We start from the raw sequence: 46,610 nt of genomic DNA on the forward strand, positions 1-46,610 counted from the left end.
GGTCAACTACTCCCTCGGGATGCAGGCGCAGGCCGTCTCCGGGGGGTGGTCCGCCGCCCGGAAGGCGGGGAGGATGTTCCGGTTCGGCGGGGGCGCGGAGTGGACGCCCGGCGCCCGGCACGCGGCGGCCGCGGCGGGACTCGCCGCGGCCGCTCTTTTCCTGCTGCGGAGCGCCTTGCGGCGCCGGAGGACGATGGGAGACGGTGCACCGGGAAGACGCGCCCGCTTGCCGGCCCCGTACGCCCGTCTCGCCGCCCGCCTGGAACGCGCCGGATTCCGCCCATCCCCCGGAGCCCCCATGGAGGAGATGGTCGGGGCTGCGGTAGCGTCGCGGCCGGAACTGGCGGAGAACGCGGCCCGGTTCCTTCCCCTGTACCACCGGGACCGCTTCGGTCCCGTCCCGCTCGCGCCGCCGCTACGGGAGGAGGCGTTCCGTCGGGCGGAGTCGCTTCGAAGGGGGCTCCCGACCCGCGCGGCGCGGGTGGTAGAATGATTTCCTTGCGCGATCCATCGCCGACAAGGGGTTCGATGCGTTTCCGTTCGACCGTCCGCCGCTGCCTGGTTCCCGTCTCCGTCCTGGCCGTCGCGCTTGCCGCGGCGCCGGGGCGGGCCGCGAGGGTTCCGGTCGCCTCCTTCCCCCCGGGGTTCACCCTTCCCCGGGGCGATATCGTGTTCCAGTCGCGCATGCCGCTGGCGGACATCGCTCCCGGAGAGTGGACGGAGCGCCAGAGGGGAGAGGTCGCGTACTTCCGGGAGCAGATGCGCAAGCGCGACGAGATCTTCCTGCTCGTGCAGGTGACGCTCGACGCCATCGGGCGGACGGACGAGAACGAGGGGCTGGCCAACGAGGTGGCGCAGGCGGTCGCGGTGAGGCTCCGGGACGCCGGCATCCCGCCGGACCGGATGCTCATCCTTCCCGGACGGGAGGATCGCGCGTCCCTCGACGGGCCGCGGCTTTCGGGCTTCGCGCGGCACCAGGTCGTGGAAATCACCGGCTTCCTCGGAAGCGAATGGCTTCGGAGAAAACCGCCGCAGGAGGTGCGCCGCGCCGTCGATCTCCCGCCGCCGGCCGGGATCTCCCTCCTCGAGCCCGCGGACGCGGGAACCGACCGGGCGAACCACATGCTCCGGGGGACCACGGACCCGTCGGTGGCAAGCCTCGCCGTGACGATCGGCCAGGACGCACGGACCGTCGCCGTCCGGGACGGGCGGTTCGAGACGCCGATTTCCCTGCGGTCCGGCGAAAACCCGATCGTGGTCACCGGCCTGGACCCGTTCGGCCGCGTCCTCAGGGCGTCGAGGACCGTCCGCTACACGCCGCCCCATCCCACGATCGAGATCCTCTCCCCCGCGGAGGGGACGGTGACCGACGTCTCCCGGTCGCCGGTGATCTCGGTGCGCGGGGCGATCCGGAGCAGGACTCCGCTCCGGGAGGCGTTTCTCATCCAGAACGACATCCCGAGGAACATCCCCGTCCGGGAGGACGGCACGTTCCTCCAGCAGGCGATTCTCATGACCGAGGCGGACACGTTCCAGGTGGAGGCGATCGACACGGCGGGAGAGACGGGCACCAGCGGGATCCGGCGGGCGCCCTCGAGGGGGATCGCGGATCGCCCGTTGATGGCGATCCTCCATTGGGACGAGGACGACGTCGATCTCGATCTCCACGTCGACGACGGATCGGATCACCACACCTGGTTCGACGCCGCGGACGCGCTGGAGAACCCGTCCGCGATCCCGGAAGGGAAACTGTGGATCGACAACCGCCGGGGTTTCGGCCCGGAGGTCTTCACGATGGAGAGGACCGTCCCGGGCGAGTACGCCTTCTCCGTCCGCCGGTATCGCGGAAAGAAGCGGTGCCGCGCGTTTCTCACCCTCGTGCTGTTCGCCGGAGCGCCGTCCCGGAAGCTCGTCCGGGTCTACGGGCCGGTGGAACTCTCGGAGGAATCCCCGGCCGCGGAAATCGTCCGCGTCTCGCTCCCCTCGGGGATCGTGCGGTAGCCGGCCCCAAACGACGAAAGGACGAAACCGATGAACACGACCCAACGGATCGCCGGGATCTGCGTCCTCCTGGTCTTTTCCTGCCTCCCGCAGCCGTCGCGCGGGGCCGACGACGCCGTCGATCCGATCGAGCGGGAACTCGCCGCCACCTTGAAGGAGATGGACGCCCTCTCGGCGGAGCTGGACCGGATCGAGGAGATCGCGGCGACGCCGAAGGCGACGTCCGTCCGTTTCGAGATCCGCCGGTCGGGGAACGTCCCGGCGCCGGCGGCCCTCCGGCTGTATCTGTCCGGAAAGCCGGAGCCGGAGCGGGAGTGGACGAAAGCGGACCGCGACCGGTTCCTCTCCGGGACGGAACCGGTCGTGTTCGTCGCGCCGATCCTCCCCGGGACGCAGGAGGCGCGCGTAGTTCTGACCCACCCGACCTGGAAGGTCTCCCCCTCCCGCGATTTCCGCCCGGCGGTTTCTCCCGGCGGGACGTTCCTCCTGCGGCTTACGCTCGCGGCGCAGCCGGACGGAAACGAACCGTCGCTCGTCCCGTCGCCGGAGAAGTAGGGTCGGTGTTCCTCCGGCGTCTGCCCTCCGGGGCCTTGCTCCTGCTCGCGCTGTGCGTCGAGGCGCACGGAGGATCCGTCGTCCGCGCCGACTCTCCCGAGGAGTGGCTCCGCCTCGGCCTTCCGAGGGAGGCGGTGCGGAGCTACGTCGCGCTCCCGCCTGCCGCCCGCCACGGGAGCCCCGCGCTCCCCCGGCTCCTGCGCGACCTGGCCGGGGCCGGGAAGGAGGATGAGGCGCTTCGCCTGTTCCACGAGGAGCTCCCCCGTCTCGCGGAACCGGTCCGCTCCGCCGCGATCCTCGAGGCGGGGAAGATCCGATGGCGCAGGAAGGAGCACGACGAGGCCGCGGACCTTTTCCGGCGGATCCGTCCCGGCTCCCCCGAAGCGCAGGATGCCGCCGCGTACGTCGCGCGCCACCTCGCCGCCCGGGGCGATCCGGGAGGGGCGATCCGGACGCTCGGCGCCGCGCCCGACGGGCCGGTGAAATCCCGATTGGCCGCGGAGATCGGGCGGATGCGGGGCGGCCCGGAAAGCGCGCCTCCGGAACGGGCACGGGAGTCCCCCGGGGCGGACGTCGAGCGGGCGTCGGGAATCCCGGGGAAGGTGGAGTTCCTTTCGGCCCTGGCGCGGGCCCGACTTTCGTCCGGCGACCGGGCGGGCGCGCTCGAGGCGGCCCGGGAAGGGCTCGCGGACATCGGCCGGTGGCGTTCCGCCGTCGCGGCGCAGACCCTGTGGGACGGCACGCATCCGGGGGCGGAAGCTTCGCTTGCGGGGGCGGTCTCCCTGTTCCCCTTCGGCGAGGACGTATCGGCGCTCGAGGCGCCGGGGCGGCGGTTTCTCTCCCTTTCCGCCCTTCACCGCACCCTGGTCGAATCCCGGGAGCGGGCCGCGTCGTTGGCCCGGGATGCGCGGCGCCGGGCGGATGCGGTCCGGGCCCGGATCGCGCTGCATTCCGGGAAACGGGCGAGGCTCGAGCAGGTCGAGGGCCGTTTCCGGGACGACGCCCGGCGGTCCGGCGGCGTCCCGCGCCGCCTGCTCCTCGCGGCGGACGAACTCTCCGTGACCGGGTGGGGGGAGCGGTCCGACCGCCATACGGCGGCCCTGCTCGACGAGACCGCGGAGAGGCTCTCGCGGATTTCCGCCGCCGCGAGGAAGCTCGGATCGACGATGCGGGCGAGAGTCGCCTGGGAGGACACGCGGGGGCTCCCCCCGGAGGACCAGAGGATGATCATCTTCGCCCGGGACCGCCTCGCGAAGGCGGGCGGGACGCTCGAGGCGCTGGAGGCGAAGGTGACGCTGCTGCGGGCGAAGGTATGGGCACGGTGGAAGGAATCGTACGCGGAACGCCTCTCCCGGGATTTCGACGCCGCGGAGAGCGCGAGGGCGCGGGGGGAGGAAGGAGCGGCGCGCGCGCGGCGGATCGGGAGCCGTCTGCGCGGGGAGTCCGCGGAGCTCGCGGCGTGGGAGACCTTTCTGGGAAGGATGGAGGAGCGGATGACGGTCGACGCGGCGGCCCTCGGAAAAGCCCGCGCCGACGTCCACCGGTTCGCGGCGGAGGCGCTCGCGGCCGCCCGGAACGCCGCCGGGCCGGCGATCGCGCGGAAGGAGCGCGGGCTTCACCGCCTCGCCGGGCGCGCGGCGGCGGAGTGGTTCCTCGAGGGGAAACCCGCGGCGGCCGACAACGGCGCGGGGACGCCGCCGCCCGCGATGCTCCCGGAGGCGATCCGCCACCTCGAGGCGTCCATCCCGCCCGCGGGGGAACGCGCCCCGCACATGGACGAAACGCTGTACACGCTGGCGGCCCTCCGCTTCGAGGAGGCGGAGCGCGGTTATTACGGGGGGCGGGACGGGGAACGGAAGGATGCGCCGGACCTGGCGGTCCCCGCCCGCCTGTTCCGCAAGGTGGCCGACGACTTCCCCGGGAGCCCCTACGGCGAGGCCGCCTTCTACGGCCTCTCCCTCTGCCTGCAGGAGTCGGGGGCTCCCGACAACGCGGCCGCCGTCCTGGAGACGCTCCTCTCGCGATACCCCGCCACGCGGTACGCGGACGAGGCGAACCTGCGCCTCGGGGAGCACCGGTTCGACCGGTACGATTTCCCCGGTGCCGAGACGGCGTACCGGAAGGTGCGGGACGGGGCGGCGCCGGAAGTCGCGATCACCGCCCGCTTCAAGCTCGGCTGGGCGCTGTTCCTCCAGGGACGACCGGCGGAGGCGGCGGAGAAGTTCACGGAGGCGTCGCTCCTGTCGGCCGGCGCCTCCAGGACCGGCGGCCTTCGGGAAGAGGCCCGGCGGATGACGGCCCGCTCCCTGATCGAGGCCGGCGCGGAACGGGAGGCGGAGACGTTCCTTTCCCGCCGCGCCGCCGCCGCCGAAGGGGGCGCGGTCCTCCTGGAGATCGAGCGGCTGCTGGAGGCGCAGAACCGGTACGACGAGGCGGCGGCGGTCGCGACCCGCCTGGGGGCGGCCTACCCGCTCGCCCCCGAGCGGGTATCCGCCGAGGAGGAGGCGGCCGCGGCGCTCCGGAAGGGCGGGAGGATCGACGAGAGCATGTCGCGCCGGGGAGCGTTTCACGCCGCCTTCGGTCCCGGCACGCCGTGGCGGAAATCCCCCGGACGGACCGCCGCCGAGATATCCCGCGCGGACTCCCTCTCCATGGAAGGTCTCACCGCGGCCGGCTTCCATTTCCACGCCGCCGCACGGGAGAAGCCTCCGGGTGACCGTTCCCGCGTCCTCGCCCTGTACGACGCGTTCCTTTCCCGTTTCCCCGCGGCGGAGAAGTCCGGAGAGGTGGCGTACCAGCGGGCGTGGCTCCTGTTCGAGGACGGGAGGAAGCGGGACGCCTTGCCGGCGTTCGAGGCGGTGGCCCGGCGCCCATCGGGGGCCCGCGGCGAGGCGGCGCGGTACATGGCGGTCCCGTGCGCCAAGGACCTCTCGTCTCCCGCCGACGCGGCGTCGCAGGGGGAAATCGTGCGCCTGGCGGGAGAGTACGAGCGGGCGTACCCCCGGGGCGAGCGCATCCGGCCGGTTCTTCTGGACCGCGCGCGCGCGCACTACAACCGGAAGGAGTGGGACGCGGCGGCGAAGGCGGCGGGGGAGTCGGGGCGGCGGACCGAAGATCCCGGCGACCGCAGGACGGCGTTCCGGTTGGCGGGCGAGGCGCTCTTCGAGGCGGGTCGATACCCGGACGCGGAAGGCGCGTTCCGCGAGATCCTCGCCGCGTCGCCCCCCGACGGGGAACGCGCGGAGGCGCAGAAGTGGGTCGGCTTCTCGATGTTCCGCTCGGCGGAACGGTTCCCCGCTTCGCGCGGCGCGGACGCGGGCGCCCTGTTCCTCCGGATCGCCCGGGAGTTTCCGGCGCTCCCGATCGTTCCCGAGGCCCGTTTCCGCGCCGGCGCCGCGTTCGCGGACGCGGGGAGGAGCGCGGAGGCGATCGACGCGTACCGGTCCGTCGAAACGGCGCACGCGGATTCCCCGCTGGCGGAAACCGCCACCCGGCGCCTCGCGGCGCTGTACGAGAAGACCGGACAGCCGCTGCCGGCGGCGGAGCGGCTGGAGCGCCTGTCGGCGGGAGAGAAAGGCGGCGAAGCGAGGGCCGGCATGCTCTTCCGGTCGGCGGAGCTGTACTCTCGCGGGAAGGAGGAGGCCCGATCGAGGAAGGCGTACGGAGCGGCCGCCGCGGTCGCCGACGCGCCGGCGCCGCTGAAGATCCTTTCCCTCTTCCGGGCCGGCGAGAGCGCCCGGGCGGATGGGCTTGCGATCGAGGCGGACAGCCGGTACGACGAGGCGGTGAAAATCCACCGGGAATCGGGAGGGGCGGCGCCGGAGATCGCGGGGCGCGCGCTCCACCGGCGCGCCGAGGCGAAATTGAGCGCATACCTGCCGATCCGCATCGCGCCGCCGCTCGAGCGGACGTACGCGGAGAAGCAGCAGGCGCTCGAGGCGTGCGTCGCCCTGTACGCGGACGCGGTCCGGATCGGTGACGCCGGAACCGTGTCCGCCTCCCTTCATCGGATCGGGGAGGCGCTCGAGGATTTCCGCGCGGCCGTCCTGGCCTCCCCTCCCCCGCCGGAGCTTTCTTCCGCGGAGAAGGAGGAGTATCTCTTCCTGCTGGAGGAGCGGGCCGCCCCGATCGAGGAGCGCGCCGTCCTGAGCTTCCGGAACAACGTGCGCCAGGCGGCCGCCGCGGACCATTTCGACGACTGGGTGGCGAAGAGCCGGGAACGCCTTCGGTCGTTGCGGCCCGCCGTATTCGGAAAGCGGGCCGAGTTCGCCTTCCCGACCGTTCCGGTCCCCGACTTCGTCGGGATCACGGAGAGGGCGATCCCGTGACGCGAAAACCGATATCCATCGCGGTCGCCGCCCTGTTCGCCGTCCTGCACGCGGGATGCGCCCCGCAGCGGGCCGCGCTCCTGCCCGCTCCTCCGTCCGAGGTCCGGAGGACGGCGCCCGGAACCGCCTCCGTCCCCTCCGGCGCCTCCCCCGCGCCCGGGCCGGATTACGGATCGTTGTACCGGGAATCGTTGACCCGGACCCGCGACCTGCTGCGGGCGGGGGAGGCGCGGAAGGCGGTGCCGCTGTGGGACGCGCTGGAGAAGACCCCGTTCGCCGCCGAAGCCTTTTTCAACCGCGGAGTGCTCCTCCAGCTCTCCGGAGATCGAGACGGGGCGGAATCGCAGTATCGACGCGCCGCGTCCCCCCCGCTCCTGTCGGAGCCCGCGGCCGCGAACCTTCTCGGCATCGCGCTGCTCCGGGGCGATCGGGAGAAGCTGCGCGAGTTCGTCGACAACGCCGTGAAGCCGGTCACGGCGCTCCCGGGCGACCGCCTCCCCGAACTCTCCTCCAACCTTTTCGCTGCGCTGATCGACCTGGCGCGCGTCGAGGAGGCGGAAACGGCTTACGGGAGATTGTCGGCAAGGGGGACGGCCACCCCTTCCCTGCCCTGGAACCGGGCCGTGCTGGCGTATCGAAAGGGAGATCCGGTGGACGCGCGGAGGTACGCCGCGGCCGTTCCGCCCTCGGTGGCGGCGCTGTGGCCGGTGGCGGCCTCCCGCGTGGCGTGGGAGCGGGACCCGTCGAATGTCCCGCCGCTTTCCGACGACGGTTCCGCCGAACCGCGGATCCGGTCGCTCTCCGCCAATCTCGAGGCGCACCGCGCATGGACAAAGGGCGAATACGCCGCCGCCCGGGACCTGCTCCGGTCGGCCGCCGGGGAACGGCCATCCGGCGAATCCCTGACGAATTTGGGAGTCGTCCTTGCCGAAATGGGAAAATGGAAGGAAGCGCTGGGGGCGCTGGAACGGTCGGCGAAAGAGGCGCCGAACCTGCCGGAGGCGTGGCTGAACCTCGGGCTGTTCCGGGAGATGTACCTCGGTGACGCTCCGGGAGCCATCCTGTGCTACGAACGGTACGTGCGGCTGAACGGTCCGAGAAAGGAGGAGGCGTCGAGGTGGTCCGAGGGACTGAAAAAATCGCAACCGTCGCGCTGATCGCGCTGCTGTGGGTCGTTGCGCCTTCCCCCGCGGAGGCGGCGGGGCCGGTTGGCGCGGCCGGAAGGGATCCCGGGGGCGCGGTGCGGCTCGACGAGGTGCGGATCACGGGGAGCCCGGAGCACCCGGGGATCCTCTTCTTCCTCCCGCGAACCCGTTTCCGCCTCCTCCCCCTGCGGACGGAACGGGATGACGCCGGCGACATGCTGCGGGACGATCGGGAGAAGGGAGCGCCGGCCCCTTGAATTTCGACGTCCGCCCCGACGGCATCGTCGTCCTCCCCGGCGACCGGGTTCCGCCGTTTTTCCGCATCGCGGTCGCGCTGTCGGTCGCGTTGCACTTCGCCGTCCTGATGACCAGTCCCTACTGGCAGAGCCGGCCGGATGCGGGGGAGCGGATCGTCGAGATCGACATCGCCGAGATGCCGAAGGAGGAGGTCCCCGCCATCCCCGAGGTGCGGGTCCGCGCGCCGGAAGCGGTCCCCCCGCCCCCGCCGAGGCCGTCCGCCGCGGCGATGGAACCGCCCTCCCCGGCCGAGACCGCGCCGCCCAGCCGGGAGGCGATCCGCGAAAAGGTGGCTTCCCGGGGGATCCTGAAGATGCTCGGGGAAAAAGGGGCCGCGGATCCGCTTCCGTCCATCCGGCTTCCCGGCGATCTGCGCCCGTCCCCCCCCCGCGCGAATCCGTCCCCCGGCGACTACGTTCCCCGCCCGGTCGAGGAAGGGGGGAAGGCGAGGAACCCGGGGATCGAGCGGCAGATCGCGGCCGCGCCTCGGGCGCAGAAGACCATGGTCTCGCAGACGTTCCGCACCGACTCCGGGCTGGAGGCGGAGATCTCCGGGGCATCCGACGAGCCGTCGCGGTCGTTCCAGGCGATCGCGGCGACCGTGAAGCAGTACCAGGGCGGAATCCGGTACGTGTACAATCGGGAGCTGCTCGTGAACCCGAACCTCGCGGGGAAGATGATGGTCGCGTTCGTCATCCTCCCGGACGGGACCGTCGACTCGGTGGAGGTGCGCCAGAGCACCCTCGGCTGGCCCGCCCTGGACGACGCGGTGAAGGGGCGGATGCGCCACTGGAAATTCCCCCGCGGGGCCGGAGGACCGGTCCGAGTGGTGTTCCCCTTCGTCTTCCACCCAGAGATGTGAGCGCCGCGCCGTGCGATCCATCCTCCCCCTCATCCCGATCCTTGCCTCCCTCCTCCTTCCCGCGTCCGCCTTCCCCGGACCGGCGACGCCTGCCGCTCCCGCCTCCCGTGGGGACGCGGCGGACCGGTTGGCGAGGATCGAGCGCGCGATGTGGGAGAGGGACGACGGCGAGATCCCGTCGCTCCGGGAATGGGCCGCGGGGGACGGAAACGAAAGGGTGCGGGAGCGGGCGGTCGGCGCCCTGACCCTGCTTCGGGACATGGGATCCCGTATGCTGTTTTTCGATCGCCTGTCGGCCGACGCGTCGCCCGCGGTCCGCAGGGCCGCCGCGGATGCGATCGGCACGCTGGGAATCCCCGTCGACCGGATCGACCGCCTGACCGGCCCGCTCCAGAAGGATCCCGACGTCATGGTCCGCGCCGAGTGCGCCCGCGCCATCGGCCGGATCGGCGCCCGGCAGGCGGCGGGAATCCTCATCTACGCGCTGGCCGGCGACCCGTCCCCGGAAGTTCGGGCGCTCAGCGCGGATGCGCTTGCGCGGCTGGGCGCGAAGGAGGGCGGGGAGATTCTCCGTTCCGCCGCGCTCGCGGACGGGAACACGGTCGTCCGGCTCGCGGCGGTCCGCGCCCTGCGGCACCTTTCGCCGCAGGAGTCCATCGAGACGTTCCGCGCCGTATGGCGGGAGGGTCCGGACACGGATCTCCGCCTCGAGGCGTACCAGGGGCTGCTCGCGACCCGCGAGAGATCGGAGTGGATCCGGCAGGGGCTCGAGGAGAAGGACCCGGTCGTGCGCGCGGTGGCCGTCCGGGAGTGGCTGCTGATGCTCGACCTCCCCAGGAGAAAGGATCGCCTCGTGCGGCGTTCCGGCGAGATCCTGATGCTCGAAGGGCTGCTCAAGGATCCGGCCGGGAACATCCGGGAAATGTCCCGGGGCGTCCTCGAAAGCCTGGGGTTCAAGGTGCGCGCCACGGGATTCTCCTACGCCATCGTGGAGGAATGACCCCCCTTCCGTCCGTTCACGATCCCATCGTCCCCGACATCGATCCGCGGCACGGCGGTTGCTGAAACCCCGACCGGCGCCGCTTCCCGTCGAGCCGCACGGACCGGACCCGGCGATCCCCGTTCGCCAAGGAGAACCCGTGCTCGTCCGCGCCCGGTCCTTCGCCGTCCTCGGCGTCGACGCCCTCCCCGTCGAGGTCGAAACCGACATCTCCCACGGCCTGCCGTCCTACACGGTGGTCGGCCTCCCCGGCAGCTCGGTCCGGGAAAGCGACGACCGGATCCGGGCCGCCATCCGGAATTCGGGGCTCCTGTTCCCCGGGAGGAAGTTGACCGTCAACCTCGCCCCGGCGGACCTCCGGAAGGACGGGGCGCTCCTCGATCTTCCGATCGCCCTCTCGGTGCTGTGCGCGGCGGGCATTCTTCCCGGGGAGGCTCTGGGAAAGTGGATCATCGCGGGGGAACTCTCCCTCGACGGCTCGGTCCGGCCGGTCCGCGGCGCGCTCTCCCAGGCGCTGCTCGCGCGGGATCTCGCGGTGCCGGGGGTCGTCGTCCCGGAAGGGAACGAGGAGGAGGCCCGGCTGGTCCCCGGAGTCCGCGTGGCGGCCGTCCGGTCGCTCCGGGAGGCGGCGGCGCTCCTCGCGGGAGAGACGCCCTGCCCCGCGGCCGCGGGGATTCCCGGCGCCCGCGGGAGCGAACCGGTGGGGACGCCGGACATGTCGGACGTGGTCGGCCAGCCGATGGCGCGCAGGGTCCTCGAGATCGGGGCGGCCGGCGGCCATGCGATGCTCCTGCTGGGACCCCCGGGATGCGGGAAGACGATGCTGGCCGAGCGGATGCCCGGGATCCTGCCCGACCTCACCCCTTCCGAGTCGCTCGAAACCACGCGGATCTACAGCGCGGCCGGGGAACCGCCATGGCCCCGTCCCCTGCTTCGGCGCCCGTTCCGCGCGCCCCACTCGTCGATCACGGCCGCCGCTCTCCTGGGCGGCGGGAATCCGCCGCGCGCCGGGGAGGTTTCGTTCGCGCACGGGGGTGTCCTGTTCCTCGACGAGTTCTCCGAATTCCGGCCGGAGGCGAGGGAGGCGCTGCGGCAGCCGATCGAGTCGGGGGAGATCCGGATATCCCGTGCGGGGCACCGGTACCGGTTCCCCTGCCGGTTCCTGCTGCTGGCGGCGTCCAACGCGTGCCCTTGCGGGAACGCCGGGCACCCCCGGAAGGTCTGCCGATGCTCCCCCGGGGGCCTGGAGCGGTTCCATCGGAAATTCTCCGGCCCCCTGCTCGACCGGATCGACCTCGCGGTTTCCGTCCTCCCGGTCGCCGTGGAGGAGTGGTCCGGCGAATCGATCGGGGAGAGTTCGGAGGCGGTCCGCCGAAGGGTCGTCGCGTGCCGGGCGATCCAGGAGGCGCGGTACGCCGGGCGGGCATGCCGGACGAACGGGACGGTCCGCGCCTCCACCGCGGAGCTGCTGCGGGAGCTGTCCCCCGAGGCGCGGACATTCCTCACCCGGGCCGCGGAGCGGCTGTCCCTTTCGGGAAGGGCCATCGGGAAGGCGTGCCGGGTCGCCCGCACGATCGCCGATCTTTCGGGCGAGCCCCGCGTCCTGCTTCCCCACGCCGGAGAAAGCCTTCAGTACCGCCTCGCGGGGTTCGAGATCGCGGGAGGAGAACGACGGGAGGGGGACGGTTACAGCCGGTCGGCGATGTCCCAGAACACCTTCTCGACGTAGTTGCGGAAACCGTGGATGAACGCGCAACGGCGGTGGAACCTCGCCAGCGACCCGCAGAAGTACAGCCCCGGCACGGTCGACTCGCCGACCGGCGAGATCCTAGGATATCCCTTCTCGCCGATCCCGACGACTCCTCCCTCGATCGGGATCCATCGGGGGCTGTACCCGGTGGCGCAGACGATCCAGTCGAACTCCTCGACCTCCCCGCCGAGGAACCGGACGGTCCGGTCCGCGACCGAGACGACCGGGTCCGCCTCGCGCAGCGACAGGATCCGGAATCGGAAGAGTTCCTTGAGGACGCTCTCGGACGATCCGCGGATGTGCTCCAGGTCCCCCGACTCGCTGAAGTACCGCAACGGGTTCCGGGTGCACAGGGTGACCCGCGCGGTTCCCGCGAGCTGGATGCACAGCTCCGCCGCCGAATTCCCGCCGCCGATCACGAGCACCTTCTTCCGGTCGTACCCCATGCAGTCCACGAAATCGCAGGAGTGGACGACGAACGGATTGCCGGCGATCCCCGGGACTTCCGGAAAACAGGGGACCGACGACGCACCCGTCGCGATCACCAGGAAGCGGCACCGGGATTCCTCCCCGTCGACGGTCGAGACGGCGAACCCTCCATCCACCGCCCTCGCGGCGGTCGCCCCCTTGCGCTCCTCGACCGACAGCCGGTTCTCCCTGGCGAACGAATCCACGTAGCAGAGGAAATCCTCGCGGGAGGGAAAGGGGCGACGCGTCCCCGGGAGTCCCCAGAGCGGGCGGGTGAGGGTGAGCGAGGTCCAGTCGGTCCCCGGAACGGACGGGGAGAGAAGGACCATGCCGGGACGCATGTCGCGCCACGCCTGCGCGATCTTCCCCCGCTCCAGGACCCTGTGCGGGATCCCGTGCTCCCGGAAGAAATGGGAAAGGAGCAGCCCCGCCGGCCCTCCCCCGACGATCAGCACGTCCGCCATCCGCAATGCCCTCCCCGGCGACTTCGTGTAGTAGTATATATCGGCGGAGGGGGTGGTTATCCCTTGGGTTTTCGCTGTTGACACGCCGGTCCTCCTTACCTATAGTGATTTGTTCTTATCGAACGGTACGGAGGAAGATGCCATGTACGCCGTCATCCGCACGGGAGGGAAGCAGCTTCGCGTCTCCCCGGGCGACGTGATCAACGTGGAGAAACTCGAGGTGGAACCGGGATCCGTCGTGGAACTGACGGAAGTCCTCATGGTCGCCACCGACGCCGGTACGACCGTCGGCACCCCCACCGTGGGCGGGGCCGCCGTGTTGTGCAAGGCGGTGCGCAACGGGAAGGGCAGGAAGATCCACATATACAAGTACAAGCGGCGGAAAGGATTCGCCCGCCGGCAGGGGCACCGCCAGCCGTTCACAACGCTTTCCGTGACCGAGATCCGGGTCGCCTGATCCGGGTACAGGGGGCAATAGGGCCATGGCGCACAAAAAGGGCGTTGGCAGTTCGAGAAACGGACGGGACAGCCAGAGCAAGCGGCTCGGCGTGAAGCGGTTCGGGGGACAGTCGGTCACCGCCGGGTGCATCATCGTCCGGCAGCGTGGAACGGCGGTCCACCCCGGGGACAACGTCGGGATGGGGAAGGACCACACCCTGTTCGCGCTGGTCGACGGAGTCGTTCAGTTCGACCGCATGGGAAAAGACCGCAAGAGGGTTTCCGTCCTCTCCGCTCCGTAGTCCCCCGTTCATGCACTTCATCGACGAGGCCACGATCACCGTCCGTTCCGGGGACGGCGGACGCGGCTGCGTCAGCTTCCGGCGGGAGAAGTTCGTGCCCCGCGGGGGACCCGACGGGGGAAACGGAGGGAACGGCGGCGATGTCGTCCTCGTCGTGAGCCCGCACCTCTCCACCCTTCTCGACTTCCGGTACCGCAATCTGCACAAGGCGAAGCGGGGGCAGCACGGCATGGGGAAGAACATGCACGGCAGGAACGCCCCCGGCCTGCGGATTTCGGTCCCGCCGGGAACCATCGTCCACGACGACGACACCGGGGAGATCCTGGCGGATCTCACCCGCCCGGGCGAGGAGTTCGTCGCCGCCGCGGGCGGGCGCGGAGGGCGGGGGAACACGTCGTTCACGACCTCGGTCCGCCAGGCGCCCGACCATGCGGAACCGGGTCAGCCGGGCCGGGAACGGCGACTTCGACTGGAACTGAAGCTCATCGCGCAGATCGGGCTGGTCGGCCTTCCCAATGCGGGGAAATCGACCCTCCTCTCGCGCATCTCCCGCGCGAAACCGAAGATCGCGGACTACCCCTTCACGACCCTCTCGCCGGTCCTGGGCGTGGTATCGCACCGGGACGAGGAGTTCGTCGTGGCCGACCTTCCCGGCCTGATCGAGGGGGCGCACCTCGGGGCGGGGCTGGGCCACCGCTTCCTGAGGCACGCGGAGCGCACGGAAGGACTGGTACACGTGATCGACGCGGGACAGGAACCGGGGAACATCGTCGCGGCGTACCGGACCGTCCGGGACGAGATGGGGAAGTTCCAGCCGGTGCTCCTCACGCGTCCGACGCTCCTCGCCTTCAACAAGACCGATCTCCCCGGGGCGAGGGAAAACGCGGAGCTCGCCCTTCGGAAGATCGGGCACCCGAAGGGGGACGTCCATTACATCTCCGCGGCCACCGGGGAGGGGATCGGCCGCCTCCTCGACGGAATGCTTTCCCTGCGAAGGAGACAACCGTATGCGGTCTGACGGGGGCACTGCGAAACGCGGGAGGGCCGGTTCCCGGTTCCCCGGGATCCGGCGGGTCGTGGTCAAGCTGGGCAGCGGCACGGTCACCGACCCCGAGAAGGGGTTGCGGGAACCCACCATCCGCGCCCTGGCCGCGCAGCTTTCCTCCGCCTGGACCGACTCGGGCGTTTCCTTCGTCGTCGTGACCTCCGGCGCGATCGCCGCGGGGAGGAAGAAGCTGGGGATGGCGGAGCGCCCCCGGACGGTGGCGCTCAAGCAGGCCGCCGCCGCCGTCGGCCAGACCTCCCTGATGCGGGCGTACGAACGGGCGTTCGAAAAACGCGGCCGCCACGTGGCGCAGCTGCTCCTCACCCACGAGGATTTCGAGGACCGGGAGCGGTACGTGAACGCCAGGAACACGCTCCTCACCCTGCTCTCCCGGGGAATCGTCCCGATCGTCAACGAGAACGACACGGTGGCCACCGAGGAGATCCGCCTCGAGGGAGGGGGCGGTGGGGCCAACGACCACCTGGCGACTCTGGTGACCCAGATGATCGGGGCGGACCTGCTGATCCTCCTCACCGACAGCGAGGGGCTCTTCACGAAGGATCCCCACCGGCACCCCGACGCCCGTCGGATTCCGATCGTGCGGAACCTGGAGGACGAATCGATCCGGGCCGCCGTCGGCCGGTACACCTCCGCGGAAGGGACGGGAGGGATGGCTTCGAAGATCCGCGCCGCCCGGGTCCTGTCGGCCTCCGGGGTGCCGGTCGTGATCGCCTCGGGGCTCTCCCGGCGGTCGGTCCTGGACGCGCTCGCGGGAAAGGACACGGGTACGCTCATCCTCCCCCGGGCCGCGGGGAGGATTTCGAGCCGCAAGATGTGGATCGCGTACGCCCGCCGATCCCACGGGACCGTCGTCGTGGACGACGGCGCGCGGAAGGTGCTGATGGAGGGAGGGAAGAGCCTCCTCCCCGCGGGGGTGATCGGGGCGCAGGGGGGATTCCTTCGCGGCGACGCGGTGTCCATCGCGGACCGGCGGGGGCGCGTCTTCGCCCGCGGGATCTCGCGGTGGAGCAGCGACCAGGTGGAGCGCGGGAAAGGGAGGCGCAGCGACGAGGTCCGGGCGATCCTGGGCGCCGAAATGCCGGCGGAAGTCGTCCACCGCGACGACCTGACGATCCTTCCGTCCGCCAGGAGCCCGGAATCCCCCAAAGGAGGTGCCGCGCGGTGAGCCCGAACGAATCGACCGCGGCGATGGTCGAGAGGATCTGCCGCGCCGCGAAGGAAGCGGCGGGGCCGCTGTCCTGCGCGGGCGCCGCGGCGAAGAACGCCGCCCTCCTCGCGATGGCGCGGGGACTCCGCTCGGGGGCGGACTCCCTCAAGGCGGAGAACGCGAAGGACGTCGAGGCGGGGAAGTCCCGCGGGCTCTCCGCGGCGATGCTCGACCGGCTGCTCCTGACCGACGAGCGGATCCGCCAGATGGCCGAGGGGATCCTGGAGGTCCTCGCCCTTCCCGACCCGGTGGGAGGGATCGAGCGGATGGAGCGCCGCCCGAACGGGCTGCTCGTCGGGCGGATGCGGATCCCCCTGGGGGTGATCGGGATCATCTACGAATCGCGCCCGAACGTGACCGCCGACGCCGCCGCCCTGTGCGTGAAATCCGGCAACGCGGTCGTCCTGCGCGGCGGCTCCGAGGCGATCCGCTCCAACTCCGCCATCGCCTCGATCCTGCGCGAGGCGCTCGCGGCCGCCGGGCTCCCGGTGGACGCCGTCTCCCTGATCCCGAAGACCGACCGCGCCGCGATCGACCTGATGCTGACGAAGGAGGAGTACATCGACCTCGTCATCCCGCGGGGAGGCGAGGGGCTGATCCGAAGCGTCGCCGAGAAGTCCCGCATCCCGGTGATCAAGCATTACAAGGGAGTGTGCCACGCCTACGTGGACGATGGCGCGGACATCCCGCAGGCGGTGCGGGTCTGCGTCAACGCGAAGGCGCAGCGGCCCGGCGTCTGCAACGCGATGGAGACGATGCTCGTGCACCGCGCGATCGCTCCCGCGTTCCTCCCGGAGGCGGCGGAGGCGCTCTTCCGGGAGGGGGTGGAGCTGCGCGGCTGCCCGGAGACGGTGCGGCTGGTCCCGAAGGCCTCTCCCGCCGCCGAAGCGGACTGGGGCACGGAGTTCCTCGACCGGATCCTCGCCGTGCGGGTGGTCCCGTCGATGGACGCCGCGATGGAGCACATCCGGAGGCACGGCTCCCTCCACACCGAGACGATCCTCACCCGCGACCACGGCCGCGCGATGCGGTTTCTCCGCGAGGTGGACTCCTCGCTCGTGCTGGTGAACGCCTCCACGCGCTTCAACGACGGTTTCCAGCTCGGCCTCGGAGCGGAGATCGGAATCAGCACGACCAAGATCCACGCCTTCGGCCCGATGGGGCTTACGGAGCTCACGACGACCAAGTTCGTCGCCTTCGGGGACGGCCAGGTGCGGCAGTAGTGGCGACCGAGACCCCCCGCGTAGCCCTGTTCGGCGGCACGTTCGACCCGGTCCACAACGGACACCTCCGGATGGCGCTCGAGGTGCTCGAGGGGCTTGCGCTCCCCCGCCTCCTCCTGGTCCCGGCGGCGCAGCCGCCGCACAAGCCGCTGCTGCCCCTCACGCCCGCCGTCCACCGGTACGCGATGGCGCAGTCCGCCGTGTCGGGGATCGACGGGATGTCGGTGACCGACGTCGAGCTGCGGCGGCAGGGCCCGTCGTACTCCCTCCTCACGGTCCGGGAGATCCAGGACGCCGATCCCGCATCCGGCCTGCTCTTCATCGTCGGCGCCGACGCGTTCTCCGAGATCGCCACGTGGCACCGGTACGAGGAGCTGCTCGGGGCGTGCGACTTCCTGCTGCTCCCCCGCCCCGGAACCCCGCCGGAGGCGTCGTTTCCCCCGGGCGTCCGTATTGTAAAGGAGGGTGACGGTTGCTATAGTTTACGGGGGCGTTCCTTCCGGCTTCCCGGCGGGCGCAGGTTGCTGTGTCCCGACCTTCCGGTGCTGGACATCTCGTCGCGTTCCATCCGGGACAAGGTTCGGAAGGGGAGATCCATCCGTGGCCTGGTGCCCCCGGAAGTGGAGCGGTACATCCACGACCACGGACTGTACCGGGGAGAAGAGAGAGGGTAGCCGGCCATCGCAACGCGGGAAACAGTCATCCGATGCGCCCTCCTGGCGCGGGAAAAGAAGGGACAGGACGTGCGCGCGCTCGATGTGCGCGAGCTGGCCGGGTTCACGGACTATTTCCTCCTGTGTTCCGGCGCCTCCGACCGCCAGGTGGCGGCCCTCGCCGAACACATCGAGGTCACGCTCAAGAAGGAGCTCGGCGTCCGGCCGATCGGGTTCGAGGGGCTCCGCGACGGGCGGTGGGCGCTGATCGATTACGGGGACTTCGTGGTCCACGTCTTCCTGTCCAGCGTCCGCGAGTTCTACAACTTCGATCGACTGTGGGGCGCGGCGTCCGAGGTGCCCCTCCCCGCGGAGTGAACGGCTAATACCGCCAGGAAAGCGTCGTCCCCCGGAGGGATGCACGGATCATGGCCGTCCGACTTCTCTTCCTGCTGTTCGTCGCCATCCTGGTGGCGTTCTCCTACATCTCCCTTCTGAACGGGCAGCACATCCCCTTCTACTACTCCGCCACGCGGCAGATGGAGGTGACGGTCAGCGAGCTGGCGATCCTCGCGTTCTCCCTGGGGGCGGCGATGGTCATCCTCGGGACGCTGGTCAAGGACGTGACCTCCGCGTCGCGCAACTGGCGGGAGCGCCGGGAGAAGCAGCGCCGGGACGCCGCGCGGGCGAGGGCGGCGAAGGCGGCGGAGCTGGTCCAGCGGGGGATGCTCACCGAGGCGACGAAGGAGCTCACCCGCAGCCTGTCCGTCAACGCGGAGGACCGCGAGGCGCTCCTGCTCCTCGCCTCCGCGCAGGAGGAGCTGGGGAACCACCTCGAGGCGGTCAAGGCCCTGACCCGCGTGAAGCAGATCGACCCGTCCGACCTTTCGGTCTACTTCCGGCTCGCCTCCCTCTACCGGAGGATGAACGATCCCGAGGCGGCGCTTTCGGCGCTCCGGTCGGTCGAGGCCACGGAGGGGGAGAACCCGCGCGCGTGGGAGGGGATCCGCGACATCCACCTGTCCCGCGGGGAGATGATCCCCGCCTACAACGAGCAGAAGAAGCTGATCCGGCTGCGCGGAAAGGAGGCCTCGCGCGCCGACCAGGCGCTCTTCCTCGCGCTCCGGTACGAGAAGGCCCAGGTGCGGATGGCGCAGGGGAAGACCGACGACGCCGAGCGGCGGCTGCGGGACGTCATGAAGGACGACCCGGCGTTCTGCGCCTCCTACATCGCCCTGTCCGATCATCTCCGCGCCCGCAGCGTGGACGAAGCGGTGGAAACGCTGCTGCAGGGGTTCCGCGCCGCGCGCAACCCGGTGTTCCTCATCAAGCTCGAGGACCTGTGCGTGGAGACCGAACGTCCGCAGGCGATGATCCGGATCTACTCCCGCCTGCAGCAGGAGTTCCCGGCCGACTACGACGTCAACCTCTTCGCGGGGAAATTCTTCCTCCGCCTGGAAATGATCGACGAAGGGCTGGAACAGTTGTTGAAGGCCGAGACGCTGGACCCCGAGCGGGAATCGGTGCACATCCTGCTCGCGGAGGCATTCCGGCGGAGGGGCAGGTATGAATCGGCCAGCCAGCACTACCAGCGCGCCATCGGGTACAAGCGGAGGTATCTCATCCCGTTCCGGTGCTCCGCCTGCGGCTCGTCCACCATCAAGTGGACCGCCCGCTGCCCTTCCTGCGGGGCATGGAACGGGTACGCCATCGACCACGGATCCCGCGAGTTCGCCCAGAACGCCACTTCGAAGTGAACTCTCGCTCCTGAAGGAGCTGCTGCCGACGGTCGCGCCCGACCTCTCCCCGCGAGCCGTGGAGCGCTGGCCGCTCCACGACGGCCCCGTATGCCCGCGGTGCGGCGCCTTCCTCGGATCCTCCCCCGCCCCGGCGTCCCCGGTTCCGTGCGCACCCTGCGCGTCGGATCCCCCGGTATTCGACTCCGCCCGTTCCCTCTTCCCCCACGCCGGAGACGTCCGCGCCGCCATACTGGCGGCGAAGTACGCCGGCAGGCCGTTCCCGGCGTGCGCGGTGGCGAACCGGATCCGATCCGCCCTCGCGGGAGCGTGGGCCGGCCTGATCCCGGACGGTGAACGTCCCGCGGTGGTTCCGGTTCCGGTCCACCCGTGGAAATATTTCCGCCGCGGGTTCAACCTTCCCGCGCTGGTCGGGGAACGGCTGGCGAGGGACCTGGGGTGGCCGTTCGCCCCCCTGCTCCTTTCGCGCGGCCTCGGGCGCGCTCCCCAGGCCGGACTCCCCCTTTCCGGCCGGCGCTCCAACGTGGAGGGCGCCTTCCGCGTACCGCGGGGAAGGCGTCCGCCGCCGCGGGTACTCCTGCTGGACGACGTGTACACCTCGGGAGCGACGGCCCGGGAGTGCGCCCGCGCCTTGAAAACCGGAGGCGCGGACCATATAGTGGTCGTGACGGTCGTCCGCGCCGTCCCGTAACGACCCTCGCGCGCCACGGAGCCCCGATGCCGCCTGCCGCCTACCTTGCCGCCGCCCTGCAATTCCGCGTGGACGTCGGCGACGTGCCCGCGAACCGCGGGCGGGCCGTCCGGTGGATCACGGAAGCCGCGAAACGGGGCGCGCGCCTGCTGGTCCTGCCGGAGATGTGGAGCACCGGGTTCGCGGAGGGAGCCCTGCTCCCGCTCTCGCGGACCACCCCCGACATCCTGGTCGAGCTTCGGACCCTGGCGGTCCGCCACCGGCTGGTGATCGCCGGTTCGCTCCCGGAGCGGGTCGGGCGCGGCGTCTTCAACACCCTGTACGTCGTGAACGCCACCGGGGTCGTGACCGGCGAGTACCGGAAGGCCCACCTGTTCACGCCTTCGGGCGAGGACCGGTGGTTCCGCCGCGGGACGTCGGCCGGGACCGTCCCGTCGGACGCGGGCTTGCTCGGGCCGCTCATCTGCTACGACCTTCGCTTCCCGGAGCTGTCCCGGAAATACTTCCTCGAGGGGTCGGGCGTGCTCTGCGTGTCGTCCCAGTGGCCGGCCGTCCGCAGCGCCCACTGGGGAATCCTGACCGTCGCGAGGGCGGTGGAGAACCAGGCGTACCTCGTCGCCGCGAACGCGGTCGGCCCGTCGGGGCCGTTCCGCTACTCGGGCGGCTCCGTGATCGTTTCCCCGGCGGGGGAGCGGATGGCGGAGGCCGGCGAGAAGGAAGGAATCGCGATGGCGACGATCGATCCGGCGGTCGTCGATGAAATCCGTAGGAGGATCCCGTGCCTCGCGGACCGAAACCCGAAGGCGTACCGGGCGACCCGTCGGCCCGGGTGATCCCGCGGCGGGGCGTCCGGGAACTCTGCGCCCGCCTGCGGCGCGAGGGGAAACGGATCGTCTTCACGAACGGCTGCTTCGACATCCTGCACGCCGGTCACGCCCAGTACCTGCGGAGGGCGGCGGCCCTCGGGGATGTCCTCTTCGTGGGACTGAACGGCGACGCCTCGGTGCGGCGGCTGAAGGGCGAAGGCCGGCCGGTCCAGAGCAGCCGCGACCGGGCGTACCTGCTCGCCTCCCTCTCCTGCGTCTCCTACGTGTCGGTGTTCTCCGGCGATACTCCCCTGCGGCTCATCCGCGACGTCCTGCCGCACGTGCTGGTGAAGGGGGGGGACTGGAAGGGGAAGGCGATCGTGGGGTCGGACGTGGTGCTCGCGCACGGGGGAACGGTCACGACGATCCGGTTCCTCCCCGGCCGCTCGACCACGGCGATCCTGTCGCGCGCGAAACGATCCGGGAAGGAGATCGCCGGATCCTCCGGAGCGCGGACAGGAGCCGCGCGATCTCCGCGCGCGTCGTGAACGGTCCGGGGCTCACCCGGACGGTGCCGGCTGGAAAGGTGCGAAGCGTGCGGTGGCCGTTCGGGGAGCAGTGCAGCCCCGCCCGCACCAGCACGCCGTGCCCGCTCTCCAGCCTCCGCCCCACATCCGCGGGATCCATCCCCTCCACCACGAACGACACCACCGACACGCGCCGGGACGGGTCGCGGGGGCCGAGGAGATGCACCCCGGGGATCTTCTCCAGCCCGTCGAGCAGCGCCTCGACGAGTTCGACCTCCTTCCGCCGGATCGCAGCGACCCCTTTCCGCAGGATCCAGGCGAGCGACACGGCGAGCCCCGCGATCCCGACGCTGTTCTGCGTCCCCGATTCGAGCGCATCGGGGAGGAATTCCGGCTGGTGGTCCGATTCGGATCGGCTCCCGGTGCCGCCCTCGACCAGCGGCGTGACCCGCACCCCTTCACGGACGTAGAGGAAACCGGTCCCCTGCGGCCCGAGCAGTCCCTTGTGGCCGGAGGCGGCCAGCAGGTCGACGGGAAGGGCCGACAGGTCGATCGGAACGGAGCCCGCCGTCTGCGCGGCGTCCACGAGCGTCAGGATCCCGCGCTTGCGCGCTTCCGCGAGCACCTTCCCGACCGGCTGCAGGGCGCCGGAGACGTTGGAGGCGTGGACCATCGCGACCATCCGGGTCCCCTTCCGGAACGCCGCGGAAATCGAAGCCGGGTCCGCGACGCCGTCGCGGCCGGCGGGAACCACCGTCACCCGGACGCCGGCCTCCTCCATCCTTCGCAGCGGCCGCATCACGGAGTTGTGCTCGAGCGACGTGGTGACGACGTGGTCCCCCGGCCGCAGAACCCCCTTGATCGCCTGGTTGAGCGCGGCGGTGGCGTTCCCGGTGAAGACGAACCGGGAGCTGTCGGAACTCCCGAACAGCTCGGCCAGCCGTTCCCTCGCCGTGAAGAGGTCCCGCGCCGAACGGATCGACAGGATGTGGCCGGAACGGCCGGGGTTCCCCGCCCGGCGGATGGCCGACGCGACCGCCTCCGCCACGCCCGGCGGCTTCGGAAGGGAGGTGGCGGCGTTGTCGAGGTATGCGTACGGCGGATTTTTCGCCAGGATCACGACTCCAGGGGGATGACGAGGACGGCTCCCAGGCGCAGCGGGTCGCCCTGCTTCAGGCGGTTCCTCACCGCCAGGGCGTCGGTCGTCACGCCGTAGACGCGGGCGATCTTCTCCAGCGTGTCGCCCTTGTGGACCTTGTACCGGACCGTCTTCTTCTTCGGGGCCTGCTCGACCTTGTCGGCGGTCCGTTTCACGGCCGGGGGCTCCTTCCCCGCCGCGTCCGAGTCGGGCAGGGTCAGCCTCTGGCCGGCCATGAGCTTCGCTCCCGACGACAGGTCGTTCGCTCGCGCCAGCGCTTTCGCGGAGACGCCGTGCGCCTTCGCGATCCGCGACAGCGTGTCCCCCTTCCGCACCGTGACCGTATCCCCCGATTCCGACGCCCGCTGCTTCCCGCGCCCCACCCCGAGGCGGGCCCGGCGCGACCCTTCCTCGACCCGCATGTGCGCCATCGTCAGCTGGTCGGGGGAAACCTCCTTCCCCGGCACCGCCTCCTCCTCCAGAAGCCCCACCACCGGGATGACCAGGCGGGACGTGCGCTTCAGGGAATCCTTCTTGAGTCCGTTCAGCTCCCGCAGGTTGTCGATCGAGGCTCCGTATTTCGCCGCCAGCCCCTGGAGCGTCTCGCCCTTGCGGACATCGTGGCGGAGGAAGGTGATCTTCGCCTGGGTTCGAATCTCCTCCATCCGCTCCTCGGCGAGCCGGGCGACGTCCGCGGAGAGCCGCAGGACGTAATCTTCCCGGTTCGGGGGCGTGCAGAACCTGCGCAGCTCCGGGTTCCACTCGCGGAGGGTTTCGTACGGGACGTCGAGGATCCGCGCCACCGCGGCCAGATCGGTTCCCCCGGGGACGACCGCCGTCCGGAGATCGATCGGCGCTTCGTACTCGACGTGGCCGAAGCCGTACTTGTCCGGCTCCTTGGCGATCGTGAGCGCCGCGAGCATCTTCGGAACGTAATCCTTCGTCTCCTGCTTCAGGTACCGGTACCGGATGAGCTCGACGTAATCCTCGGACTTGTACCGGCTGACCGCCTTCATGATCTTCCCTTCCCCCGCGTTGTACGCGGCGGCGGCCAGCGGCCACGACTCGAACATCCCGTAGAGGTCGCGCAGGTAGGAGGCGGCGGCATGGGTCGATTTCTCCGCGTCGCGCCGCTCGTCGGCCCACCAGTCGATCCGGAGCCCGTAGCGCCGCCCCGTCCCGACGATGAACTGCCAGGGGCCCGCCGCCTTCGCCACGGAGTACGCCTTCGGAGAGAAGCCGCTCTCGATCAGGGCGAGGTAGACCAGGTCGTCCGGCAGACCGTACCGTGCGAGGATCTTCTGCATCATCCCCGTGTATTTCCCCGAACGGGACAGGTACAGCTCCATCTTCTTTCGGCCCGTGGTCTGGAAGTAGCGGATGAACTTGTCGATGGGCCGCGTGAGCCCCGCGAACACGCCCTCCTTCCCCTTCCCCACCTCTTCCGACGCGTTGTCGAAGAAGTCGTCCCCGATCCGCTCGTCCTCGTCTTCCGCGACGAGGATGCGGGTCACCTCGACGTCGAGCTCTCCGGGGGAGAGCACGCGGTCCTTTGCGGTTTCGGATGGAGGGGCGATGAGGGAAGGGACGGCGGCTGGGGCGGGAGCGGCTGGGGCGGGAACGACCGCTGCGGCGGCCGGGGTCGGCGGTTTCGCCGTGGCGGCGGGGTCGGCCGCCTTGCCGGGCGCGGGATCGGGAGAAAGCGACGTCGACGGGACGGATACCGGAGCGGAGGACTGGGACGGCCGTGAATCGGGAGCTCCCGCCGCCGAGGCTTCGCCCGCCGGGCAGGAGGCCGGGGAAAGGATGCCCAACGCCAGAAACAGCGCGGCGGCGACGATCCCGGTGGCGATCCGCCTCTTCAAATTCCCTCCGGAAGAACCATTATAAACCTTTATTTTACTTGGTTATTCCGCCATCGTCAAGGATTTCTCCGAGCAAGCGGAACACCGTCCCCGGGCGGTCTTTTCGGCGGAATCCCGAAAAAAATTCGCACACGGGAAACGGTCGGCCGCTCCGGGGCGGGCCTCCTGTTCAGAGGGGTACGGGATCGTACCCCCCGTCCTCCCGCGGAACGTGGGCCGACACGGGGAGAAGGCGGGACGCGGATAGGACCTCCCGGGCCCGGGCCCGCTCCCTCAACGGGATCCGGATCGCCAACCCGCAGTCCGAGGTCAGTCTCCGGGGAACGGGGATGAGCCGCATGGGGACCCCGCCTTTTTTGAGCCGCTTCTCGGCCGACATGACCTGATGGGTGCCCCGGAAGATGAGAACCATCTCCGGCGACGTCGCGTGAGCCAGGGACCGCTCCTCCCGGGGGGACGTCCCCGACGGCGAGGCGTTCGGACCGCCGCGCGGGTGGGAATGCGTCCGCGATCCATTATAATGGACCGATGCCGGTTTCCGCTCCTCCCCCGTTCCCCGCTGCTTCGTGGCCCCTGTTGCTCCTCATCGGGGCCGTCGCGCTCGTCGTGAACCTCCCCCTGGGATACGCCCGAGAAGGGTGCAGGAAATTCTCCCTGGGCTGGTTCGCCTGCGTGCACCTCTCCGTGCCGCTGATCGCGTACCTCCGACTGGACAACCATGTGAGCGCGTGGGCGATCCCGGCGTTCCTCGCGTGCGCCGTCCTGGGCCAGTTCGCGGGCGGGCGGATCCGCCGGATCCGGCAGGCGCGCCCGTGAGCAGGAAGGGAGCGGTCCCCCTCTCCGCGGACATCGAGCGGTACCTCGCGTCCCTGGGCCTCCCCCAGGTGACGCTCCTCGTGGCCCTGCACAGGACGTGGGAACGGATCGTCGGGCCGCTCCTGTCGGCCAAGGCGGCCCCGGCGAGGTTCCGCAACGGGGTGCTCACGGTCGCCGTCGCGAACCACGCATGGGCGCAGGAGCTGCAGCTTTCGAAGCCGGCCCTCCTGGCGAAGATCGTCGAGGCGACCGGTCCGAAGAGCCCGGTGACCGACCTCCGGTTCGTGGTGGGGCCCTTGCCGTCCCGGGAGGAGGATGCGGCCGGGAAACCCGATCCGCCCGACCGCGCCGCGCGCGACCCGGAAGGTCTCTCCTCGGTCGCCGACCCGGAGACGCGGGAGTCCCTGCGCGCCATCGGCCGCCGCCTTCGCCCGAAGCGTTAGGAGCCCCGGAAAAGCGCGCAGATCCGGTCTACCTCGGGGAGGTATTTCCGGCGGTCGCCGTGCAGGTACAGGGGGGGAAGTTCGCGAGGTTCGCGGGCCGCGCCGCTGGAGGCGCAGTAGAGGACCCGGGACGGGGGGCTCCCCTCCCGGGGGTGGACGGCCCGGACGATTTCCCCGGCCATCCCTTCGCGATGGGCGCACGCTTCGATTTCCGGAAGCCGTTCATGCGGGAGGACGACCGCAAACCTCCCCGCCGGGGCCATGTGCCGCGCGGCGGCGGCGAACAGCTCCGGGAGGGAGCACGAGACCTCGTGCCGCGCCGCCTCCTTCCCCGGATCGGGGTTGCGACGGCCCGTGCCGGCTCGCCGGTACGGCGGATTCGAAACCACGAGATCGAAGGAGCCCGGCACGATTCCCGCCGCTTCCCCGCGGAAATCCCCCGCCACCGCCCGCATCGAACCGTCCAGGCCGTTTTCCCGGAAATTCTCCCGCGCGAAGGAGAGCAGCTCCTCCTGGATCTCCACGCCGAGGCCCGAGGCAATGCCGCCGGACAGGCGCGAGAGGAGGAGAAGGAGGACGCCGCATCCGGTCCCCAGGTCGAGAACGCGCCCCCGGGCGAACGGTGCTGCGAACCCGGCCAGGATCACCGAGTCGATCGAGAACCGGTACCCGCGCTCCGGCTGGCGGATGATCAGACCCCCGGGGGATGTATCCCGGTTCATAACTGCGTGCTCCCCATCAATACGGCAAAGTATCGGGAAGACCGCACGGAAGGCGCACGCAAATCGAGGCGCCGGCGGAGTCGCCGCAGGAGGGGGGCGCCCCACTCCCGTACGAAATACGCTCCCTGGGGTACCCCGATGTAGGAAGAACGGGGGCACAGTGAGGCCGGCCTCCAGGGTTCCGTTCCCGAAGAGGCCGTGCACCGAGAGGGTCGATGCGCCGCCTCCGGCGAGGCGCCCGACCGAGGCGTACCCACGGTGGTACGGTGAGGGAGGGGAACGATGCCGGGGCGGATGCAGCGGGCCTCGAATGCCGGGATCTGAGGGAATGGAGCCCTGGAGGCCGGTGCGCAGCCGTGCAGGTTCACCGCACGGCGAGCCACGAACGGAGCCCCCCTCCGAGGCGGCGCAGCCGAAGGGCGAGTTTCGGAAACGCAGCGACTTCCGGAATCGCAGTTTGGATACGTTGCCGTATTTGTGAACTGGGGCAATTACCCCGGAACTCTGTCATCTCCCGACACGGGGAAGATGAGGAGCCCCGTGCCGATCTTCGGGTAGAAGAAGGTCGACTTCTGCGGCAGCACGTGCCCGGAGAGCGAGACGTCGCGGAACTCCGGGATCGTGACCGCGTTCATGAAGAAGGCGGCCTGGATCGCGCCGGAGGCGAGCTCCTTCGCGCACTTGGCCGGCTCCTTGTAATACTTCACGAACTGCCCCGCCGTCACCGCCTCGGCGGAGATCCCGAGAAGCTGCTCCAGGATGAACCCGTGGAGAAGCACGACGTCGAGCGGGCGGAGCTGCGGAGGGAACTTCGGGAGGAACCGGTCGCAGAACGCCGGAAGGTCCGGGAAGGTGGCGATGTGATACCGGTTCCCGCCCGCGCTCCATCCGATCGCCTTCCCCGATCCGCCGGCGGCCTCCACCGCGCGCATCGCGTCCTCCGCCGAGCCTTCCCGGCTCTCCACCGGAAGGTGGGCGCGCATCTTCGCGAGGAGCGCGTCCTCCGAGAAACCGGCCACGGAGTGGATCCCGCGGTGCGTGGGGAGGATGACGATCCCCTCGTCGTCCATGTTGCACAGGAACATCAGGACGTGCTCGTACGCGGCGGCGGGGTTCGCGCCGTGCTTCTTCCGCATCTCGTCGCGGAACGCCAGCGCCGTCTCGTACCGGTGGTGCCCGTCGGCGATGAAGACTCCCTTCCCCTTCATCCCGTCCACCGCGCCCAGGATCGCCTTCGGGGCCGACACCGTCCAGACCCGGTGCTTCACTCCCAGGTCGTCGACGGCGGCCATATCGGGCGCCGCGGCCATCGCGGAGCGCAGGCTCTTCAGCACCCCGTCCGCCGGATCGGAGTAGAGCGCGAAGATCGGGCTCATGTGGACGTCGGTCGCGCGCATCAGGGCGAGCCGGTCCTCCTTCGGCTTGGACAGCGTCCGCTCGTGGGGGTAGACCTCCCCCTCCCCGAACGCCGACAGCCTCAGCGCTCCGAGGAACCCCTTCCGCACGTAGGTCCGCTTCCCGGGGATCGTGAACTCCTGCTCGTAATAGTAGAGGGACGGGACGTCGTCGCGGACCAGCGTCCCCTCCAGGAGCCACTCGCGGAACCATGCGGCGGCGCGGGTGTACTTGTTGGCGCCCGGGCCGTCGCCCACCTTCGCCATCCCGAAGTCGACCCAGGTGATGTTCTTCGGATGGCGCCGGTGCAGCGCCTCCTGTTCCTCCGGGGAGATGACGTCGTACGGCGGGGCCACCACGCGGGTCAGGTCCCCCACCCGCGCTACGTCGTAATGGATCCCCCGGAACGGTTTCACGTCGGCCATTGTTTAGGTCACTCCTTTTCCAGGAATTCCGTGATGGCGCGGAACGGGACGACCCCCTCCCGCAGCAGTACCGGACGGTCGTCGGTCATCCGGACCACGGTGGAGCCGGGAGATCCCGCGGCGCCCCCTTCCGCGCCCGCCGCCCGGGACGTCCTCCCGTCCCACAGTACCCAATCCACTTCCCCGGTGAACTCCCGGACGATCTCTTCGGCCGATTCCCAGGCGCCGGGGTTCCCGGACCGGTTCGCCGAGGTCCCCGTGACGGCGCCGGACATCCCGCGCGCCAGCGCCCTCGGGACCGGGTGGTCCGGTACGCGCAGCCCCACGGTGTCGCCGCCGCCCGTGATCGCCGGGTGGATCCCCGGTTCGGAGGGAAGCACCAGCGTCAAAGCGCCCGGCCAGAAACGGTCCATGAGCCGGGCCGCCTCCGCCGGGACGTGCCGCGCCCACCGTTCGACCTCCTCCGGGCCCGACAGCAGCAACGGGATCGGCTTCCCGCGGTCGCGGCTCTTGGCGGCAAGGAGTCGCGACAGCCCGGCGTCGGAGAGCGGGTTCACTCCCAGTCCGTACAGCGTGTCGGTCGGGTAGATCACCATCCCCCCTTCCCGCAGGGAGGCGAACACCTCCGGCGGGAGGAACGTCAGCCGCTCCGAGTCGAGGCGGACCAGCCGGGTCACGCCGCGTGTCTCCCGTCCGCGTCGAGGAGAAGCAGCTCCCCCTCCGGCCGCCCGACCGCCCGGGACACCACGGGGCATTTGCACCGCAGCAGGAACCAGGAGTTCCGATACTTTCCGACGAGCGTCTCGAAATTCCCCTGCCCCTTGGACAGCACCAGGTCCGACGAGGCGAGGCGCTCGCGGAACGGCCCGGCGCACATCTCCGGCACGGTGCCCACCGCCCGGTTCCCGTTCGAAACCAGCTCCCCGAAGGTCGAAAGCCCGAGCTCCGAAGCCTCGGGAAACGTCAGGTCGTCGATGACCGCTCCGCCCTTCACCCCCATCCACAGCGCCTTTCCCCCGGACGCGAGGAGCGACAGGAGCGGGACGTCGAATGCGACCTCCCCCGCGTTGTCGAGCAACACCCCGACGCGGTGCGCCGAAAGGAGCCGATCCCGGAAGCGGGCCGGGAGGCGGTACTCCAGGATCCCCCGGGCGATCGAACCGACCTCCCGGTCCATCGCGTCCTGCTCGATGATCCCCGAATCCATGATGTTGCCGAAGCCCGACATCCAGACGGCGGCCGCCCACCGGTCGGGGGAGGCGTCCACGAGCCCCTTCGCCCACCGGGACATCTCGTCGAAGCGCGCGAGGTGCCGCTCCTTCACCGGCCGGAACGGGTCGTCGGCCGCCAGAACCTCGCGGATGACCTCCTGGATCCGGGTCGCGGTGTCCGCCGGGATCTCGGCCCGGGACGGCAGATCCGGCAGCATCCCGCCGATCCGGGCGGCCAGTGTGACCCTCTCCTCTTCCGAAGCCCCGTGGGCCCGCGCCGCGAGGTCCGCCTGGAGAAGGAAGCAGGGGAAGCACTCGGGGGCGAGGAAGATCATGAATCCCCTTTCGCGGCCTCCTCCACGGCGTCGGCCATCGCCTTGCGGCGGGCGTGGATCTTCCCGCGGAGGACCGGGGAGGACAGCGAGAGGATCTGCGCGGCCAGGTGCCCCGCGTTCTGCGCGCCCGCCTTCCCCACGGCCATCGTGGCCACGGGAACCCCCCCGGGCATCTGGACCGTGGACAGGAGGGCGTCGAAGCCCGCGAGCGGTGAACCGGCCAGCGGCACGCCGATCACGGGCAGCACCGTCACCGCCGCGACGCATCCCGCGAGGTGGGCCGCACAGCCCGCTCCGGCGATGATCACGGAGAATCCTTCCTTCTCCGCGTTCCGGGCGAGCGCGTGGGTCCGCTCCGGGGTTCGGTGGGCCGACGCGACCGTGGTCTCGCTCGGGATCCCGTACGCGTCGAGGACCTTTTTCGCCTCCCGCATCGTCTCCGCGTCGGAGGCGCTCCCCATCAGGATCAGCACCTTCCCCGCCATCACGCGCTCCCCCGCGACAGCGCCTTCCGGCCGATGTCGGTCCGGTGATAGGCGCCTTCCCAGTGGATCTTCCCCGTGGCCCGGTACGCCTTCCCGATCGCGCCCGGAAGGGTGTCGCCGATCGCCGTGACGCCCAGCACGCGGCCTCCGTTGTTGACCAGGCGCCCGTCCTTCAGGGCGGTTCCGGCGTGGAACACGACCACTCCGTCCTCTTTCTCCGCCTCCCCGATCCCGTCGATCGGGAACCCCTTCGCGTAGCTCCCGGGATAGCCGCCGGACGCCATGACGACGCACACCGTGGGCCGCGGGTCGATCTCCATCGTCGCGTCGGTGATCTTCCCCTGCGCGCACTGCAGGAGCAGCGGAACGAGGTCGCTCTTGAGGCGCAGGAAGAGCGGCTGAGCCTCCGGGTCCCCGAACCGGACGTTGAACTCCAGGATCCGCGGGACGCCGTTCTCGATCATGAGGCCGGCGTAGAGGATGCCGCGGAACACGATCCCCTCCGCGCGCAGGCCGGCCAGCAGCGGGTCGAACACCTCCCGGTGCACCCGCTCCTCGACCTGCGCCGACACGACCGGCGCGGGGGAGTACGCCCCCATCCCGCCCGTGTTGGGGCCCGCGTCGTCGTCGCCGATCCGCTTGTGGTCCTGGGACGACGGCAGCGGGACGATCTTGTACCCGTCCGTGAAGACGATGTACGACGCCTCCTCGCCCGACAGGCAATCCTCGACCACCACCCGGTTCCCCGCGTCGCCGAAGACGCGCTTCTCCATGACGTCCTTTAGGAACCCCACGGCCTCCTCGTACGTCTGCGCGACCGCGACGCCTTTCCCCGCCGCAAGGCCGTCGGCCTTGATCACCAGCGGCAATTTGCGGGTCAGGACGTGCTGCTCGGCGTCGTCGTATTCGTCGAAGACGCGGAAGTCGGCGGTGGGGATCCCGTACTTCCGGAGGATCGATTTCATGAAGACCTTCGACCCCTCCATCTGCGCACCCGCGCGGTCCGGGCCGCACACCAGGAGCCCCTCCTTCGTCAGGAGGTCGGTCAATCCCGCCGCCAGCGGCGCCTCCGGGCCGACGACCGTCAGGTCGATCCGCTTCGACACCGCCAGATCGCGGAGCTTCGGCAGGTCGTCCGCGGCGACGGGCACGCACTCCGCGTGCCGCGCGATCCCGGGATTCCCGGGCGCGGCGTAGATCCTCGTCACGAGGGGGCTCTGCGCGATCTTCCACGCCAGGGCGTGCTCGCGGCCGCCGCCGCCGACGATCAGGACCGAAAGACCCATTGCGCTACCTCCGTGCCGGTGGAATTCCTGCTCTAATGCCGGAAATGCCGTACGCCGGTGAACACCATCGCCATCCCGTGCTCGTCCGCGGCGGCGATCACCTCCGCGTCGCGCACCGATCCGCCCGGCTGGATGGCGGCCGTGGCGCCCGCCCCGGCGGCCACGTCGAGGCCGTCCCGGAACGGGAAGAAGGCGTCGGACGCGACCACCGTCCCCTGCGTGGGGTACTGCGCCTTCATGACGGCGATCCGGGCGGAATCCACCCGGCTCATCTGGCCCGCGCCCACGCCCACCGTGCGGTCCTTCATCGCGTAGACGATGGCGTTCGACTTCACGTGCTTGCAGACCCTCCAGGCGAACAGGAGCGCTTCGAGCTCGTCCTCGGTCGGCTTGCGCTTCGTCACCACCTTGAGCGTTCCGGGGTCGAGCACGTGCCGGTCGGAGGTCTGCAGCAGGAGGCCGCCGCTCACCTTCTTCATCTCGTACGACCGTCCCTCGGACCAGCGGAACTCCCCGCCGGTCGACAGCACCCGCAGGTTCGCCTTGGCGGAGAGGATCTTCCGCGCCTCCTTGTCGAAGGAGGGGGCGATGACCGCCTCGAAGAACGTTCCGGCCACCTCGCGCGCCGTCTCGGCGTTCACCGGGCGGTTGAAACCGAGAACCCCGCCGTACGCGGATACCGGGTCGCACTCCCTCGCCTTCTTGAACGCGTCGACCAGGCGCCGCTTCGAGGTCCCCACCCCGGACGGGTTGGTGTGCTTGATGACGACCGCCGCGGGCGTGGCGAATTCGAGGGCCAGCTGCAGCGCCGCGTCGATGTCGACGATGTTGTTGTAGGAGAGCTCCTTTCCCTGGAGCTGGACCGCCCCGCCGAGGGTGGGCTCGTCGGGAAGGGACGAATCGGCGTAGAACGCCGCCGCCTGGTGCGGGTTCTCGCCGTACCGGAGCGCCTGGAGACGGCGCCACTGCGCGCCGAAGGTGGCGGGAAACGGATCCCGTCCTCCCTCCCCGCCGCCGAGGTAGTTCGAGATCGCCGCGTCGTACCGGGCCGTGAGCGCGAACGCCTTGCGCCCCAGCTCGGCCATCGTCGCCTCGTCGAGGTTCCCGGCGTTCTTCTTGAGCTTGCCGAGGATGTCGGCGTAGTCGGCCGGGTCGCACACCACCGCGACCGACTGGCAGTTCTTCGCCGCGGAGCGAAGCATCGACGGACCCCCGATGTCGATGTTCTCGATCGCCTCCTCCCGGGTGCACCCCGGTCGCGCGATCGCCGCCTCGAACGGGTAGAGGTTGACGACCACCATGTCGAACGGGACGATCCCGTGGCTTCCGATCGTCTTCATGTGCTCCGGGCTCCCCCGCAGCGCGAGCAGTCCGCCGTGGATCCTCGGGTTCAGCGTCTTCACCCTGCCGTCCAGCATCTCCGGGAACCCCGTGTACTCCTCGATGAGCCGGACGGGGACCTTCTTCCCGCGCAGGAGCTTCGCGGTCCCGCCGGAGGCGTACAGCTCGACCCCCAGGCGCGATAACGCGCGGCAGAAATCGGCCACGCCGGCCTTGTCGGAAACGCTGACGATCGCCCGATGGATTCTCGCCATGGTCTTTGGACCTTCCTTCGTATGTGTATGGTTGCGTTTAGCCGGCCGGCCGCGTCACGGCTTGATGGGGACGGCTCCGAGGATGGTCTTCAGATCCTCGTCGGCGAACTTGATCCCGAATCCGAGGAACAGGGTCCGGAGGTTCCGCTCGTTCGTCAGGGCGTCGTCCACTCCGCCGGTAACGAAAAGGTTTTTGACGATATCATAGTTGCCGTACAGTTTCAAATGCGGCGGCAGGTCCTTCCGCGCGAAGTCGAAGGCGTCGGCGCCCACCGTCAGGCGGTCCTTCAGGATCTCGTAGTCCAGCCCCACCCCGCCGGTGGACTCCATCACCCCTCCCTTCGCTGTCAGGCCGTGGAACCGCTTGGCGACCAGCGCGGTGAGCTTCAGCTTGTTTTCGAACGTTTCCACCGTGGACAGCGTCGTCGAGGGGGGAGCCGGAGGCGTCGTCGTGACCACCGTCGACGTGCTCGAGTTGAACTTCCCGCGCGGATCGTCGACCACCCCGATCAGGTAGTACTTGTCGGCCGATGGCTGCAACCGGAGGTTCACGTAATGCTTGTATTCGGAGGGGCCGGACTGCCATTCCAGCCGGTAGTCGATGAAGGTCTTGAGCGCCTCCGTCTTCCGGACGTACCGGTTGATCCCCTCGAGCGTGTCGGTGAGGGAGGTGTGCGCCGTGTTGTCGTTCACCAGCTTCCCGAGGGTCCCCTCCCCCCGGTCGATCTTCGCCATCACCTTCCCGGCGGATTCCAGGGTGTTGTCGAGCTTCGCGGAGGCGTTCTTCAGGTTGGCGATCGACTCCTTCAGGTTCTCCCGGTTGTCCCCCACGACGCCGCTCACCCGCTCGCTCATCTCCTCGAGCTTCCGGACAAGCCCCGGGGTCTCGGTCTTCAGGGTCTCCGAGAACGCCCGGAGGTTGGCGATGGCGGTGCGGACGTCCTCCTTGTTGGCGGAGGAGATGTCGGACAGGTCGGCGGTGAGCTTGTCGATGTTCACCAGGATCCGGTCGAACCGCTGTTCGTTCCCCTGGACGACCGCGCGGAGGGTGGCCGTGGTGGCCCGGACGTCCCGGAGGATGTCGCCGAGCGCCTTCTTCCCCTCGTCCGAGCCGAAGGTCGAGGAGAGCGATTCGGTGAATTTCTTCACGTCGTCGCCGATCGTGTCCAGCTTCCGGACGAGGGCGTCGAGGTTGGTGGGGCTGAGCGTGTTGGAGACCTGCCCCCCGGCCGGGAGGTTCCTCTGCGTTTCCTTCCCCGGGATGAGCTCGACATACTTCTCCCCCAGGAGACCCTGCGTCTGGATGGAGGCGACGGAGTCGACGGGGATGCGGATCTCCGGCCGGATCCGCAGGACGAGACGCGCGCGGGTTCCGGCCAGCTGGATCTCCTCGACCTTCCCGATGGGAACCCCCGCCATCTTCACGTCCGACTTGGGCTCCAGCCCCGCCGCGGAGTCGAAGTCGACGGTGAGACGGTACCCCTTCTCCGCGATCAGCCCCCATTTGCTGACGCGGAACGTGAAGTACGTGAGGACGATGATCCCCAGCAGGACGAAGATTCCGACCCGCGCTTCCCTGGACATCTGCGCGTTGCCCTCCCTTTGGAGGATTACTATATACCAGCGGCGGCGAACCGTGCCCCCGAATCGCCCCGGGGGCGTCGAAACGCCTCCGGCCCGCGCCTCACCCCTCCTCGCGGCTCCCCGCCGCGGCCGCTCCCCCGCCGCGCACGAACCGGACGAACTCCTCGTTCTCGTCGGTGATGGGCCCCCGGGCCTTCCCCTGCACGAACTGGGCGACCACGGGGTTCGACGTGTCGCGGATCTCGTCCGGCGTCCCCACCGCGATGATCTTCCCCTTGTACAGCATCGCGATGTGGTCCGCGATCTTGTACGCGGACGCCATGTCGTGCGTGATCGTGATCGACGTGACGCCCAGCGTCTCCCGGAGCGAGATGATCAGGTCGTTGATGACGTCCGCCATGATCGGGTCCAGCCCCGTCGTCGGCTCGTCGTACAGCATGATGTCGGGCTCCGAGGCGATCGCGCGGGCGAGCCCCACGCGTTTCTTCATCCCGCCCGACAGCTCCGCCGGCATCAGCCGCTGGATCTCCCGCAGCCCCACCATCGACAGCTTCTCCTCCACCACGTCCCGGATCTGCCGCTCCGGGACCTTTCTCAGGCGCCGGAGCGCGAACGCGACGTTCTCTCCCACGTCCAGCGAATCGAACAGCGCCGCCCCCTGGAAGAGCATGCCGAATTTCCGCCGCACGCGGACGAGCTCGGCCTCCCGCATCCGCGTGATGTCCTCCCCGTCGATCAGGATCTCGCCGGCGTCCGGCCGGAGCAGACCGACCGCGCACTTGATGAGGACCGATTTCCCGGTCCCGCTGCCGCCGATGACGACCGTGTTCTTTCCCCGCGGAACGGCCAGGTCGAGCCCGTCCAGCACCACCTTTTTCCCGAACCGCTTCGACAGCCCGCGGATCTCGATCAATCGGCTCGCCTCGCCCCTCCCCGTCAGAACATGAACGAGGTCATGAAGTAGTCGGACACGAGCACCATCATCGAGGACGCGACCACCGCCCGGGTCGTCGCCCGGCCGACCCCTTCCGCCCCCCCCTCCGCCACGAAGCCGTGGTGGCAGGAGATGAGCGCGATCAGGGTCCCGAACACGGAGGCCTTGACCAGCCCGGTGTAGATGTCCTTGAACTCCAGGTACTGGTAGGTCTTGGCGATGTACACGTACGGGTTGGATCCGAGGAGGTAGACCGACACGAAGTATCCGCCGAGGATCCCGACCAGGTCCGCGAAGACGACCAGGATCGGCAGGACGATCGTCGCCGCGAGCACCCGCGGCACGACCAGGTACTTCACCGGGTTGGTCGCCAGCGTGACGAGGGCGTCGATCTGCTCCGTGACCTTCATGGTCCCGAGCTCCGCCGCCATCGATGCGCCGACGCGACCCGAGACCATGAGCCCGGCGAACACGGGACCCAGCTCCCGGGTGATGGAGAGGGCGACCACGGAGCCGACGAAGCTGGTCGCGCCGAACCGCTGGAATCCCGAGTAGCTCTGGAGGGCGAGCACCATCCCGGTGAACGTGGCGGTCACGAGGACGACCGGCATCGACCGCACGCCGACCTCCTCCATCTGCTTCACGATGTTGCGGATCTCCGACGGGGGGCGGAGCGTCCAGGAGAGCACCTGGAGGAAGAGGGAGAAGATGGCCCCGAGGTCCTGCACCATCGCGTAGACGCGGTTGCCGAGCATCTCGGCGGCGCGCGACGCCCCGTTGCCGACCCGACCCTCAGTCAACGGTCCTCCTCGGGATCCTGGCCCCCACCTGGGTCAGGACCTCGTACGGGATCGTGCCGCAGACGCGGGCGATCTCCTCCGCCGTCATCGACGCCTCCCCCATCACCTCGACCTCGGCCCCGATCTCCGCGCCGGGGATACCGGTCACGTCGAGCATCGTGTGGTCCATGCAGACCGTCCCCGCGACCGGGGCCGGGCGGCCCGACACCGACATCCGTCCGTGCCCCGTCAATCCCCGGCGATATCCGTCCGCGTATCCGATCGGCACCACGGCGATCCGCCGGACGCCGCCGCACCGGTACCGGCGGTTGTAGCTCACCGGGTGGCCGTCGGGAAGCTCCTTGAGGGATACGATCCGCGTCACGACCCGCATCACGGGACGGAGGGGGATCGACGTCTCTCCGGGCGGCAGGGGGGAGTAGCCGTACAACGTGATCCCGGGACGGACGGAGTCGAACGGAGTCCCGGCGAACCGGAGGATGCCGGCGCTGTTCAGCGCGTGGACCGTCACGTCCGCTCCGAACCCCGCGCGCACCGCGGGGATCCCCCCGGCGAAGGAGGAAAGCTGCCGTTCCGTGAATTCCCTGTCGTCGGCGGAAGGACCGTCCGCCGAAGACAGGTGCGTCATCCACCCTTCGAGCGCAACCCCCCCGACCGACGGGAGCTCCGCGAGCAGTTCGAGCGCGCGGGCCGGAAGCACGCCGAGCCGCCCCATCCCGGTGTCCACCTTCACGTGCACCGGGAACGCGCGCCCTCCCTTCGACGCGACCCGCGAGAGGACCCTCAGCTGCCTCCGGTCGAAGACCACCGCCGACAGCCGGTGGGCGAACGCCTCCTCCGCCTGCGGCGGGTCGGCCCCCCCCAGCACCACGACCGGCAGGCGGACTCCGCCCTGGCGCAGCTCCACCCCCTCCTCGACGGTGGCGACCCCGAGCATCCGGGCGCCTTCGGCCTCCAGTGCGAGCGCGACGGGAACCGCGCCATGCCCGTAGGCGTTCGCCTTCACGACGGCGAGCACGCCCGTCCCGGCCGGGAGCAGGGAGCGCAACGCCTTGAAGTTGTGCCGGAGGGCCGGGAGGCGGATCTCCGCCACCGTGGGTCGGGCCAAGCGAAAACCTCGCGGGAGAGCGGCATCTCGTGATGGAAAAAGTCTAACCCGTCCCCACGGGCAAGTAAAGAACGCGGAGGCGTTTGACAGTCCGTCGCCCGAGGCCGTATCATGATCCGTACCGCCAGGGGTGCTTTTCGCTGAGAGCCCGCAGCCGCACCGCGGGCAACCCGTCGAACCTGACCCGGGTAATGCCGGCGCAGGGAGCGTGGTGCTCTTCGAACCGTGCCGTTCCCTGGCGCGGTTTTTCATTTTTCACGTTCTCTTTAAGGAAAGGGCGTACAAGGTGCCTGCCAGGCTCCCCATGGATTTCCCCAATTCCCGGCCGACCCTTCCGGTGGACGCCGGGGAGATCTTCCGGCTTCGCCGCGACGCGAAACCGTTCCCGCGCCGGGAGGCGGTTTCCCTTCTCCACTCGCTGTCCCCCCGGCGGCGGCTCGTCCTCCACGAGGCGGCGAGACTCCTCGCCACAGCCGACCCGATGGTGTGGGAGACGGCGGCGGTCATGGCGCGCGCGGTCCGGGAAGAGGTGTTCGGCCGCCGGGTCGTCCTCTTCGCGCCGCTCTATCTCTCCAACGACTGCGGCAACAACTGCCTCTACTGCGGCTTCCGGCGGGGAAACCGCGATGCGGTGCGGATCACGCTCTCTCCGGAGCAGGCGGTCGCGGAGGCGCGGCACCTGGAGAAGAAGGGGTTCCGCCGGATTCTTCTGGTCGCCGGGGAGCATCCGGGAAAGACGAGCGTGGAGTACATCGTCGAAGTCCTTCGGGCGATCTACCGCGGGACCGGGATGCGGATCCTCCACGTCAATGCGGCGCCGATGCCGGTCGAATCGTTCCGGGCATTGAAGGAGGCGGGCGCCGGCGTCTACCAGTGCTTCCAGGAGACGTACCACCCGGAGACGTACGCCCGGATGCACCCGTCGGGCGCCAAGGCCGACTACGCGTGGCGCGTCACCGCGATGGACCGGGCGATCTCCGCCGGGTTCGGGGACGTCGGGATCGGGGCGCTCCTCGGGCTGTTCGACTACCGGTTCGAGGCGCTGTCCGTCCTTCGGCACGCGGAACACCTGCACGAGACGTACGGCGCCTATCCGCACACGATCTCCGTCCCGCGGTTCAAGCGCGCCTTCGGCGCGCCCGTTTCCGCCGCGCCGGTGCCGGTTTCGGACGCCGAGTTCGAGCGGATCGTCGTGCTCTACCGCCTCGCGGTCCCCTCGGCGGGGGTCGTGGTCTCCACGAGGGAGCCCGCCGCGCTTCGGGAGCGGTGCCTCGACATCGGCGCGTCCCAGATCAGCGCCGGCTCCAAGACCGACCCGGGAGGGTACGGGGACGGCTTCCGCAGGCGGGAGTCCGAGCAGTTCGAGGTGGACGACACGCGGTCGATCGGCGAGATGGTCGACGTCCTCCTGCGGCGCGGCCACCTGCCGTCGCTCTGCACCAGCTGCTACCGCCTGCACCGGACGGGCGACACGTTCACGGAAATGGCCCTGGACGGCCACATCCGCGACTTCTGCCTCCCCAACGCGCTGCTGTCGCTGGCGGAGTACGCCGTGGAAAACGCGGACGCCGGGCTGCGCGACCGGTGCCTCGCGGCGGTCGAGGAGGGGCGCCGGGAGCTCGCGTCGTCGCCGCTGCGGGGGGAGTTCGAGAGCAAGCTCGCGGAGGTGCTCTCGGGCGGAAAGGACCGCCGCTTCTGATGGCCGGCGCCACGTTCGCGATCGTCCTCAACGGGGAGAACCGGGAGGTGCTTCCGGGAACGACGGTGGCGGGGCTGCTCCGCGACCTCTCCCTCCCGCTTGCGCGCGTCGCGGTGGAGCGGAACCGGGAGATCGTCCGGAAGCCGGATTACGAATCGGTGCCGCTCGCCCCGGGGGACCGGCTGGAGATCGTCACATTCGTGGGAGGAGGATGAGGAGATGGCGGACACGCTGACCATCGGGGAAAGGTCGTTCCGCTCGCGGCTTCTGGTGGGAACCGGGAAATATCCGGACTACCCGACGATGGTCCGCGCGCTGGAGGCGTCCGGCGCGGAGATCGTCACCGTGGCCGTCCGTCGGGTCAATCTCGACCGGTCGAAGGAGTCGCTCCTGGACCATGTCGACCCGAAGAAGTACACCCTCCTGCCCAACACCGCGGCGTGCTACACCGAGGACGACGCCGTCCGGACATGCCACCTGGCGCGCGAGGCCGGGATGTCGAACCTGGTCAAGCTCGAGGTGATCGGCGACGAGAAGACCCTTTTTCCCGACACCGAAGCGCTCCTCGCCGCGGCGAGGCGGCTGGTGAAGGACGGTTTCATCGTGCTCCCCTACACCAACGACGATCCGATCATGGCGAGAAAGCTCGAGGACGCCGGGTGCGCCGCGGTGATGCCGCTGGCCGCTCCGATCGGATCCGGGTTGGGGATCCGCAACCCGTTCAACATCCGGATCATCCTCGAAACCGTGAAGGTGCCGGTCATCGTGGACGCGGGCGTGGGGAGCGCATCCGACGCGGCGGTCGCCATGGAGCTCGGGTGCGACGGCGTGCTGATGAACACGGCCATCGCAGGGGCGAAGAGCCCCGTCCTCATGGCCGAGGCGATGCGGGAGGCGGTTTCCGCCGGCCGCAAATCGTTTCTCGCGGGGCGGATCCCGAAAAAGCTCTATGCCACCGCGTCGTCCCCGCTGGACGGCGCGTTCTTCTGACCGGCGGCCGGGACCGTTGGCGGTCGATTTCCGCCTGTACCTGATCACGGACCGCCGCCAGGCGCCGGGCGGCGGCATCGCGGGGGCCGTTGCACGGGCGCTGGACGCGGGAGTCCGGGCGGTCCAGCTGCGGGAGAAGGACCTCGGGGGCCGCGAGCTCCATCGTCTGGCCGGGCGGATGCGCGAGCTGACCGCCCGGTACGGCGCGAAGCTGCTGGTCAACGACCGGGTGGACGTGGCCCTCGCCGTCGGGGCCGACGGGGTGCACCTGGGGGTCGCGTCGATGGCGGCGCGGGATGCACGGACGCTCCTTGGCCCATCCGCGCTGATCGGCTGCTCCACGCACTCGCTCGTGGAGCTCGCGGAGGCGGAAGCCGGAGGAGCCGACTTCGTCACCTTCGGGCCCGTCTTCGCCACCCCGTCGAAGGCGCGGTACGGGCCCCCGGTCGGGGTCGACGCCCTCCGGGATGCGTGCGGGGCCGCACGCATCCCGGTCTTCGCCCTCGGGGGCGTCGGGGCGCAAAACGCGGGGGAAGTCGTCGCGGCGGGGGCGGCGGGCGTGGCGGCGATCTCCGCAATCGTCGCCGCGGCGGACCCGGAGTCGGCCGTTGCGGAGCTCGAAGGCCGGGTGAACGCGGCGATCGCCGCACGGAACCAGGGAAAGGCGGGTGCTCCATGACGCTCATGCACCGAGCACGGAAGGGAGATGCCGCCCCGGAGATCGATCGGGCGGCCCGGGCGGAAGGGATGGCTCCGGAGAGGCTCCGGTCGCTCGTCGCCGGGGGGAAGGCGGTGATCCCCCGGAACCGGAGGCGGAAGACGGTGCGCCCCGTCGCCATCGGCGAGGGACTCTCCGTGAAGGTGAACGCGAACGTGGGCTCCTCCCGCGACCGCGCCGACCTCGCGCTCGAGATGGAGAAGATGCGGGTCGCGGTCGCCGCCGGCGCCGACGCGGTGATGGACCTGTCCACGGGCGGGCCGATCGACGAGATCCGGCGGGCGATCCTCGACGAATGCCCGGTTCCCGTCGGGACCGTCCCCGTGTACCAGGCGGCGGCCGACGGAAACCTGCGGGGGAAGTCGTGGCTCGACCTCACGGCGGACGACTTCTTCGCCGGGATCGAGAAGCAGGCGCGGGACGGCGTCGACTTCATGACCGTCCACTGCGGGGTGACCCGCGAAGCGCTGGAGCGGCTGGTCCGGGAGGGGCGGCGTCTCGACATCGTCAGCCGCGGCGGTTCCCTGCTCGCCGAATGGATGGACCACCACGGCCGCGAAAACCCGTTCTACGACCAGTACGACCGCCTCCTCGACATCTGCCGGGAGTACGACATCACGATCTCGCTGGGGGACGGCCTGCGCCCCGGATGTCTCGCGGACGCGACCGACCGCGCCCAGGTGCACGAACTGATGACGTTGGGGGAGCTCGCCGACCGCGCCTGGGCCAGGGACGTGCAGGTGATGATCGAGGGGCCCGGCCACGTTCCGATGCACCAGATCGCGGCCAACATGGTGCTGCAGAAGCGGCTGTGCCACGGGGCGCCGTTCTACGTGCTGGGGCCCCTGGTCACCGACATCGCCCCCGGGTACGACCACATCACGTCCGCCATCGGCGGGGCGATCGCCGCGTGGAACGGCGCGGACTTCCTCTGCTACGTCACCCCGTCCGAGCATCTGCGCCTGCCGCCGGTGGAGGACGTGCGGGAAGGGGTGATCGCGACCCGGATCGCCGCCCATGCCGCGGACATCGCCCGCGGGATCCCCGGGGCGATGGACCGCGACAACCGGATGGCCGACGCCCGGCGCCTCCTCGACTGGAAGTCGCAGATCGAGCTCTCCATCGATCCGGAGCGCGCCCGCGCATGGCGGGGCGGGAGCATGCCGACCGTGGACGAGGCGGCGTGCACGATGTGCGCGGACCTGTGCGCCATCAAGACGTCGGGGAAGGCGATCCGGAAGAGGTAACGGGAATCCGCGCTACCGCCGCGGCTTATCCTTTCCCGGCGGGCGCGATCCGTCCGGGAGGGGGGGAGACGGTTGACGCGGGGGGAGGAAGGCCCCCGGAGCCTTTTCCCGGAAGGAGTCCGCGATCCGCTCGGGGAAGACCGCCGCCAGCCACCGGCCGGCGGATATCGCGTAGGGCGCCGCCTTCGACTCCCGAAGCGCCCGGGTCCCGGACGGCAGCAGGATCACCAGAAGGAACACGAGAAGGACCGACAGGAGCGCCCCCTTGACGAATCCGGCCGCCGCCCCGGCGAGCCGGTCCATCCCCGACAGCTTCGACGCCCGCACCCTCCCCTCGATCAGCCCGCCGACGAGCCGGAACAGGAGGTAGACGGCGAGGAACACGGCGAGGTAGCCGGCCGCTTCCGAGTACGGGAAGGTGAGCGTAAGGATCGAGACGGCCTCGGCGTAATACCGGATCCCCGCGAGGTGTCCCGCGACCAGGCCGCCGAGAGAGAAGAGCTGACGCACGAGTCCGCGGGCGATCCCGGCGACGACGAACCAGGCGCAGAGCACCGCGAGAACGACGTCCACGACGTTCATCGTCGCATTATACCGCAAGCCCTAATGGTACACCCCGAGAGCCTTCCCGACGACGCGGGAGAGCTCCTCCAGCCGGTACGGCTTCTGGATGAAGTCGAGGATCCCCTCCTTCATCACCTCCTGGATCGTTCCCTCCATCGTGTACCCCGACGACAGCACGACCCGCGCGTGCGGATTGATCTCCTTGATCCTCCGGAAGCAGTCCCCCCCGGACAGGTGCGGCATGATCATGTCGACGACCACCAGGTCGATCTCCCGCCACAGTTCGCGGTACCGGGTCACCCCGTCGAGGCCGTCCACCGCCGTGATGACCTCGTACCCCAGCGCACGCAGCATGTCCTGGGCCACCTCGCGGACCGTCTCCTGGTCGTCGATCAGGAGGATCTTTCCCCGGCCGTGAGGGAGGGCGGAGTCGTCCGCGCCCTCGGCCTCCTTCGCCTTGAGGCTGAAATTCTCGGGAAGGTAGACCCGGAAGGTCGTTCCGACGCCGACCTCGCTCTGAACGTCCAGGAGCCCCCCGTGGTTCTTCACGATCCCGAACACCATCGAGAGCCCGAGGCCGGTGCCCTTCCCCTGCTCCTTCGTCGTGAAGAACGGATCGAAGATCCTCTCGAGGTTCTCCCGCGGGATCCCTACGCCCGTGTCGCCGACGGAGAGGAGCAGGTAGTCTCCGGGAATCATCCCCCCGTGCTCGCAGCAGAACGTGTCGTCCAGGGAAACGCGTTCCGTGGTGATCCTCAGCCGGCCGCCCTCCGGCATCGCGTCGCACGCGTTGACCGCCAGGTTCATCACGACCTGATCGAGCTGGGACGGATCCCCGAGGACGAGCGCGTCGCCCGGGCAGAAGGAGGTGACGATCCGGATGCGCCGGTCGAGCGTCCCTTCCAGGAGGGCGGTCACCCCGGTGACGGTCCTCGTCAGATCCACCGGGACGTTCAGGTTTTTCCCCTTCCGCGCGAAGCCGAGCAACTGGGCGGTGAGGTGGGACGCCCGTTCCGCCGCGCGCTGGATGATCTCGGCGGCCTTCGAGACGTCGGCGCCGGATTCGGGCTTCTGGCGCAGCAGCGTCGCGTACCCGAGGATCCCCGTGAGCAGGTTGTTGAAATCGTGCGCGATCCCTCCGGCCAGCAGGCCCAGGGCCTCCATCTTCTGCGCCTGGATCAGCTGGGACTGCAGGCGCACGCTTTCCTCCTCGGCCCGTTTCCGCTCCGTGATGTCGCGGGCGGAGGCGCAGTTGTACTCCTTCCCGTCGAATTCGATGTAGTTCGCGGTGATCTCCACGGGGATCGTGCGGCCGTCCTTCGTGCGGTGAATGGACTCCCACGTCCGCGTGCGGCACCGGCGAAGGTCGTCCCAGTGGGCGGGCCAGCGCTCCGGGGGGAAGTCCGGGTTGATGTCCTGGATCCTCATCGCGAGCAGCTCCTCGCGCGTGTACCCCAGCGCCTCGCACGTCCGGTCGTTCACGTAGAGGAGGCGGCCGTCGGAGGCCATCCAGTACGTGGCGTCGCTTCCGCGGTCCACGGTGAACTGGGTGAGGCGAAGGGCGATCTCCGCCTTCTTCCGGTCGGTGATGTCGAGGACCAGGCCGTCGACCCAGAGCAGCTTGCCGTCGTCGCCGTAGATCATCTGCCGGCGGTCCCCCACCCACCGAACCCCGCCGTCCCGGTGCACCAGCCGGTACTCCAGCCGGAGCACCCGCTCCTTCGCGAGCACCGCCTCGCGGATTCTCTTCCGGAGCGGGTCGATGTCGTCGGGGTGGACGACGCCGAGCCACCGCAACCTCCTCGACGTGAAGTCCTCCACGGAGCGGCCGGTGAACCGCTCGATGTCCGCGCCGACGAACGGAAGCGTCCAGTCCGGCAGTCCCCGGTAGACCATCCCCGGGACGTTGTTCATCAGGGAGACGAGACGGCGGGAAAGGTCCTGCTGCTCCGCGAACATCCGGGCCTGGCGCGCGGCGAGGGCGATCTGGCGCGCCACGGTTTCCGCCGTCCCGATCTCCTCGCCGGTCCAGCAGTGCCGCTCCGCCCGGTCCAGGAACAGCGCGCCGACCACCTCGTCGTTCCGAAGAAGCGGAACGACGAGGCAGGCGGCGGCAGTCCCCGCTCCCGCCGAGCTTCCGAAAATCTTTTCGGCGTCGTCCACCACGACCGTCTTCCCCGAGGCCATCGCCTCCAGGTTCACTCCGGGCCGGTTCTGGTACGAACCCGGAAGATCGGCGAGCGGGGAGCCGACCATCCGGTGCTCGATCACCTTCGCCGGGGGCCCTTCCAGGACGACGGCGCACCGGTGGATGCCGAGCAGCCCCGAGAGCTCCTGCAGCGCCTCCGACACGATCCCCTCGAGGTCCGCCTCGGTCATCGCCGAAGTGCCGATCTGCCGGAGCATCCGTGCCTGCTGCGCGCGGATCTTCTCCCGCGACTCCCGGAGCTGCGAGTCGCCTCTCGCGATCCGCCGGTTCCCCTGGAGGGCGACGACGAAGAGGAGGGTGTAGAGCACCGCGAATCCGCCGAGGAGGATCGCCCAGATCTGCGCCTTGGTGCGGAGCACGGCGGAGAGGACCTGGTCCATCTCGAGGTAGATCTTGACCACGGCCCGCATCCGGTCGGTGTCGCCCTCGAACAGGGGAACGTAGAGCTCCATCAGCTCCCGCACTTCCCCGGGGAAGCGGGGATCGTCGCGGTACGGGCGCGTCCGGCGCGCGACGGGAACCCCCCGGAGCGCTTCCCAATGGTAGGGCTTGTCCTGCAGGCGCGTTCCGACCAGGGAGCGCATCCGGGACCAGACGACCGTTCCGTCGCCGGAGAAGACCACCACGTCGAGCACGCCGGGGATCGCGAAGATGTCGGAGAGCCGCACCCTCAGCGCCTCGTACTCGCGGGTATCGGCCGGGACGGAGAGGGAAACGTCGGCCAGGTGCCGCTTCGCGCTCGCCTTGACGTCGGCCGCGACATACCGGTTCGCCTCCTCGACCGCGTTCGATTCGAAGGCGCGCGTGATCAGCACGCCCAGAATCGCCGCGAGGAGGACGAACGCGGCGCCGCAGAGCATCGAGAACCGTCGCAGAAGATCCATCGGGTCCGGGCACCTCCCCTTGCCACCTATCGGCCGGACTACGGAAAAAATTCAGAAGGAATTCCTGTAACCTGTTGGAATCGGAACTGGAAACGGGGTATAAAGGAGGACCGGGACGGCGGATTCCACCGCCCCGGGCGCTTGCTTCCCGATGCCGGAGTGGTGGAACTGGCAGACGCGCGGGACTCAAAATCCCGTGAGGGCAACCTCGTGGGGGTTCGAAGCCCCCCTCCGGCACCACCCCCTTTCCCGTTGCGTGGTGCGCAACGGGGGGGTTCGAACGGGCGAGGATCGCCGAGCGATTTGCGAGGAAGAGCGCGACGCACGGGAGCGCGGAAGATCCGAGCCCCGCCGCCAAAGCCGGAGCCTTGGCTGGGCGGAGGCTCAGGCGGTCGAAGCCCCCCTCCGGCACCACCCCCTTTCCCGTTGCGTGGTGCGCAACGGGGGGATTCGAACGGGCGAGGAACGACGACGAACGTCCAGGCCATTGATTCCCGTCGATTCATGTGGTACCGTATGGGTTCTGGTCGATTTGGGCCTTGTTGCCTGGGTTGAGCAAGAACATTCTTTTTGGGGGTTGTTTTGGAAACAGGTACCGTGAAGTGGTTCAACGATGC

43 protein-coding genes, 1 tRNA gene and 1 riboswitch are annotated in these 46,610 nt (G+C 70.0%); of the genes, 27 read left to right on the forward strand and 17 right to left on the reverse strand.

All coding sequences use genetic code 11. The features are described from left to right. The 9 genes from HZB86_04660 to HZB86_04700 all read left to right on the forward strand — a co-directional run. The coding region (locus HZB86_04660; GenBank protein MBI5904826.1) for a DUF4129 domain-containing protein at positions 1-493 on the forward strand (493 nt) is incomplete at its 5' end. Positions 494-528: 35 nt separating this feature from the next. Continuing rightward, positions 529-2,001, forward strand: a complete 1,473-nt coding sequence (locus tag HZB86_04665) for a hypothetical protein (protein ID MBI5904827.1) — start codon at positions 529-531, stop codon at positions 1,999-2,001. 30 nt (positions 2,002-2,031) lie between these two features. After that, positions 2,032-2,556: a hypothetical protein gene (locus tag HZB86_04670; GenBank protein MBI5904828.1), complete on the forward strand. Its 525-nt coding sequence runs from the start codon at positions 2,032-2,034 to the stop codon at positions 2,554-2,556. A 5-nt stretch (positions 2,557-2,561) separates the two neighbouring features. Continuing rightward, positions 2,562-6,884 carry a tetratricopeptide repeat protein gene (locus HZB86_04675; protein MBI5904829.1) on the forward strand — a complete coding sequence of 1,441 codons (4,323 nt, stop codon included), beginning with the start codon at positions 2,562-2,564 and terminating at the stop codon, positions 6,882-6,884. Then, positions 6,881-8,041: a tetratricopeptide repeat protein gene (locus HZB86_04680; protein MBI5904830.1), complete on the forward strand. Its 1,161-nt coding sequence runs from the start codon at positions 6,881-6,883 to the stop codon at positions 8,039-8,041. The genes HZB86_04675 and HZB86_04680 overlap by 4 nt, the downstream gene beginning before the upstream one ends. Next, positions 8,002-8,286 (forward strand): hypothetical protein, encoded by a 285-nt coding sequence (locus HZB86_04685; GenBank protein ID MBI5904831.1) that lies wholly within the window; start codon positions 8,002-8,004, stop codon positions 8,284-8,286. Before HZB86_04680 ends, HZB86_04685 begins: the two co-directional genes overlap by 40 nt. Continuing rightward, positions 8,283-9,188 carry a TonB family protein gene (locus tag HZB86_04690; protein ID MBI5904832.1) on the forward strand — a complete coding sequence of 302 codons (906 nt, stop codon included), beginning with the start codon at positions 8,283-8,285 and terminating at the stop codon, positions 9,186-9,188. Before HZB86_04685 ends, HZB86_04690 begins: the two co-directional genes overlap by 4 nt. Before the next feature lie 10 nt (positions 9,189-9,198). Beyond that, entirely contained in the window at positions 9,199-10,188 is a 990-nt protein-coding gene (locus HZB86_04695; protein MBI5904833.1) for a HEAT repeat domain-containing protein, read from the forward strand. Positions 10,189-10,327: 139 nt separating this feature from the next. After that, positions 10,328-11,917, forward strand: a complete 1,590-nt coding sequence (locus HZB86_04700; GenBank protein ID MBI5904834.1) for a YifB family Mg chelatase-like AAA ATPase — start codon at positions 10,328-10,330, stop codon at positions 11,915-11,917. Here HZB86_04700 and HZB86_04705 read toward each other — a convergent pair. Beyond that, positions 11,875-12,954, reverse strand: coding sequence for an NAD(P)-binding domain-containing protein (locus HZB86_04705; GenBank protein MBI5904835.1), 1,080 nt, complete (start codon positions 12,952-12,954; stop codon positions 11,875-11,877). The genes HZB86_04700 and HZB86_04705 overlap by 43 nt on opposite strands. Positions 12,955-13,012: 58 nt before the next feature. Between HZB86_04705 and rplU the strand changes: the two genes are divergently transcribed. The 10 genes from rplU to HZB86_04755 are packed head-to-tail and all read left to right on the forward strand — an operon-like array spanning position 13,013 to position 21,040. Beyond that, entirely contained in the window at positions 13,013-13,327 is a 315-nt protein-coding gene (rplU, locus tag HZB86_04710; GenBank protein MBI5904836.1) for a 50S ribosomal protein L21, read from the forward strand. A gap of 25 nt (positions 13,328-13,352) precedes the next feature. Next, entirely contained in the window at positions 13,353-13,610 is a 258-nt protein-coding gene (rpmA, locus tag HZB86_04715; GenBank protein MBI5904837.1) for a 50S ribosomal protein L27, read from the forward strand. Between the two features lie 10 nt (positions 13,611-13,620). Then, on the forward strand, positions 13,621-14,628 hold the full coding sequence (gene obgE / locus HZB86_04720; protein ID MBI5904838.1) for a GTPase ObgE: 1,008 nt from the start codon (positions 13,621-13,623) through the stop codon (positions 14,626-14,628). Next, entirely contained in the window at positions 14,618-15,841 is a 1,224-nt protein-coding gene (gene proB / locus HZB86_04725; GenBank protein ID MBI5904839.1) for a glutamate 5-kinase, read from the forward strand. The genes obgE and proB overlap by 11 nt, the downstream gene beginning before the upstream one ends. A 23-nt stretch (positions 15,842-15,864) precedes the next feature. After that, positions 15,865-17,106, forward strand: coding sequence for a glutamate-5-semialdehyde dehydrogenase (locus HZB86_04730; GenBank protein MBI5904840.1), 1,242 nt, complete (start codon positions 15,865-15,867; stop codon positions 17,104-17,106). Then, positions 17,106-17,780: a nicotinate (nicotinamide) nucleotide adenylyltransferase gene (gene nadD, locus HZB86_04735; protein MBI5904841.1), complete on the forward strand. Its 675-nt coding sequence runs from the start codon at positions 17,106-17,108 to the stop codon at positions 17,778-17,780. The genes HZB86_04730 and nadD overlap by 1 nt, the downstream gene beginning before the upstream one ends. A 6-nt stretch (positions 17,781-17,786) precedes the next feature. Then, positions 17,787-18,137 carry a ribosome silencing factor gene (gene rsfS, locus HZB86_04740; protein MBI5904842.1) on the forward strand — a complete coding sequence of 117 codons (351 nt, stop codon included), beginning with the start codon at positions 17,787-17,789 and terminating at the stop codon, positions 18,135-18,137. Between the two features lie 50 nt (positions 18,138-18,187). Next, positions 18,188-19,516, forward strand: coding sequence for a tetratricopeptide repeat protein (locus HZB86_04745; protein ID MBI5904843.1), 1,329 nt, complete (start codon positions 18,188-18,190; stop codon positions 19,514-19,516). A gap of 58 nt (positions 19,517-19,574) precedes the next feature. Continuing rightward, positions 19,575-20,207: a ComF family protein gene (locus HZB86_04750; protein ID MBI5904844.1), complete on the forward strand. Its 633-nt coding sequence runs from the start codon at positions 19,575-19,577 to the stop codon at positions 20,205-20,207. A gap of 26 nt (positions 20,208-20,233) precedes the next feature. Continuing rightward, the gene (locus HZB86_04755) at positions 20,234-21,040 is read left to right on the forward strand and encodes a carbon-nitrogen family hydrolase (GenBank protein MBI5904845.1); all 807 of its coding nucleotides are present in this window, start codon (positions 20,234-20,236) and stop codon (positions 21,038-21,040) included. A 390-nt stretch (positions 21,041-21,430) separates the two neighbouring features. On the opposite strand, the gene HZB86_04760 is transcribed toward HZB86_04755, so the two are convergent. The 3 genes from HZB86_04760 to HZB86_04770 all read right to left on the reverse strand — a co-directional run bounded on the left by HZB86_04760 (position 21,431) and on the right by HZB86_04770 (position 24,955). Beyond that, the gene (locus HZB86_04760; protein ID MBI5904846.1) at positions 21,431-22,657 is read right to left on the reverse strand and encodes an aminotransferase class V-fold PLP-dependent enzyme; all 1,227 of its coding nucleotides are present in this window, start codon (positions 22,655-22,657) and stop codon (positions 21,431-21,433) included. Continuing rightward, positions 22,657-24,543 (reverse strand): LysM peptidoglycan-binding domain-containing protein, encoded by a 1,887-nt coding sequence (locus tag HZB86_04765; GenBank protein MBI5904847.1) that lies wholly within the window; start codon positions 24,541-24,543, stop codon positions 22,657-22,659. Before HZB86_04765 ends, HZB86_04760 begins: the two co-directional genes overlap by 1 nt. Positions 24,544-24,712: 169 nt before the next feature. Continuing rightward, positions 24,713-24,955: a DUF3343 domain-containing protein gene (locus HZB86_04770; GenBank protein ID MBI5904848.1), complete on the reverse strand. Its 243-nt coding sequence runs from the start codon at positions 24,953-24,955 to the stop codon at positions 24,713-24,715. A gap of 161 nt (positions 24,956-25,116) precedes the next feature. Between HZB86_04770 and HZB86_04775 the strand changes: the two genes are divergently transcribed. Together HZB86_04775 and HZB86_04780 are read left to right on the forward strand one after the other, a co-directional pair. After that, positions 25,117-25,359 carry a hypothetical protein gene (locus HZB86_04775; protein ID MBI5904849.1) on the forward strand — a complete coding sequence of 81 codons (243 nt, stop codon included), beginning with the start codon at positions 25,117-25,119 and terminating at the stop codon, positions 25,357-25,359. Continuing rightward, positions 25,356-25,802 (forward strand): DUF721 domain-containing protein, encoded by a 447-nt coding sequence (locus HZB86_04780; protein ID MBI5904850.1) that lies wholly within the window; start codon positions 25,356-25,358, stop codon positions 25,800-25,802. Before HZB86_04775 ends, HZB86_04780 begins: the two co-directional genes overlap by 4 nt. Here HZB86_04780 and HZB86_04785 read toward each other — a convergent pair. The 11 genes from HZB86_04785 to alr form a co-directional block, all read right to left on the reverse strand. Then, a complete protein-coding gene (locus HZB86_04785; GenBank protein MBI5904851.1) occupies positions 25,799-26,524 on the reverse strand; it encodes a methyltransferase in 726 nt (241 codons plus the stop codon). The genes HZB86_04780 and HZB86_04785 overlap by 4 nt on opposite strands. A 491-nt stretch (positions 26,525-27,015) precedes the next feature. Next, on the reverse strand, positions 27,016-28,344 hold the full coding sequence (locus HZB86_04790) for a DUF1015 domain-containing protein (GenBank protein MBI5904852.1): 1,329 nt from the start codon (positions 28,342-28,344) through the stop codon (positions 27,016-27,018). Positions 28,345-28,352: 8 nt separating this feature from the next. Beyond that, on the reverse strand, positions 28,353-29,021 hold the full coding sequence (locus tag HZB86_04795) for a threonylcarbamoyl-AMP synthase (GenBank protein MBI5904853.1): 669 nt from the start codon (positions 29,019-29,021) through the stop codon (positions 28,353-28,355). Continuing rightward, positions 29,018-29,890: a DUF89 family protein gene (locus HZB86_04800; protein ID MBI5904854.1), complete on the reverse strand. Its 873-nt coding sequence runs from the start codon at positions 29,888-29,890 to the stop codon at positions 29,018-29,020. The genes HZB86_04795 and HZB86_04800 overlap by 4 nt, the downstream gene beginning before the upstream one ends. After that, on the reverse strand, positions 29,887-30,375 hold the full coding sequence (gene purE, locus HZB86_04805) for a 5-(carboxyamino)imidazole ribonucleotide mutase (protein ID MBI5904855.1): 489 nt from the start codon (positions 30,373-30,375) through the stop codon (positions 29,887-29,889). Before purE ends, HZB86_04800 begins: the two co-directional genes overlap by 4 nt. Further along, complete coding sequence (gene purD / locus HZB86_04810; GenBank protein MBI5904856.1) at positions 30,375-31,661, reverse strand: phosphoribosylamine--glycine ligase; 1,287 nt, start codon at positions 31,659-31,661, stop codon at positions 30,375-30,377. Before purD ends, purE begins: the two co-directional genes overlap by 1 nt. Positions 31,662-31,693: 32 nt before the next feature. Beyond that, positions 31,694-33,256 (reverse strand): bifunctional phosphoribosylaminoimidazolecarboxamide formyltransferase/IMP cyclohydrolase, encoded by a 1,563-nt coding sequence (gene purH, locus HZB86_04815; GenBank protein MBI5904857.1) that lies wholly within the window; start codon positions 33,254-33,256, stop codon positions 31,694-31,696. Between the two features lie 54 nt (positions 33,257-33,310). After that, positions 33,311-34,840 carry an MCE family protein gene (locus tag HZB86_04820; protein ID MBI5904858.1) on the reverse strand — a complete coding sequence of 510 codons (1,530 nt, stop codon included), beginning with the start codon at positions 34,838-34,840 and terminating at the stop codon, positions 33,311-33,313. 100 nt (positions 34,841-34,940) lie between these two features. After that, on the reverse strand, positions 34,941-35,753 hold the full coding sequence (locus HZB86_04825) for an ABC transporter ATP-binding protein (GenBank protein MBI5904859.1): 813 nt from the start codon (positions 35,751-35,753) through the stop codon (positions 34,941-34,943). 23 nt (positions 35,754-35,776) lie between these two features. Continuing rightward, positions 35,777-36,529, reverse strand: coding sequence for an ABC transporter permease (locus HZB86_04830; GenBank protein MBI5904860.1), 753 nt, complete (start codon positions 36,527-36,529; stop codon positions 35,777-35,779). Between the two features lie 37 nt (positions 36,530-36,566). Beyond that, positions 36,567-37,682 (reverse strand): alanine racemase, encoded by a 1,116-nt coding sequence (gene alr, locus HZB86_04835; protein ID MBI5904861.1) that lies wholly within the window; start codon positions 37,680-37,682, stop codon positions 36,567-36,569. A gap of 116 nt (positions 37,683-37,798) precedes the next feature. Continuing rightward, positions 37,799-37,906, forward strand: a riboswitch (TPP riboswitch). Positions 37,907-37,968: 62 nt separating this feature from the next. Here alr and hydG point away from each other — a divergent pair. Genes hydG through thiC form a run of 5 tightly spaced genes read left to right on the forward strand, consistent with a single transcriptional unit; the run spans position 37,969 to position 42,336 of the window. After that, positions 37,969-39,381 carry a [FeFe] hydrogenase H-cluster radical SAM maturase HydG gene (hydG, locus tag HZB86_04840; GenBank protein MBI5904862.1) on the forward strand — a complete coding sequence of 471 codons (1,413 nt, stop codon included), beginning with the start codon at positions 37,969-37,971 and terminating at the stop codon, positions 39,379-39,381. Beyond that, the gene (gene thiS, locus HZB86_04845) at positions 39,381-39,596 is read left to right on the forward strand and encodes a sulfur carrier protein ThiS (GenBank protein MBI5904863.1); all 216 of its coding nucleotides are present in this window, start codon (positions 39,381-39,383) and stop codon (positions 39,594-39,596) included. The genes hydG and thiS overlap by 1 nt, the downstream gene beginning before the upstream one ends. A gap of 4 nt (positions 39,597-39,600) precedes the next feature. Further along, positions 39,601-40,371, forward strand: coding sequence for a thiazole synthase (locus tag HZB86_04850; GenBank protein MBI5904864.1), 771 nt, complete (start codon positions 39,601-39,603; stop codon positions 40,369-40,371). Further along, positions 40,331-41,050: a thiamine phosphate synthase gene (gene thiE / locus HZB86_04855; GenBank protein ID MBI5904865.1), complete on the forward strand. Its 720-nt coding sequence runs from the start codon at positions 40,331-40,333 to the stop codon at positions 41,048-41,050. The genes HZB86_04850 and thiE overlap by 41 nt, the downstream gene beginning before the upstream one ends. Beyond that, positions 41,047-42,336, forward strand: a complete 1,290-nt coding sequence (thiC, locus tag HZB86_04860; protein ID MBI5904866.1) for a phosphomethylpyrimidine synthase ThiC — start codon at positions 41,047-41,049, stop codon at positions 42,334-42,336. Before thiE ends, thiC begins: the two co-directional genes overlap by 4 nt. 12 nt (positions 42,337-42,348) lie before the next feature. Here thiC and HZB86_04865 read toward each other — a convergent pair whose 3' ends face one another. Together HZB86_04865 and HZB86_04870 are read right to left on the reverse strand one after the other, a co-directional pair. Next, positions 42,349-42,918, reverse strand: a complete 570-nt coding sequence (locus tag HZB86_04865; protein ID MBI5904867.1) for a CvpA family protein — start codon at positions 42,916-42,918, stop codon at positions 42,349-42,351. A 21-nt stretch (positions 42,919-42,939) separates the two neighbouring features. Further along, the gene (locus HZB86_04870; protein ID MBI5904868.1) at positions 42,940-45,993 is read right to left on the reverse strand and encodes a PAS domain S-box protein; all 3,054 of its coding nucleotides are present in this window, start codon (positions 45,991-45,993) and stop codon (positions 42,940-42,942) included. 153 nt (positions 45,994-46,146) lie between these two features. Here HZB86_04870 and HZB86_04875 point away from each other — a divergent pair. After that, a tRNA-Leu gene (locus HZB86_04875) sits at positions 46,147-46,233 on the forward strand. Positions 46,234-46,610 lie beyond the last annotated feature (377 nt).

It is taken from the genome of Deltaproteobacteria bacterium, assembly GCA_016234845.1.
In the GTDB taxonomy this organism is placed as follows: domain Bacteria; phylum Desulfobacterota; class Deferrimicrobia; order Deferrimicrobiales; family Deferrimicrobiaceae; genus JACRNP01.

What these genes read in the sequence shown, in the direction of transcription:
- HZB86_04770 (MBI5904848.1), bottom strand. Translation starts at nt 24,955, where the DNA reads ATGGTTCTCATCTTCCGGGGCACCCATCAGGTCATGTCGGCCGAGAAG.
- obgE (MBI5904838.1), top strand. Translation starts at nt 13,621, where the DNA reads ATGCACTTCATCGACGAGGCCACGATCACCGTCCGTTCCGGGGACGGC.
- HZB86_04730 (MBI5904840.1), top strand. Translation starts at nt 15,865, where the DNA reads ATGGTCGAGAGGATCTGCCGCGCCGCGAAGGAAGCGGCGGGGCCGCTG.
- thiE (MBI5904865.1), top strand. Translation starts at nt 40,331, where the DNA reads ATGCCACCGCGTCGTCCCCGCTGGACGGCGCGTTCTTCTGACCGGCGG.
- HZB86_04785 (MBI5904851.1), bottom strand. Translation starts at nt 26,524, where the DNA reads ATGAACCGGGATACATCCCCCGGGGGTCTGATCATCCGCCAGCCGGAG.
- HZB86_04800 (MBI5904854.1), bottom strand. Translation starts at nt 29,890, where the DNA reads ATGATCTTCCTCGCCCCCGAGTGCTTCCCCTGCTTCCTTCTCCAGGCG.
- thiS (MBI5904863.1), top strand. Translation starts at nt 39,381, where the DNA reads ATGGCCGGCGCCACGTTCGCGATCGTCCTCAACGGGGAGAACCGGGAG.
- HZB86_04755 (MBI5904845.1), top strand. Translation starts at nt 20,234, where the DNA reads ATGCCGCCTGCCGCCTACCTTGCCGCCGCCCTGCAATTCCGCGTGGAC.
- HZB86_04870 (MBI5904868.1), bottom strand. Translation starts at nt 45,993, where the DNA reads ATGGATCTTCTGCGACGGTTCTCGATGCTCTGCGGCGCCGCGTTCGTC.
- rplU (MBI5904836.1), top strand. Translation starts at nt 13,013, where the DNA reads ATGTACGCCGTCATCCGCACGGGAGGGAAGCAGCTTCGCGTCTCCCCG.
- HZB86_04745 (MBI5904843.1), top strand. Translation starts at nt 18,188, where the DNA reads ATGGCCGTCCGACTTCTCTTCCTGCTGTTCGTCGCCATCCTGGTGGCG.
- HZB86_04670 (MBI5904828.1), top strand. Translation starts at nt 2,032, where the DNA reads ATGAACACGACCCAACGGATCGCCGGGATCTGCGTCCTCCTGGTCTTT.
- HZB86_04790 (MBI5904852.1), bottom strand. Translation starts at nt 28,344, where the DNA reads ATGGCCGACGTGAAACCGTTCCGGGGGATCCATTACGACGTAGCGCGG.
- purH (MBI5904857.1), bottom strand. Translation starts at nt 33,256, where the DNA reads ATGGCGAGAATCCATCGGGCGATCGTCAGCGTTTCCGACAAGGCCGGC.
- HZB86_04850 (MBI5904864.1), top strand. Translation starts at nt 39,601, where the DNA reads ATGGCGGACACGCTGACCATCGGGGAAAGGTCGTTCCGCTCGCGGCTT.
- thiC (MBI5904866.1), top strand. Translation starts at nt 41,047, where the DNA reads ATGACGCTCATGCACCGAGCACGGAAGGGAGATGCCGCCCCGGAGATC.
- HZB86_04830 (MBI5904860.1), bottom strand. Translation starts at nt 36,529, where the DNA reads ATGCTCGGCAACCGCGTCTACGCGATGGTGCAGGACCTCGGGGCCATC.
- purD (MBI5904856.1), bottom strand. Translation starts at nt 31,661, where the DNA reads ATGGGTCTTTCGGTCCTGATCGTCGGCGGCGGCGGCCGCGAGCACGCC.
- proB (MBI5904839.1), top strand. Translation starts at nt 14,618, where the DNA reads ATGCGGTCTGACGGGGGCACTGCGAAACGCGGGAGGGCCGGTTCCCGG.
- purE (MBI5904855.1), bottom strand. Translation starts at nt 30,375, where the DNA reads ATGGCGGGGAAGGTGCTGATCCTGATGGGGAGCGCCTCCGACGCGGAG.
- HZB86_04865 (MBI5904867.1), bottom strand. Translation starts at nt 42,918, where the DNA reads ATGAACGTCGTGGACGTCGTTCTCGCGGTGCTCTGCGCCTGGTTCGTC.
- rpmA (MBI5904837.1), top strand. Translation starts at nt 13,353, where the DNA reads ATGGCGCACAAAAAGGGCGTTGGCAGTTCGAGAAACGGACGGGACAGC.
- HZB86_04820 (MBI5904858.1), bottom strand. Translation starts at nt 34,840, where the DNA reads ATGTCCAGGGAAGCGCGGGTCGGAATCTTCGTCCTGCTGGGGATCATC.
- HZB86_04665 (MBI5904827.1), top strand. Translation starts at nt 529, where the DNA reads ATGCGTTTCCGTTCGACCGTCCGCCGCTGCCTGGTTCCCGTCTCCGTC.